General features: G+C 67.1%; 56 protein-coding genes and 1 pseudogene (2 of these 57 running past the window's edge). 37 read left to right on the top strand and 20 right to left on the bottom strand.

Annotated features, from left to right (window positions below):
• From ACTJJX_RS22650 to ACTJJX_RS22725, 16 genes are all read left to right on the top strand, one after another.
• A protein-coding gene (locus tag ACTJJX_RS22650; RefSeq protein ID WP_043156063.1) for a DMT family transporter crosses the window boundary here: on the top strand, positions 1-751 show its 3' portion. It extends 227 nt beyond the left edge of the window; the window shows 751 of its 978 coding nt (coding positions 228-978); its start codon lies off the left edge, out of view; it ends in the stop codon at positions 749-751.
• Positions 752-800: 49 nt separating this feature from the next.
• On the top strand, positions 801-1,745 hold the full coding sequence (locus ACTJJX_RS22655; RefSeq protein WP_043156065.1) for a LysR family transcriptional regulator: 945 nt from the start codon (positions 801-803) through the stop codon (positions 1,743-1,745).
• Entirely contained in the window at positions 1,742-2,005 is a 264-nt protein-coding gene (locus tag ACTJJX_RS22660; RefSeq protein WP_076412936.1) for an EexN family lipoprotein, read from the top strand. Before ACTJJX_RS22655 ends, ACTJJX_RS22660 begins: the two co-directional genes overlap by 4 nt.
• Before the next feature lie 234 nt (positions 2,006-2,239).
• Positions 2,240-4,261: a conjugal transfer protein TraG gene (locus ACTJJX_RS22665; protein ID WP_043156067.1), complete on the top strand. Its 2,022-nt coding sequence runs from the start codon at positions 2,240-2,242 to the stop codon at positions 4,259-4,261.
• Positions 4,258-4,722, top strand: coding sequence for a ribbon-helix-helix protein, CopG family (locus ACTJJX_RS22670; protein WP_043156069.1), 465 nt, complete (start codon positions 4,258-4,260; stop codon positions 4,720-4,722). Before ACTJJX_RS22665 ends, ACTJJX_RS22670 begins: the two co-directional genes overlap by 4 nt.
• Complete coding sequence (trbB, locus tag ACTJJX_RS22675; protein WP_043156072.1) at positions 4,719-5,789, top strand: P-type conjugative transfer ATPase TrbB; 1,071 nt, start codon at positions 4,719-4,721, stop codon at positions 5,787-5,789. The genes ACTJJX_RS22670 and trbB overlap by 4 nt, the downstream gene beginning before the upstream one ends.
• A complete protein-coding gene (locus tag ACTJJX_RS22680) occupies positions 5,786-6,178 on the top strand; it encodes a TrbC/VirB2 family protein (protein WP_043156073.1) in 393 nt (130 codons plus the stop codon). The genes trbB and ACTJJX_RS22680 overlap by 4 nt, the downstream gene beginning before the upstream one ends.
• Positions 6,175-6,444 carry a VirB3 family type IV secretion system protein gene (locus tag ACTJJX_RS22685; RefSeq protein WP_032956449.1) on the top strand — a complete coding sequence of 90 codons (270 nt, stop codon included), beginning with the start codon at positions 6,175-6,177 and terminating at the stop codon, positions 6,442-6,444. The genes ACTJJX_RS22680 and ACTJJX_RS22685 overlap by 4 nt, the downstream gene beginning before the upstream one ends.
• Before the next feature lie 12 nt (positions 6,445-6,456).
• Positions 6,457-8,907, top strand: coding sequence for a conjugal transfer protein TrbE (trbE, locus tag ACTJJX_RS22690; RefSeq protein WP_043156078.1), 2,451 nt, complete (start codon positions 6,457-6,459; stop codon positions 8,905-8,907).
• The gene (gene trbJ / locus ACTJJX_RS22695; protein ID WP_043156081.1) at positions 8,904-9,647 is read left to right on the top strand and encodes a P-type conjugative transfer protein TrbJ; all 744 of its coding nucleotides are present in this window, start codon (positions 8,904-8,906) and stop codon (positions 9,645-9,647) included. The genes trbE and trbJ overlap by 4 nt, the downstream gene beginning before the upstream one ends.
• Positions 9,648-9,659: 12 nt before the next feature.
• On the top strand, positions 9,660-10,010 hold the full coding sequence (locus ACTJJX_RS22700; protein ID WP_043156082.1) for a hypothetical protein: 351 nt from the start codon (positions 9,660-9,662) through the stop codon (positions 10,008-10,010).
• A complete protein-coding gene (trbL, locus tag ACTJJX_RS22705) occupies positions 10,007-11,389 on the top strand; it encodes a P-type conjugative transfer protein TrbL (RefSeq protein ID WP_043156084.1) in 1,383 nt (460 codons plus the stop codon). The genes ACTJJX_RS22700 and trbL overlap by 4 nt, the downstream gene beginning before the upstream one ends.
• Positions 11,390-11,401: 12 nt before the next feature.
• A complete protein-coding gene (gene trbF / locus ACTJJX_RS22710) occupies positions 11,402-12,106 on the top strand; it encodes a conjugal transfer protein TrbF (protein ID WP_043156085.1) in 705 nt (234 codons plus the stop codon).
• A 143-nt stretch (positions 12,107-12,249) separates the two neighbouring features.
• Positions 12,250-13,245, top strand: a complete 996-nt coding sequence (gene trbG / locus ACTJJX_RS22715; RefSeq protein WP_427021148.1) for a P-type conjugative transfer protein TrbG — start codon at positions 12,250-12,252, stop codon at positions 13,243-13,245.
• 2 nt (positions 13,246-13,247) lie between these two features.
• On the top strand, positions 13,248-14,516 hold the full coding sequence (locus ACTJJX_RS22720; protein WP_043156086.1) for a TrbI/VirB10 family protein: 1,269 nt from the start codon (positions 13,248-13,250) through the stop codon (positions 14,514-14,516).
• Positions 14,513-14,791: a DUF2274 domain-containing protein gene (locus tag ACTJJX_RS22725; protein ID WP_052158454.1), complete on the top strand. Its 279-nt coding sequence runs from the start codon at positions 14,513-14,515 to the stop codon at positions 14,789-14,791. The genes ACTJJX_RS22720 and ACTJJX_RS22725 overlap by 4 nt, the downstream gene beginning before the upstream one ends.
• Here the strand turns inward: ACTJJX_RS22725 and ACTJJX_RS22730 are convergent.
• On the bottom strand, positions 14,766-15,668 hold the full coding sequence (locus ACTJJX_RS22730) for a LysR substrate-binding domain-containing protein (RefSeq protein WP_043156087.1): 903 nt from the start codon (positions 15,666-15,668) through the stop codon (positions 14,766-14,768). The genes ACTJJX_RS22725 and ACTJJX_RS22730 overlap by 26 nt on opposite strands.
• A 104-nt stretch (positions 15,669-15,772) precedes the next feature.
• Here ACTJJX_RS22730 and ACTJJX_RS22735 point away from each other — a divergent pair, with 104 nt between their 5' ends.
• Complete coding sequence (locus ACTJJX_RS22735; protein ID WP_043156088.1) at positions 15,773-16,663, top strand: alpha/beta fold hydrolase; 891 nt, start codon at positions 15,773-15,775, stop codon at positions 16,661-16,663.
• Between the two features lie 82 nt (positions 16,664-16,745).
• Here ACTJJX_RS22735 and ACTJJX_RS22740 read toward each other — a convergent pair whose 3' ends face one another.
• The 4 genes from ACTJJX_RS22740 to ACTJJX_RS22755 form a co-directional block, all read right to left on the bottom strand.
• Positions 16,746-16,940, bottom strand: coding sequence for a hypothetical protein (locus tag ACTJJX_RS22740; protein WP_043156090.1), 195 nt, complete (start codon positions 16,938-16,940; stop codon positions 16,746-16,748).
• Between the two features lie 50 nt (positions 16,941-16,990).
• Positions 16,991-17,314 (bottom strand): helix-turn-helix domain-containing protein, encoded by a 324-nt coding sequence (locus ACTJJX_RS22745; protein WP_043156092.1) that lies wholly within the window; start codon positions 17,312-17,314, stop codon positions 16,991-16,993.
• Positions 17,307-17,678 (bottom strand): type II toxin-antitoxin system RelE/ParE family toxin, encoded by a 372-nt coding sequence (locus ACTJJX_RS22750; RefSeq protein WP_043156093.1) that lies wholly within the window; start codon positions 17,676-17,678, stop codon positions 17,307-17,309. Before ACTJJX_RS22750 ends, ACTJJX_RS22745 begins: the two co-directional genes overlap by 8 nt.
• Positions 17,679-18,022: 344 nt before the next feature.
• Complete coding sequence (locus tag ACTJJX_RS22755; RefSeq protein WP_079388661.1) at positions 18,023-19,312, bottom strand: tyrosine-type recombinase/integrase; 1,290 nt, start codon at positions 19,310-19,312, stop codon at positions 18,023-18,025.
• Positions 19,313-19,486: 174 nt separating this feature from the next.
• Between ACTJJX_RS22755 and ACTJJX_RS22760 the strand changes: the two are divergent.
• Positions 19,487-19,582, top strand: a pseudogene (locus tag ACTJJX_RS22760) (hypothetical protein); the annotation flags it as partial.
• Positions 19,583-19,646: 64 nt separating this feature from the next.
• Here the strand turns inward: ACTJJX_RS22760 and ACTJJX_RS22765 are convergent.
• Positions 19,647-20,075 carry an Rrf2 family transcriptional regulator gene (locus ACTJJX_RS22765; protein ID WP_003101327.1) on the bottom strand — a complete coding sequence of 143 codons (429 nt, stop codon included), beginning with the start codon at positions 20,073-20,075 and terminating at the stop codon, positions 19,647-19,649.
• Between the two features lie 80 nt (positions 20,076-20,155).
• Here ACTJJX_RS22765 and ACTJJX_RS22770 point away from each other — a divergent pair, with 80 nt between their 5' ends.
• The 3 genes from ACTJJX_RS22770 (at position 20,156) to xth (ending at position 22,610) form a co-directional block, all read left to right on the top strand.
• Positions 20,156-21,088 carry an NAD(P)/FAD-dependent oxidoreductase gene (locus ACTJJX_RS22770; RefSeq protein ID WP_004351742.1) on the top strand — a complete coding sequence of 311 codons (933 nt, stop codon included), beginning with the start codon at positions 20,156-20,158 and terminating at the stop codon, positions 21,086-21,088.
• A gap of 135 nt (positions 21,089-21,223) precedes the next feature.
• Positions 21,224-21,787 carry a type 1 glutamine amidotransferase gene (locus tag ACTJJX_RS22775; RefSeq protein ID WP_003118177.1) on the top strand — a complete coding sequence of 188 codons (564 nt, stop codon included), beginning with the start codon at positions 21,224-21,226 and terminating at the stop codon, positions 21,785-21,787.
• A gap of 22 nt (positions 21,788-21,809) precedes the next feature.
• Positions 21,810-22,610 carry an exodeoxyribonuclease III gene (xth, locus tag ACTJJX_RS22780; protein WP_023082756.1) on the top strand — a complete coding sequence of 267 codons (801 nt, stop codon included), beginning with the start codon at positions 21,810-21,812 and terminating at the stop codon, positions 22,608-22,610.
• Between the two features lie 31 nt (positions 22,611-22,641).
• Here xth and ACTJJX_RS22785 read toward each other — a convergent pair whose 3' ends face one another.
• Entirely contained in the window at positions 22,642-23,040 is a 399-nt protein-coding gene (locus ACTJJX_RS22785; RefSeq protein ID WP_003101334.1) for a RidA family protein, read from the bottom strand.
• A 140-nt stretch (positions 23,041-23,180) separates the two neighbouring features.
• Between ACTJJX_RS22785 and ACTJJX_RS22790 the strand changes: the two genes are divergently transcribed.
• Positions 23,181-24,104 carry a LysR family transcriptional regulator gene (locus ACTJJX_RS22790; RefSeq protein ID WP_023082755.1) on the top strand — a complete coding sequence of 308 codons (924 nt, stop codon included), beginning with the start codon at positions 23,181-23,183 and terminating at the stop codon, positions 24,102-24,104.
• Between the two features lie 534 nt (positions 24,105-24,638).
• Entirely contained in the window at positions 24,639-26,027 is a 1,389-nt protein-coding gene (gene piv / locus ACTJJX_RS22795) for a protease IV (RefSeq protein ID WP_003101348.1), read from the top strand.
• A 218-nt stretch (positions 26,028-26,245) separates the two neighbouring features.
• Here the strand turns inward: piv and ACTJJX_RS22800 are convergent, their stop codons facing one another.
• Positions 26,246-26,527, bottom strand: a complete 282-nt coding sequence (locus ACTJJX_RS22800) for a peptidylprolyl isomerase (protein WP_003101349.1) — start codon at positions 26,525-26,527, stop codon at positions 26,246-26,248.
• A 142-nt stretch (positions 26,528-26,669) separates the two neighbouring features.
• Here ACTJJX_RS22800 and ACTJJX_RS22805 point away from each other — a divergent pair, with 142 nt between their 5' ends.
• From ACTJJX_RS22805 to ACTJJX_RS22815, 3 genes are all read left to right on the top strand, one after another.
• Positions 26,670-27,071 carry a GFA family protein gene (locus tag ACTJJX_RS22805; protein ID WP_003101352.1) on the top strand — a complete coding sequence of 134 codons (402 nt, stop codon included), beginning with the start codon at positions 26,670-26,672 and terminating at the stop codon, positions 27,069-27,071.
• A gap of 99 nt (positions 27,072-27,170) precedes the next feature.
• Positions 27,171-27,914, top strand: a complete 744-nt coding sequence (gene eftM / locus ACTJJX_RS22810) for a class I SAM-dependent methyltransferase EftM (RefSeq protein WP_003101353.1) — start codon at positions 27,171-27,173, stop codon at positions 27,912-27,914.
• A gap of 236 nt (positions 27,915-28,150) precedes the next feature.
• The gene (locus ACTJJX_RS22815) at positions 28,151-29,446 is read left to right on the top strand and encodes an OprD family porin (RefSeq protein WP_003101355.1); all 1,296 of its coding nucleotides are present in this window, start codon (positions 28,151-28,153) and stop codon (positions 29,444-29,446) included.
• A gap of 42 nt (positions 29,447-29,488) precedes the next feature.
• Here the strand turns inward: ACTJJX_RS22815 and ACTJJX_RS22820 are convergent, their stop codons facing one another.
• Positions 29,489-31,132: an acetolactate synthase large subunit gene (locus ACTJJX_RS22820; protein ID WP_003101357.1), complete on the bottom strand. Its 1,644-nt coding sequence runs from the start codon at positions 31,130-31,132 to the stop codon at positions 29,489-29,491.
• Between the two features lie 284 nt (positions 31,133-31,416).
• On the opposite strand from ACTJJX_RS22820, the gene ACTJJX_RS22825 reads away from it, so the two are divergent.
• Entirely contained in the window at positions 31,417-32,136 is a 720-nt protein-coding gene (locus ACTJJX_RS22825; RefSeq protein WP_003118994.1) for a B3/B4 domain-containing protein, read from the top strand.
• Positions 32,137-32,163: 27 nt separating this feature from the next.
• Positions 32,164-32,802, top strand: a complete 639-nt coding sequence (locus ACTJJX_RS22830) for an FMN-binding negative transcriptional regulator (protein WP_003101360.1) — start codon at positions 32,164-32,166, stop codon at positions 32,800-32,802.
• A gap of 3 nt (positions 32,803-32,805) precedes the next feature.
• Here ACTJJX_RS22830 and ACTJJX_RS22835 read toward each other — a convergent pair whose 3' ends face one another.
• Both ACTJJX_RS22835 and ACTJJX_RS22840 read right to left on the bottom strand, forming a co-directional pair.
• On the bottom strand, positions 32,806-33,273 hold the full coding sequence (locus ACTJJX_RS22835; protein ID WP_020989250.1) for a VOC family protein: 468 nt from the start codon (positions 33,271-33,273) through the stop codon (positions 32,806-32,808).
• Between the two features lie 25 nt (positions 33,274-33,298).
• Positions 33,299-34,321, bottom strand: a complete 1,023-nt coding sequence (locus ACTJJX_RS22840) for a GlxA family transcriptional regulator (RefSeq protein ID WP_003118991.1) — start codon at positions 34,319-34,321, stop codon at positions 33,299-33,301.
• A 306-nt stretch (positions 34,322-34,627) separates the two neighbouring features.
• Here ACTJJX_RS22840 and ACTJJX_RS22845 point away from each other — a divergent pair, with 306 nt between their 5' ends.
• From ACTJJX_RS22845 to pqsL, 6 genes are all read left to right on the top strand, one after another.
• Complete coding sequence (locus ACTJJX_RS22845) at positions 34,628-35,356, top strand: GntR family transcriptional regulator (protein WP_003101372.1); 729 nt, start codon at positions 34,628-34,630, stop codon at positions 35,354-35,356.
• A 92-nt stretch (positions 35,357-35,448) separates the two neighbouring features.
• Positions 35,449-36,768, top strand: a complete 1,320-nt coding sequence (locus tag ACTJJX_RS22850) for an NAD(P)/FAD-dependent oxidoreductase (RefSeq protein WP_003101373.1) — start codon at positions 35,449-35,451, stop codon at positions 36,766-36,768.
• A gap of 135 nt (positions 36,769-36,903) precedes the next feature.
• On the top strand, positions 36,904-38,232 hold the full coding sequence (locus ACTJJX_RS22855; RefSeq protein ID WP_003101374.1) for an MFS transporter: 1,329 nt from the start codon (positions 36,904-36,906) through the stop codon (positions 38,230-38,232).
• Between the two features lie 64 nt (positions 38,233-38,296).
• A complete protein-coding gene (locus ACTJJX_RS22860) occupies positions 38,297-39,208 on the top strand; it encodes a dihydrodipicolinate synthase family protein (protein WP_023082754.1) in 912 nt (303 codons plus the stop codon).
• Positions 39,201-40,691 (top strand): aldehyde dehydrogenase, encoded by a 1,491-nt coding sequence (locus ACTJJX_RS22865; protein ID WP_003101377.1) that lies wholly within the window; start codon positions 39,201-39,203, stop codon positions 40,689-40,691. Before ACTJJX_RS22860 ends, ACTJJX_RS22865 begins: the two co-directional genes overlap by 8 nt.
• A gap of 167 nt (positions 40,692-40,858) precedes the next feature.
• The gene (pqsL, locus tag ACTJJX_RS22870) at positions 40,859-42,055 is read left to right on the top strand and encodes an FAD-dependent monooxygenase PqsL (protein ID WP_010792003.1); all 1,197 of its coding nucleotides are present in this window, start codon (positions 40,859-40,861) and stop codon (positions 42,053-42,055) included.
• Positions 42,056-42,079: 24 nt separating this feature from the next.
• On the opposite strand, the gene ACTJJX_RS22875 is transcribed toward pqsL, so the two are convergent.
• From ACTJJX_RS22875 to bfiS, 7 genes are all read right to left on the bottom strand, one after another.
• Entirely contained in the window at positions 42,080-43,084 is a 1,005-nt protein-coding gene (locus ACTJJX_RS22875; protein WP_003101381.1) for an isopenicillin N synthase family dioxygenase, read from the bottom strand.
• Positions 43,085-43,092: 8 nt separating this feature from the next.
• The gene (locus tag ACTJJX_RS22880) at positions 43,093-43,836 is read right to left on the bottom strand and encodes an amino acid ABC transporter ATP-binding protein (protein ID WP_003144541.1); all 744 of its coding nucleotides are present in this window, start codon (positions 43,834-43,836) and stop codon (positions 43,093-43,095) included.
• Positions 43,833-44,537, bottom strand: coding sequence for an amino acid ABC transporter permease (locus ACTJJX_RS22885; protein WP_010793457.1), 705 nt, complete (start codon positions 44,535-44,537; stop codon positions 43,833-43,835). Before ACTJJX_RS22885 ends, ACTJJX_RS22880 begins: the two co-directional genes overlap by 4 nt.
• Positions 44,534-45,232: an amino acid ABC transporter permease gene (locus ACTJJX_RS22890; RefSeq protein WP_003101388.1), complete on the bottom strand. Its 699-nt coding sequence runs from the start codon at positions 45,230-45,232 to the stop codon at positions 44,534-44,536. Before ACTJJX_RS22890 ends, ACTJJX_RS22885 begins: the two co-directional genes overlap by 4 nt.
• 84 nt (positions 45,233-45,316) lie before the next feature.
• Positions 45,317-46,147, bottom strand: a complete 831-nt coding sequence (locus ACTJJX_RS22895; RefSeq protein WP_003118170.1) for an ABC transporter substrate-binding protein — start codon at positions 46,145-46,147, stop codon at positions 45,317-45,319.
• A 155-nt stretch (positions 46,148-46,302) separates the two neighbouring features.
• The gene (gene bfiR, locus ACTJJX_RS22900) at positions 46,303-46,947 is read right to left on the bottom strand and encodes a two-component system response regulator BfiR (protein WP_003118983.1); all 645 of its coding nucleotides are present in this window, start codon (positions 46,945-46,947) and stop codon (positions 46,303-46,305) included.
• Positions 46,948-46,949: 2 nt separating this feature from the next.
• A complete protein-coding gene (gene bfiS, locus ACTJJX_RS22905; protein ID WP_003123960.1) occupies positions 46,950-49,226 on the bottom strand; it encodes a two-component system sensor histidine kinase BfiS in 2,277 nt (758 codons plus the stop codon).
• Between the two features lie 245 nt (positions 49,227-49,471).
• On the opposite strand from bfiS, the gene ACTJJX_RS22910 reads away from it, so the two are divergent.
• The 3 genes from ACTJJX_RS22910 (at position 49,472) to ACTJJX_RS22920 (ending at position 54,067) form a co-directional block, all read left to right on the top strand.
• Positions 49,472-51,094, top strand: coding sequence for an acyl-CoA synthetase (locus ACTJJX_RS22910; RefSeq protein WP_003093598.1), 1,623 nt, complete (start codon positions 49,472-49,474; stop codon positions 51,092-51,094).
• 117 nt (positions 51,095-51,211) lie between these two features.
• Entirely contained in the window at positions 51,212-52,993 is a 1,782-nt protein-coding gene (locus ACTJJX_RS22915; RefSeq protein ID WP_003454382.1) for an acyl-CoA dehydrogenase C-terminal domain-containing protein, read from the top strand.
• Between the two features lie 207 nt (positions 52,994-53,200).
• On the top strand, positions 53,201-54,067 hold the full coding sequence (locus ACTJJX_RS22920) for an MBL fold metallo-hydrolase (RefSeq protein WP_003114721.1): 867 nt from the start codon (positions 53,201-53,203) through the stop codon (positions 54,065-54,067).
• A gap of 39 nt (positions 54,068-54,106) precedes the next feature.
• Here ACTJJX_RS22920 and ACTJJX_RS22925 read toward each other — a convergent pair whose 3' ends face one another.
• The gene (locus ACTJJX_RS22925) at positions 54,107-55,147 is read right to left on the bottom strand and encodes a D-alanine--D-alanine ligase (RefSeq protein WP_003093601.1); all 1,041 of its coding nucleotides are present in this window, start codon (positions 55,145-55,147) and stop codon (positions 54,107-54,109) included.
• Between the two features lie 95 nt (positions 55,148-55,242).
• Positions 55,243-55,347, bottom strand: partial view of a nitronate monooxygenase gene (gene nmoA / locus ACTJJX_RS22930; RefSeq protein WP_003111998.1) — the end only. The gene runs 951 nt beyond the window's last position; only the last 105 of its 1,056 coding nucleotides appear in the window; the start codon falls outside the window, past its right edge — the gene reads right to left on this strand; it ends in the stop codon at positions 55,243-55,245.

Here is a 55,347-nt window from a genome sequence, read left to right on the forward strand (position 1 = left end):
CAAAGCAGGGCTGCGTGATGTTGCGCTGGTGATCCTGATTGGTTTGCTTCAGACGGCCGCCGTGATGGGGCTGCTTTTCTGGGCCATGCAGTTCATCTCCGCATCTACCGCCGCCATCCTGCTTTTCACCAATCCCATCTGGGTTGCTGTCCTAGGTCGTATCTTCCTCGGCGAAAGCCTGCACCGAGCGAGGCTCGTCGGGTTGCTTCTTGGCGTTGTCGGTGTTGCGCTTGCCATTGGTATCAGCCCATCCATGTTTTCTGGCGGGATGACGCTGGCTGGCGAGATCATCGGCATCGTCTCTGCGCTTTGCTGGGCAAGCGCGACGCTCATCAATAAGCGGGCAGCATTGCCGCTCTCATCCTGGGCCTTGAGTTTCTGGCAAATGCTGGTGGGCGCGATCGCCATCTTGGCCATCGCCTATCTCGATGGCGAACAATGGCCGAGCGGTGTGACGCGAGAGCAATGGGCTTGGTTTCTCTGGCTTTCCATCCCCGCGTCAACAGGCTCATTTGGCCTCTGGTTCGTGGCGCTGAAAAGAGGTGGAGCAACGAGGACTAGCGGATTTCTGTTCCTGGCCCCGCTCTTCACGGTCATCCTAGCGTATTTCATCTTGGACACGGCAATTTCCTGGATGCAGGCTGCGGGAGGAGTACTGATCGGCCTCGCGCTTTGGCTCGTCAACCGGGAACTTCCAGCAAGAAATGATCGCGAAAAAATCGATGAGGTGATCGCGGAAGGCGAACCGTGATGAACAGTTGATTCATCATCGAGTGCATGAATTATCAAGGCGGTCAGCTATGGAATTACGTCATTTGCGCTGTTTTCTGGCGGTGGCGGAAGAACTCCACTTCGCCCGCGCTGCCGAGCGACTGCACATTGAGCAATCTCCGCTATCGCGCACCATTAAGGAGTTGGAAGAGGACCTTGGTGAAAAATTGTTCGTCCGCACCAGCCGAAGCACACGATTGACCCCGGCGGGGAAGTTGTTTTTTGAGCATGTGCCTCGCGTTTTTACAGCCTTGCAGCAAGCCCGCGACAGCGTGAAAGCAGCGGCCAACGGATTCCAGGGACAGTTGCGAATTGCATTGTCCGACGGCATCACGCCGTCGCGCCTGCCGGCCTTATTGGCAATGTGCCGGCAGGAGGAGCCTGAGGTCGATATTCGTCTGTTTCAGGTGCCGCTATCGCAGCAGATAAAGGGTCTGCAAGACGATCTGTACGACGTAGGTTTCGCGCAGTCGGATGAAGTGGGCGAAGGCATAGTTGCGGAAGCTGTATGGAGTGATCCGTTGATGGTCGCAGTACCTGCCCGGCACCATCTGCTTAAGCACAAACGCATCCCGCTGGACGAAGTTCTGCAATTCCCATTGGTGTTATGCGACCCACTGACATGCGAAGGTCACGCGCGGCAAGTCGAACGTGTTCTACGTCGCTCTGACAGAGAACCACTGGTGGTTGAGCGCGTCGCTTCGTTCGAGCTGATGATGATCGTAGTGTCGGCCGGCTTCGCCTTGGGGCTGGCCGGCGGCCCGCACATCACGGCAAGTCGGGAGTCTGGCGTGGTAGCCCGTCCCTTGGCCGGACGTTCGCCGATGCTGACTACCTACCTGCTGCGGCGAGAAATCGAAGTTTCGGAAGTGCTGTCCCGGTTCATCGAGCGGGTGCAGGCCATCGACTTGCCCGAAGGCACTAAGCCCGCTTTGCCGCCCGAACCTGATCCCCAGGAGGAAATCGAGCTATGAAGAAATCTTTATCGCTCCTGCTGGCTCTGCTGTTGACTGCTTGCGGCCCATCGGACACACCCAAGCAAGCCAGCGTGCCCACCGTGGATGAACTGGCTGCCGATCCGGTACGGTTGAAGGAACTGCGACAGCAATGCAAGACCGACCGCGTGACGCTTGGTGACGTGCTTTGCAATCGAGTCGCTGAAGCCACGCGCAAGCGGTTCTATGGCGACGGAAAGACGCCCTACACACCATCGGAAACATCGCCGAAATTCTGATCGGTAGTCCTTCGCCAAAAAATCCTGTCCTTCTTTGTCAACACGCCGCAGCGCGCTAGCACCTGCGGCGTTTTTACTGGGTTCTTCGTAGCCTGAAACATTGCTTTTTTCGTCATCTTGCTTCCGATAACAGTCTTTGACCGGCACTGACCCGGCACCGATCCTCGCGTTATGCGGCACGTCCTTGTGCCGCTTCTGAACGAGGAAAAGCGCAGGAGTAGCGGAGGCCAGTCAATGCAAGCTCAGGGCGTGCTGTTCGGACAGATCGCCGCCGTCTTCGGCATAGTGATCGCCGGCGTATGGGGTGCAACGCAATGGACAGCCGCCGCCCTGGGCTATCAAATACGCCTTGGCTCGCCCTGGTTCGATTTCTTCGGCACCCCGGTCTATCACCCCTGGCGGCTCTTTGAGTGGTGGTTTTTCTTCGATGCCTATGCGCCGCATGTCTTCGACGTTGGCGGCGCCATCGCTGGCGGCAGCGGCCTGGTTGCCGTTGTGGTGGCCATCGCCATGTCGGTGTGGCGCTCGCGGCAATCGCGCCTCGTCACCACCTATGGTTCCGCGCGCTGGGCGACTGACGAGGAAATCAAGCACGCCGGTTTGACGCAGGCCGCAGGCGTCTTCCTGGGCCGGATGCTGGGCAGGCTCCGTTACTACCTGCGGCACCTCGGCCCCGAGCACATCATCGCGTTTGCCCCTACGCGCACCGGCAAGGGGATCAGCATGGTGATCCCGACGCTGCTGTCCTGGCTTTCGTCGGTAGTCATTCACGACATCAAGGGCGAGAACTGGAAGCTGACCGCCGGCTGGCGCTCGCTGTTCTCGCATTGCCTGCTGTTCAACCCCACTGACCCGGCATCCGCCGCCTACAACCCGCTGCTGGAAGTGCGACGCGGCGTGCATGAAGTCCGCGACGTGCAAAACATTGCGGATATCTTGGTCGATCCCGAAGGTGCGCTGGAGAAGCGCAACCATTGGGAGAAGACCAGCCATGCACTGCTGGTCGGCGCGATCCTGCATGTGCTCTATGCAGGCGAAGACAAGACGCTGCGCGGCGTCGCCAACTTCCTATCCGACCCGGCTTGCCCCTTCGAGCTAACGCTGCACCGGATGATGACGACGAAGCACTTGGGCGATACACCGCACCCGGTTGTCGCATCCGCCGCGCGGGAAGTGCTGAACAAGTCGGACAACGAGCGGTCGGGCGTGCTGTCCACCGCCATGTCGTTCTTGGGCCTCTACCGCGACCCCACTGTAGCCGCAGTCACGTCGCGCTGCGACTGGCGCATCGCCGATCTGATTTCCGCTAAACGGCCGGTGTCGTTGTACCTGGTGGTGCCGCCTTCGGACATAAGCCGCACCAAGCCACTCGTGCGCCTGATCCTCAACCAGATCGGCCGCCGGCTCACCGAGTCGCTTGATGGTTCCGATGGCATCGAGCGCAAGCGCGAATTGCTGCTGATGCTCGATGAGTTCCCTGCACTCGGCCGGCTGGATTTCTTTGAGACGGCGCTCGCCTTTATGGCTGGCTACGGCATCCGCAGCTTCCTCATCGCGCAATCGCTCAACCAGATCGATAAGGCTTACGGCCCGAACAATTCCATTTTGGACAACTGCCATGTGCGGGTGGCGTATGCCACCAATGACGAGCGCACGGCCAAGCGCATTTCCGAAATGCTCGGCACCGCCACCGAGTTGCGCGCGCAGCGCAACTATGCCGGGCACAGATTGGCCCCCTGGCTCGGGCATCTCATGGTGTCGCGTCAAGAGATGGCTCGACCGCTGTTGACGCCCGGCGAAGTCATGCAGCTTCCACCCGACGAGGCGGTGGTAATGATCTCCGGCCATCCGCCGATCAAGGCGCGGAAGCTGCGCTACTACGAGGACGAGAACTTCACCCGGCGCGTACTACCGCCGCCTGCGCTCTCGGCCGGACGCTATGCCGATGTACCGCCGGCCCGCCCCGACGATTGGAGCGACCTGGCGATTCCCGCCGTACCCGCCACTCCGGCCATGTCATCCACCGATGACCTTGGCGGTGCCGACGACGGCGGCCCGCGCCGCCAGCCCGAGCTATCCGAAGTCACCGAATACAGCCCCGAACCGCTGTCCGCAGGCAACGACCTGGGGCTGCTCGATGACGACGACGACCTGCCGCTGCCTTATGCGGCTGCTCTCCCCGGTCAGTTCGACCCCGCAATGCAGCGCACGGCTCGGCTGGCTTCCCTCGACCCCAACGACGGAATCGACTTATGAGCCAATACCGCCTCAATCTGTTCATCCAGCACGAACACGCTAAACGCCTCGACGAACTGGCTGCCAAGAAAGGCGTGTCGAAGTCCAGCATCGTTGCCGCTGCCCTGGCGTCCTGGCTGTCGCCCGACGCGGGCGACCAGCGCGAAGCCGCGATTGCCAAGCGGCTGGATCGCCTGTCGCGGCAGGCCGAGCGCATGGAGCGCGACCAGAACATCCAGATCGAAACGCTGGCGCTGTTCATCCGCTACTTCCTGACCGTCAGCACGCCGGTGCCCGAAGCCCATCAGGACGCGGCCCGCGCCCAGGGCAAGGCGCGCTTCGAGCAGTTCGTCGAACAGTTGGGCCGGCACCTGCTGCGTGGGCGCAGCCTGGTGCGCGATGTGGTGGAAGAACTGTATCCCGAGCCGGTGCGGATGGATGACGCGGCGGCGCTGGCAGAAGCGCAGGAGCGTGCCTCATGAGCGCCGTTCCGCAGATCCCGCCCGAACCGCGTTCGTCGGCCGCGACTTCGCTGGATCGCCGCATCCAGATGCTGCGCACGGCAATGGGGCCGCTGATCGCCACCGCGCTGGAAGACCCGGACGTGGTGGAGATCATGCTCAACCCTGACCGCACCCTGTGGGTGGATCGGCTGTCGTCGGGGCGTACACCGTTGGGCGTGGAACTGCCCGAGGCCGATGGCGAACGCATCATCCGGCTGGTGGCCGCCCACGTTGGCGCGGAAGTGCATCGCGGCCACCCGCTCTTGACCGCCGAGCTGCCGGAAACCGGCGAACGCTTCGAGGGCATCTTGCCGCCGGCTGCGCCTGGCCCAGCCTTCGCGCTGCGCAAGCGCGCCGTGAACATCATCGGCCTGGATCGCTATGTGGCCGACGGCATCCTGACCGCAGGCCAAGCGGACTTCCTGCGCCGCGCCGTGCGCGAGCGGCAGAACATCCTGATCGCCGGCGGCACCAGTACCGGCAAGACCACGCTGGCGAATGCGCTGCTGGCCGAGATTGCCGCCACCGGCGACCGCGTGCTGGTGCTCGAAGACACCATCGAGCTGCAATGCGCGGCCCGCGACCATGTGCCGCTGCGCACGCGCGCCGGTGTGGTGTCGATGCAGGAACTGGTGCGCGCCACGATGCGCCTGCGCCCCGACCGGGTGATCGTCGGCGAAGTGCGCGGTGGCGAAGCCTTGGACTTGGTGAAGGTGTGGGGCACAGGTCACCCCGGCGGCATTGCCACGATCCACGCTGGTTCCGCGTTGGGCGCGTTGCTGCGCCTGGAACAACTGATTCTCGAAGTCGCGGTGAATCCGCCGCGGGCACTGATTGCCGAAGCGGTCAACGTCGTCGTCCACATCGCCGGACGTGGCCGCAAGCGCCATGTCGAAACCATCGCCCGCGTCGTCGGCTTCGACGCCGCCGGCTACCGCCTGGCGGATGCACTGGAAACGCCGTTTCCCGAGCTGACGCCGGTTCCTCTTGCAGCCGATGCCGCTGCGCCTTCCCCGTCCCTTGACCAACTTGGAGAACTGCCATGATGCAGATGCACGTTCCTGCTTTCCGCTTTTCCGTAAATCCGCTCCCCCACCTGTCCAGCCTGGCACGACTGCGCAGCCTGGCCCGCCCTGCGGGGCAAGGACTGCTGCTGGCCGCGCTGCTGTTATTGCTGACCGGAACGGCGCAGGCCGCCGGTTCCTCGATGCCGTGGGAAGGGCCACTGCAATCCATTCTGGAGTCGATCCAGGGGCCGGTGGCGCGCATCGTCGCGGTCATCATCATCATCGCCACGGGCCTGGCGCTCGCCTTCGGCGACACGTCGGGCGGCTTTCGCAAGCTGATCCAGATCGTGTTCGGGTTGAGCATCGCGTTCGCCGCGTCCTCGTTCTTCCTGTCGTTCTTCAGCTTCTCCGGCGGGGCGGTCGTATGAGTACGGCCAACGATCTTCCGGGCTTCGAGGTGCCGCTGCATCGCTCGCTGACCGAGCCGATCCTCATGGGCGGTGCGCCGCGCACCGTGGCGATCGCCAACGGCACGCTGGCCGCCGCCGTCGGGCTGGGACTGCAACTGTGGATTCCTGGCGTGGTGCTCTGGATCGTCGGCCATTCGCTGGCCGTGTGGGGAGCGCGCGTCGATCCGCAGTTCATGCAGGTCTTCGCCCGGCACATCAAGCACAAACCGCTGCTCGACGTGTAGGGGGATGCCGCCATGCTGAACCTTGCCGAGTACCGCCAACGCCCGGCCTTGCTCGCCGACTGGCTGCCCTGGGCCGGGCTGATCGCGCCGGGTGTCGTCTTGAACAAGGACGGCAGTTTCCAGCGCACGGCCCGCTTTCGCGGCCCCGACTTGGACAGCGCCACGCAAGGCGAGCTGATCGCCACATCGGCGCGGCTCAACAACGCGCTGCGCCGGCTGGGTTCGGGCTGGGCCTTGTTCATCGAGGCCGAGCGCCGGCCGGCGGCTGACTACCCGCACTCCGATTTCCCCGAACCGCTGTCCTGGCTGGTGGACGAGGAACGCCGCGCCGCCTTCGAGGAGTCGGGTCATCACTACGAAAGCGCCTATCACCTGACGCTTGCCTATCTGCCGCCGGAGGAATCCCGCGCTCGCGCCGCAAAGATGCTCTACGAGAACGCACCCGGCGACGGCGTGGACTGGCGCGGCCGCCTCAGTGCGTTCGTGGCGGAAACCGATCGCGTGTTCGACCTGCTCGACGGCGTGATGCCGGAAATCGCCTGGCTGGACGACAGCCAGACGCTGACCTACCTGCACGCGACCGTCTCGACACGGCGCTATCGCATCGGTGTTCCCGAAGTGCCTTTCCATCTGGACGCGCTGCTGGCCGATTCGGAGCTGGTCGGTGGCCTGGCGCCCACGCTGGGCGACCAGCATTTGCGCGTGGTGTCAGTGCGGGGCTTTCCGACCTCGACCTGGCCGGGCCTGCTGGACGACCTCAACCGCCTGGGCTTTGGCTACCGCTGGAGCACGCGCTTTGTCTGCATGGACAAAGCCGAGGCGGAAAAGGAGCTGGGCCGGCTGCGCCGCCAGTGGTTCGCCAAGCGCAAGAACGTCGTGGCGCTGCTGCGCGAAACCATCTTCCAGCAGGAAAGCCCGCTGGTGGACACCGACGCCAGCAACAAGGCCAGCGATGCCGACGCGGCCTTGCAGGAGCTGGGTAGCGATCAAGTCGCCTTCGGCTACCTGACGGCCACTGTCACCGTGATGGACACGGATGCCGCCGCTGCCGACGAAAAGCTGCGCATGGTGGAGCGCGTCATCCAGGGCCGGGGCTTCGTGACCATCCCCGAAACCCTCAATGCCGTCGATGCCTGGCTGTCGTCCATCCCCGGCAACGCCTACGCGAACGTGCGCCAGCCCATCGTCTCGACGCTGAACCTGGCGCACATGATGCCGCTGTCGGCGGTGTGGGCCGGGCCGGAGAAGAACGACCACCTCGACGGCCCGCCGCTGATCGTCACCCGCACCGATGGCGCGACGCCGTTCCGGCTGGTGACGCACATCGGCGACGTGGGCCATACGCTCGTCGCCGGACCGACCGGCATGGGTAAGTCGGTGCTGCTTGCCATCCTGGCGATGCAGTTCCGCCGCTACTTCGGCTCGCGCATCTTCGCCTTCGACATGGGGCGCTCGATGCGTGCCACCATTCTCGGCCTGGGCGGCGAGCACTACGACCTGGGCGCGGATGGCGGTATCGCCTTCCAGCCGCTCGCCCGCATCGACGGCGAGGGCTACCGCACCTGGGCGGCCGAATGGGTGGAAGGCCGCCTGCTGCATGAAGGCGTGACCGTCGGCCCCGACGAGAAGGCGGCCATCTGGTCGGCGCTGGGCAGCCTCGCCGGTGCACCGCAGGAACAGCGCACGATGACCGGGCTTTCCGTGCTGCTGCAATCGAACGCGCTGCGGCAGGCGCTGTCGCCGTATGTGCTCGGCGGCGCGCACGGCAAGTTGCTGGATGCCGACCGCGACCGGTTCGGCAGCGGCGACGTGCAGGGCTTCGAGATGGAAGAACTGATGCACAGCCCCGCCGCCGTGCAGGCGGTGCTGCGCTACCTGTTCGCCCGCTTCGACGAGCGTTTCGACGGTGCGCCCACGCTGCTGATCCTCGATGAGGCGTGGCTGTTCCTCGATGAACCATCGTTTGCCGCCCGCATCCGCCAGTGGCTCAAGACGCTGCGCAAGAAAAACGTGTCCGTGGTCTTCGCCACGCAATCGCTGGCCGACATCAAGGATTCGACCATCGCGCCCGCGATCATCGAAAGCTGCGCCAGTCGGATTTTCCTGCCCAACCCGCAGGCGACCGAACCGCAGATTCGCACGATCTACGAGGGCTTCGGCCTCAACAGCCGGCAGATCGAAATCGTCGCCACCGCGCAGCCCAAGCGCGATTACTACTACCAATCGCGCCTCGGCAATCGCCTGTTCGACCTCGACCTGGGGCCGGCCGCGCTCGCCTTCGCCGGCGTATCCACACCGCAAGACCAACGCGACATAGACCGCGTGCTGACGCAGGCCGGCGCTCCCGGCTTCGCCGGTGCGTGGCTGCGCCATCGCGGCCTCGATTGGGCCGCCGACCTGCTGCCGTCCTCGACGGCGGCGGCTTCTTTCCTCGCTTCTCAACTTCCGGAGATTTCACCATGAAGACCAAGCCCCGTTTGCTGTCCGTCTCGCTTGCCGCCGTGCTGTCGGTGTCGCTGCTGGCCGTCCAGCCCGCATCCGCGCTGACGGTGTTCGATCCGTCGAACTTCGTGCAGAACACGCTGATCGCCGTGCGCACGCTGGAGCAGATCAACAACCAGATCAACCAGCTTCAGAACGAAGCACAGATGCTGATGAACCAGGCACGCAACCTGGCGAATCTGGACTTCAACATCGTCAACCGGCTGCGCTCGACGCTGGCGACCACCGAGCGCCTGATCGCCGAGGCGCGCGGCCTGGCCTACGACGTGCAGAGCATGGATGCCACGTTCGCCCGCCTGTACCCGGAGCAGTACGCGGCCACCATCAGCGGCGACCAGATGCTGCGCGATGCGCAGGAACGCTGGAAGAACACCTTGAACGGCCTGCATACCGCGATGCGGATGCAGGCGCAGGTGTCGCAGAACCTCGCTCAAGACGAAAGCGCGCTGGCCGACCTCGTGAGCCAGAGCCAGTCGGCCACCGGCGCGCTGCAAGCGATGCAGGCGACCAACCAGCTCCTTGCCTTGCAGGCCAAGCAGTCCATCCAGGCGCAGCAGCTCCAGATCACGCAAGACCGGGCGGCTTCACTGGAACTGGCGCGGCAGGCGGCAGCGACGGAGCGCGCCCGCGAAGTGCGGCGGCGCTTCCTGGGCACCGGCACGCCGTACACGCCGCAGTCCGTCAACTTCTACAACAACTGACGGGAGGCGGCCATGCGATGCGTTCCCGTTCTGTCGGTTTCGCTGCTGGCCGTGCTGCTGACCGCTTGCGGCCAGTCGTCCGGCCAACAAAGGGCTGACGACCTGGCCGCCACCTTGGCCGCCGATCCCTTGCGGCTCAAGGCGCTGCGTGCCCGATGCGAAGCCGACCGGCAAGCCGTAGGCGAAGACACCTGCCGGGCCGCCGCCGAAGCCTTCCGGCGGCGGTTCTTCGCCGGCCAGACCGGGCCAGACGAATACCGGACGCTGGCCGAACTGCCACCGATCCCGGCGAGCTTCGACACACCCACTGACGACGCGCCAGAAGGCGATGCGCCGCTCGCGGCGACGGAGGACGCGCCATGAACGACGTGACCGTCATTGACCGTTTCCTCGATACCTTCTCGCGCTACATCGACTCGGGCTTTGGGTTGCTGCATGGCGAAGTGGCGTTCCTGACCGCCACGCTCATCGTCATCGACATGACCATCGCCGGCCTTTATTGGGCCATGAGCCACGCCACCGGCCAGGGCGAGGACGTGATTGCCAAGCTGCTGCGCAAGGTGCTCTACGTCGGTGCCTTCGCCTACATCATCAACAACTTCAACTGGCTGGCCGGCATCGTGTTCCGGTCGTTCGCCGGCCTGGGCCTGACGGCCACCGGCTCGGCCATCACGATGGAGAACTTCTTGAAGCCCGGCCGGCTGGCGAAGACGGGCATCGACGCTGGGGCGCCGATTCTTGAGCAGATCGGCGACCTTGCGGGTTTTCCCGAAGTGTTCGTGAACCTCGACCCCATCGTGGTGCTGTTCCTGGCCTGGTTGGTGGTGATCCTCTGCTTCTTCGTGCTGGCGGTGCAGCTTTTCATCACGTTGATCGAGTTCAAGCTGACCACGCTCGCCGGCTTCGTGCTGGTGCCGTTCGCGCTCTGGAACAAGACCAGCTTCCTCGCGGAAAAGGTGCTCGGCAACGTGGTGTCGTCTGGCGTCAAGGTACTGGTGCTGGCCGTCATCGTCGGCATCGGCTCGGGACTGTTCGCCGAGTTCCAGACCGTGCCGGATGAACCGTCCATCGACCATGCCCTGGTCGTGATGCTGGCCTCGCTTGCGCTGCTGGCGCTGGGCATCTTCGGGCCGGGCATCGCCACGGGTCTCGTGTCCGGTGCGCCGCAGCTCGGCGCGGGCGCGATGGCCGGCGCAGCCGTCGGCGCGGCCGGCACAGGTGTTGCCATCGGTGCCGCCGCGACCGGCGTGGGCGGTGCCGTCATGGCGGGCGCACGCATGGCCCCGGCCGCCGCCAAGCTGGCCAGCAGTGGCGCACGCGCCGCCACGTCGGCGGCCAGCAGCGCCAAGTCCGCATTCCAGGCTGGTTCCGCTGCTGCGGGCGGCGGGGCCAAGGGCGCGGTGGCTGGCCTCGGCAATGTCGCCAAGACCGGCGCGCAGGCCGCAGGCCGCCGCGCTGCGTCCGGCGCTTCCGCTGCCGGGCAGAAGGTGGCCGATTCCTTCCGGGCTGGCTGGAACGGCACCGATGCCGGCGCCGGCGCTGCCGGTTCCGGCCAGGCCGCCGCAGGCGAAGGTGCGGACGGCGCCGCCAGCGCGCCCAAGCAAGAGCAACCCGCCTGGGCCAAGCGGATGCACCGCCGCCAGCAGATCACCCATGCCGCGACCACCGCCGCCCACACGCTGCGCGGTGGCGACGGCGGCGGCTCCGGGCAAGGCCCGAGCCTGCGTGATTCCGATTCATAAGGAGAAACGACCATGCGATTCAAGCGACCGCAGGTGCGCTATGCCGACACGCCGCAGCCTGCCACTCCGTATCAAGCCGCCGCGCAGGTATGGGATGACCGTATCGGCTCGTCCCGCGTGCAGGCGAAGAACTGGCGATTCATGGCCTTTGGCTGCCTGCTGCTGGCCTTGCTGATGGCCGGCGGCCTGGTGTGGCGTTCGGCGCAGTCCATCGTCACGCCCTACGTCATCGAGGTCGATCAGGCCGGCCAGGTGCGGACGGTCGGCGAAGCCGCCACGCAGTACCGGCCCGCCGATGCGCAGATCGCTTTCCATCTGGCGCATTTCGTCACGCTGGTTCGCTCGCTGTCCATCGACCCGATCGTGGTGCGGCAGAACTGGCTCGATGCCTATGACTACACCACCGACAAGGGCGCGGCCGTGCTCAACGACTACGCCCGCACCAATGACCCGTTCGCCCGCATCGGCCGCGAGTCGGTGACGGTGCAGATCACCAGCGTCGTGCGCGCCAGCGACACGTCTTTCAACGTGCGCTGGACGGAACGCCGCTACGTCAATGGCGCGGCGGCGGGGCTGGAGCGATGGACGGCCGTGGTGTCCATCGTCCTGCAAACCCCGCGTACCGAAGAACGTCTGCGCCGCAATCCCCTGGGTATCTACGTCAATGGTCTGTCGTGGAGCCGCGAACTTGAAACCTCGGAAGGAACGAAGCCATGAAAGCACTTCAACGACGCAATGCCGCCGCACAGTCGCGCGCCCTTCCGCGCAGCCCGCAAGGGCGGACTTCTCCGAACGAATACCGGCAGCGCCTGCGCGATGGCATCGCCCTGGCGTGGCCCTTGTTCGCGCCGGGCCTGCGGCTGGACGAACGGACGCTCAACACGGTTTGCCTGTTGACCTTGTTGACGGCCCTGTCGGGCTGCGCCACGCAGGGCAAGCCGCCACCGACCATCTCGCTCGATGAGCCGGTACAGGCGCAGCCGCTGCCCGAGCCGCCCACGCCGGTCGAAGTGGTGGAAGTGCCGCAGGTGCTGCCGATGCCGGCGCAGATGAAGCCGTTGCCGGAGGTGGACGAAGCCAAGCCTGCGCCGGAGCCGGCCGACGAGACCGTGCGCGTGTCGAAGGCGAACGCCGAAGCCCGTATCGCGCCCACGCGCGAAGGCTACGTCAACGCGATTCAGGTGTGGCCCTTCACCGATGGCGCGCTCTATCAGGTCTATGCCGCGCCGGGGCGCGTGACCGTGGTTTCGCTCCAGCCCGGCGAGGAACTGGTGACGGTCGCCGCCGGCGATACCGTCCGCTGGATCGTCGGCGACACGTCCAGCGGCAGCGGCGACGCGCTGCGCGTGAACGTGCTGGTCAAGCCCATCCGCTCGGGCCTCAAAACGAACTTGGTCATCACCACCAGCCGCCGCACCTACCTGCTGGAACTGACCTCGACGCAAAAGGCGTGGATGGCGTCGGTGTCGTGGGACTACCCGAAAGACCGGATGCTGGCCTTGCGGCGCCAGGCGCAGGCGGCCAGCGCCGCCGCGCCGGTCGATACCGGCCTGTCGCTGGAGAAGATCCGCTTCCGCTACGCAGTGTCAGGCAGCAACCCGCCGTGGAAGCCGCTGCGCGCCTTCGATGACGGCGAGAAGGTCTATATCCAGTTCCCGGCGGGCATCGCTCAAGGCGAACTGCCGCCGCTGTTCGTCATCGGCGCGCAGGGCGGCGGGCAACTGGTGAACTACCGTTTCCGCTCGCCGTACTACATCGTGGATCGGCTGTTCGGCGCGGCCGAACTGCGCCTGGGTGGCGATGGCGGCGACGTGGTGCGGATCGAGCGCACCGATGGCGTGGCGCGGAGGAACTGACCATGAGCCAGGACGATACCCCCGACCTTGCCGCCCCGCAGGCGGCGAAGGTGGCGCCCGAGGCGGTGGCGCTGCGCGCCCAGCCGCGCCCAGTCACGCGACTGAACCGACGCACGCTGGCCATCCTCGCCGGCGGCCTGTCGGTCGCCGTGCTCGGTGCGCTGATGTGGTCGCTGCAACCGCAGCGGCGCGGGGCCAACGAGCAGGCCGAGCTTTACAACGTGGATCGCGTGTCGAAGTCGGAAGGACTGGACGGGTTGCCGGCGGACTACTCCAAGCTGCCGCCTGCCGTGCCAGAGCTGGGGCCGCCACTGCCGGGCGATCTTGGCCCGGCCATCGTGAGATCGAAGCAGCCGGTGACGGCCGCCTACGCGGCCCCCGGCCACGACCCGAACGACGCGCTGCGCAAAGAGGCCGAAGCGGCCGCGGCCTCGTCGGTGTTCTTCCGCTCGGGTGCGCAGAAGGCCGCGCCGGTGGCGCAGTCGCAGGTCGCCGCCGCTCCGGGCCTCGCCGCCAATGCGGCGTTCGACCCGCTGGCGGCTGGGCCGGCCTCGACGGCGGCCCAGCCTGCCGACCCGACCGCCGTACAGAACCGGCAAGACCAGAAAGGGGCTTTCCTGAAAGGTGGTTCCACGGAAACCCGTAATTCCGGCAACCTGATCCTGCCGGCTTCGCCATACCAGGTCATGGCCGGAACAGTGATCGCAGGTGCCTTGGTGACGGGCATCAAGTCGGACTTGCCGGGCGACGTGATCGCCACGGTGACGGAGCCGGTCAAAGACACGGCTACCGGCGAGTTCCTGCTGATCCCGCAGGGTTCGCGCATCCTCGGGCGCTACAACAGCTCGGTCAGCTACGGGCAGAGCCGCGTTCAAGTCGTCTGGAATCGGATCATCCTGCCCGACACGTCTTCACTCACGCTCGACAACCTGGCCGGCACCGACCCGGCCGGCTATGCCGGCCTGGAAGACGACGTGGACTGGCATTGGGATCGCATCTTTGCCGGCGCGGCGCTGACGACGCTGTTGGGCATTGGTGCCGAGTTGGCCGCGCCGGAGAACCGGCAGGACGGTGATCGCGTCATCATCGCCGGGCGCGACAGCGCGCAGGACAGCATCAATCAGGTCGGCCAGGAGATGACCCGGCGCAACCTCAACATCCAGCCCACCTTGACCCAGCGCCCCGGCTTGCCGGTACGCATCATCGTCAACCGCGATCTGGTGCTGCGGCCGTACCAGCCGCTGTTCTTTAACCGGGGGACTTCACGATGAGCACCACCAAAAAGCTGCGGCTGGGGCCGCTGCCAAAGATGGAATCCACGAAGCTGACCTTTGCCTGCCCAGCCGGACTGAAAGCCGACCTCGACCGCTACGCCGCGCTGCACGCGCAGACCTATGGCGAAGCGGTCGATGCGGCGACGCTGATCCCGCACATGCTGGAAGCCTTCATGGCCGGCGATAGAGGGTTCCGCCGTGGGGCGGCAACGCAGCAGCGCCCCGCGAAGACCGGCTCGGCCATTGTCAGTCCCGAAGGCCGTGCCCCATGAAACGGCCTTGGCCTGCGCGGCGGGCCGCCTCGACCAGCGCCGCACTGGCGGCGCTGTCCTCGCGGGCGAAGGCGTAGAAGCGCGCCGCCGGCAGTTCGGGCAGACCGTCTTCGCTGCCCAGCACGCGCAAAGCGTCGCTGCGCTGGCTGTCGGCGATGACGGTAATGGCAAAGCCCGACCGCGCCGCCGACAGGCAACCGGCCATGCTGCTGCTTTCGAAGACAATGCGCCAAGCCTGATCTGTTTTGCCCAGTGCCGTGACGGCGGACTCACGATAGACGCACGGCTCGGGGAAGACCGCCAGCGGCAGCGGCTGGCCCGCCGGCAAGGACTGATCCGCCGCATAGGCCCAGACCAGCGGTTCTTCCCACAACAACGTGCCGCTGCCCTCGACGCGGCTGCATTGCTTGCCGAAGACAAGATCCAGGCGGCCGCGCTCCTGCTGGCGCAGCAGGTCGGCGGTGATGCCGACCTTCAGTTCGACCGTTGCGTCGGGGTGCCACTGGCGAAAGCGGTGCAGCACCTGGGGCAGCCAGGCGCCGGCAAAGTCTTCCGATGCACCGATGCGCAGTTTTCCGCGTAGCGGTGTACCCCGCAGCTTGGCGCGGGCCTCGCGCTCCAGATCGAGGATGTTGCGGCCGTAGGCGTACAGGGTGTCGCCTGCCTGGGTCAGCTCCAGGCGGCGCGTGGTGCGCGCCAGCAGGCTGGCGCCGGCAATCTGCTCCAGCCGCCGCATGTGCCCACTGACGGCCGAGGGCGTCAGCGCTAGGCGCTCGGCGGCCGCGGCGAAGCTGCCGCTGTCCACGATTTCAAGGAACGTGCGCAGCAGCACGGTGTCCAGCGGTGTGCCATCGGCGGCGGGCGAAGCAGTGTCCATTCGATCATTAAATGCAAAAAGTCATTAATAGACGATGATTATTCGCTAATCGAACAGTGTCGTCCAGCTACGCTGGGTCATCCACCATGACAAGGGACGACACCATGAACGCCTACCAGCATGCCTTAACCGACCGCCTGGACATTGCCTATCTCGAATGGAATCCGCAGGGCGACCGAACCGCCATACTGCTGCACGGCTGGCCGGACAGCCCTGAGTGTTGGAAGGCCGTGGCACCCGTGCTGGCCGAAGCCGGCTACCGCGTGCTGGCGCCGGCGTTGCGCGGTTTCGCGCCGATCCGGTTCCGCGATGCCGCCACGCCACGCAGCGGCCAGTTGTCCGCGCTGGGGCGCGATCTGCTGGGCTTCATCGACGTGCTGGGGCTGGAGCGCCCGGCACTGATCGGCCATGACTGGGGCGCGCGGGCCGCCGCCAATGCCTGCGGCCTGCGCGAAGGTGCGGCCTCGCACCTGGTGATGTTGTCGGTCGGATACGGCACCAACGACCCGAACCAGCCGCTGTCCTTGGCGCAGGCGCGCAACTACTGGTATCACTGGTACATGGCCACGCCGCGCGGCGAGCGCGTGGTACGGGAAGAACGCGAGGCGTTCGCCCGGCAGATGTGGGACACCTGGGCGCCGACCGGCTGGTATGACCCGGCCGACTTCGACGAGGCAGCGCGGGCGTTCCAGGGCGAGGACTGGGCCGAGATCGTGTTGCACTCTTACCGCCACCGCTGGGGCTTCGCCGAGGGCGACCCGGCCTACGCGGAGGACGAGGCGCACCTGAACCCCGCGCCCGTCCTGGCCGTGCCGACCCTGGTGCTGCACGGCGGGGTCGATACCTGCAACCACCCCGACAGTTCCAAGGGACGGGAAGCGTTCTTCACGGGCCGCTACGAGCGGCAGGTGCTCGATGGCGTCGGGCACTTCCCGCAGCGGGAAGCGCCGCAGGTGGTCGCTGATGCGGTTTCGCGGTTCTGCGCGTCGGTGTAAGTGCCGATGGGCCGCTGCGCCGACCCCTGAAATGCAGAACCCGCCATCGCTGGCGGGTTTTGTTCGTCTGATCGGCGCTGGCTCAGGCGTCCGGCGCTTCGACCATGACCGGGCAATGCCGATCCTTGCGCGGAATCCGCGCTGCGGCTTCCAGGCGGGCTTCCATCGCCGCATCCACGGCCGGGATGCCCTTGAGCGAGAACTTGAAGACGCGACCAGCAGAAGCCGCTTTGTCAGGCGCTGCGGTCGGCTTGCGTTGTGCGCGGGTCTTGGTCATGAGGAACCACCTCTCTGGAGAAGGGGCGAATGCAATGTACCTGCGGCCGTTCAGAGCACGGCTTCCAGGCCCTTGCGCTCGATGATGTCCAGCAGCTTTTGCGACGGGCCGCTGGGGCGTTTGTCGCCCACTTCCCACTTGCGGACGGTGGACGCGCTGGTGTTGAGCACCGAGGCCAGCACGGCCTGGCTCAGTTGCAGGCGCTCGCGCAGCGCCTTGATCCTGGCGGCATCGTAGTCCTGCACCGGCTCCAGGCACAGCAGGTCGTACTTCTGCATCTTGCGCTTGTCGATGAACCCCAAGCGGTGCAGGTCGCGGGCGCCTTCATGCACCGCTTCCAGAATGCGGCTCTTGGGTTGGGCTTTTTCAGTCATCGGTGATCTCCAGCAAAGTGCCGTCGGCAGCGGCGGCATCCAGTTGTGCGGCCGTGCGCTCCAACAAATCGGCGGCGTAGTCCTGCAAGGCTTGCAGTTCGGCGTCGCTGATGTTGTCCCGCTCGTTCTTCTCAAACCCGAAGACGAAGAACCAGCGGTTGCCCTTGTTGGTGGCGACGAGCGTTCTCACTCCGCCGCGCTTGCCGCGCCCGGCCAATCCGATACGTTTCTTCACCACGCCACCGCCGAGATCAGCGTCGATCAGCCCGGCGTCCATTTCAAGGACAGCCTTGCGCAGATCAGAATCGCCCAATGCCGTCTTGCGCATCCACCGCTGGAAGTGACGGGTTTTGAAGATGTGCATCTCTGTCCTCACTATACCACTCAGTGGCATGACTTGTCCATGAAGGGATGGATGCTGCCAGATCGCTAGGCAGGCTCGTTTGCCGTGGCAGGTACGGCCCGCCCAGGCATGCCCAGTGGAACGAAGCCGGTCAGTTCAAGCGGCGCGGGCGTCCATCCGCAAATGAAGGAAGGATGCCGCAGGCAAGCGCGGCCGGAAACTCGCTGGAGCGTGTTCCGGCGTAGCATCCGCTCGTTCTCGGCTGCGCGAATTGTCGTATCGGTGATACGACAATTCGGGGCCGGGCGAGGACGGGAAATGTCGTGTCGCCGTCACGACATTTCCCGGTATGGCCTGGGCCGGCATCACGCGGCTTCCAGCTTTTCCAGCAGTTCGGGCGAACGCTTGAGCAACTTGAACAGTTCGGCCAGCGCCTGCGGCAGTTCCGTCGCTTCCTCGGCCTTCGTGGGCGCGGCCTGCTGGCCGCTGGCGATCAACTTGCGCAGCTTCGCCACCACGTCGCTGGCCTCGCGCTCGGCCTTGTCCTCGGTGTGGACGTAGTTCATGAACGTCGCCACGGTTTTCTGCGCGGTCAGCGCCATGCCCACCTTGATCGGGATGCCGGAATTGGCAATGTCGGTGGCCGAGCGGTGGCGGATGCCGTGGGTGCCGACGTGCTCCAGACCGGCGCGCTGGGCGATGACGCACCACGCATGGTAGTAAACGCCCTTGGACATGGGCCGCTTGTGATTGCGTGCGGCGGTGATGACATAGGGCGAATCCTCGTAGCGCGTGGCATTGGACAGCAACCGGTGCGCTTCCTCGCTCATGGGCTTGGACATGGGGCCGGTCTTGCTGTCGGGCCAGTTGACGCGGCGGTTCTCGAAGTCGATCCAGTCCCATTGCAGGTACAGGATTTCCGACATGCGCGCCGCGAACTCGAATTGCAGACGGATCGCCAACATGGTTTCGGGGCGGATGGTGCGCTGGATCTCCGCTTGATCGAGGTAGGCGAACAGCTTGACCATTTCCTCGTCGGTGATGAGCCGGGAATGGCCCCGCTCGGGAAGTCCCTTGATGTGGCGGCACGGGTTCGAGCCTTCGGGCCGGTAGCCCCACACTTCGGACAGGTTGAACATCACCCGCAGCAGCGAGTAGGTGCGATTGCCGCAGGTCGGGATGTGTTCCATCTTCTTCATCATCGCGGCAATGTCGGCGCGCTTGACCTCGGAGACTTTGAGCTTGCCGAGCTTCGGGATGATGTGGTTGTCGATATAGGTCTGATAGGTCTTCTGCGAAGACTTCTTGTTGTGCCGCTTCGAGTGGTCTTCCATGAAGCGCGTGCATAGCTCCTTCATGGTCGGCACCTTGCGCGCCTCGGTCTTGGCCGCGCTAGGGTCGCGGCCCTGGCGGACTTCCGCCAGCCAGTTCTGCGCCTTGCTGCGGGCCTGCTCGACGGTCAATTCGCCGAACAGGCCGAGCGAGGGCTTGCGGCGATCGCCGGCATTGGTGCGGTACTGGAGCATGAACACCTTGCGCCCGGCCGGCGTGACCTTGCAGAGAAAGCCGGGCACGAGGGTGTCGCGCAGTTCAACGTCGTGGGCTTCGGGTTCCGCCGAATCGACCACGGATTTGGTGAGCTTGATCTTGGCCATGAGAAGTCCTCGGGATGACCGATTCCAGGGGCCAAGTAGGAGCCTGGCGACGGGGAATCAGGTCGGGTTGCAGAAGGCACCGGGATATGGTGAATCCGCTTCATCCCTAGGAAAACTCGCTGCGGCGAGGGCTGGCGTAGTCCCGCGTATCTCGGTGCGGAACATATGTTCAAACTGTTCGACAAGTACTATTACAGCGGCATCGACTTCGGCAACCTCAACTACGGCGAGCCGCGCAACCTGATGTTCACGGTGAAGTACTCGCTCTGATCCCGGACCGCCGGCGTGCCTCCGCAGGCGCGGCGGCGGTGTCCGAACGGCCCTTCGAGGCGCCTCAGCAGGGCCGATAGCGGCGCTCGAACTCGCTCGCCAACTGCTCCAGCGTGACGCTCCCCAGGCGCTCCAGGAGCAACGCCTGCGCCGCCTCGAACGCCTCGCCGAGCGCTTCGTTGACCGCCTGCTCGACCAGGCATTCCGGATGATCGGTAGACAGGCCGATGGCGAAGATCGAGGACGCTCCCAGCGCCTGGTGGATATCCAGCAAGGTGATGTCCGCCAACGGCTTGGCCAGCCGCCAACCGCCGCGATGGCCCTTCTCCGAACTCACGTAGCCTTCGTTCTTCAGCAGCGCCATGGTCCGTCGCACCACCACCGGGTTGGTGCCGAGCATCTGCGCGATGGCTTCGGACGTCGCCGGCCCTTCGTGGCGGGCCATATGGATCAGCACATGGAGCATGCGCGAGAGGCGGGTGTCGTTTCTCATGAACGGCGGGCTCGTGACGGAAAGACCATGAGTATGTCTCGCTACAGAAAAAGTTACGAGAGCATTGACAAGCGCATCTCATGAAACTTACGTTGTTTCGTGACTATCCGAATGGGAGATACGCCATGACTTTCGACGTGATCATCGTGGGTGGCAGCTACGCCGGCATCTCCGCGGGCATGCAACTGGCGCGGGCGCGGCGCAGGGTGCTGGTGATGGATACGGGACTGCGACGCAACCGCTTCGCCCAGGCCTCCCACGGCTTTCTCGGCCAGGACGGCCGCGATCCGGCGGCCATCGCCGATGACGCCCGCGCGCAGTTGCTGGCCTATCCCAGCGTCGAGTGGCTGTCCGAAGCCGCCGTCGCGGCGAAGAAGGAGGCGGACGGTTTCGTGGTGAAGGCCGCCAACGGAGAACGTTTCACCGCGCGCCGGCTGATCCTCGCCAGCGGGGTCGCCGACGAGCTGCCGGAGATCCCCGGTCTTGCCGAGCGCTGGGGACGGCACGTGTTCCATTGCCCGTATTGCCACGGCTACGAACTGGACGGCGGGCCGATTGGCGTACTGGCGGCCTCACCGCTGGCCATCCACCACGCCCTGATGTTGCCCGACTGGGGAGCGACCACCTTTTTCCTCAACGGCGTCTTCGAACCGGATGCCGAGCAAATGTCCAGGCTGGACCGGCGCGGCGTGACGATCGAGCGCGAAGCCGTGGTCGCGCTGGGCGGCGCGCGCGCCGACGTGACCCTGGCCAGTGGCCGCACGATTACGCTCGCGGGGTTGTTCACCCAGCCGCGTACGCGCATGGCCAGCCCGCTGGCGGCGTTGCTCGGCTGCGAGTTCGAGGACGGCCCGAGCGGGCCGTTCATCAGGACCGACGGCATGCGCGAAACCAGCGTTCCCGGCGTCTTCGCCTGCGGCGACGCGGCGCTGGCGGCCGGCAACGTCGCCATCGCGGTGGGCGACGGCGCGCGCACCGGTGGCGCGGCGCATCATTCGCTGCTGTTCCGCTGACGCCGGAGGCTGACAGGCCAAGGATCCGGCCCACCGCCCGGCAAATCTTTCGAACTCCCCGGCGCTCCAGCTTTCCACTCTCCTGCATGTCACGCCACGGCGCCCGCCACGGGCGCCCCAGCAGAGGAGAAAACCATGAGCGCGAAGCTGCAAGGCAAGAACGTCCTGGTCATCACCGCCAACACCGGCATCGAGCGCGACGAGCTGCTCGAACCGCTGAAGACCCTGAAGCAACAGGGCGCCACGGTCACCCACGCGACCATTGAGGGCGGCGAAGCGCAGACCTGGGTGCACGACAGCGAGAAGGACCTGATCGTCAATTCCGACGCCAGGCTGCAAGGCCTGCGCGCCGAGGACTACGACTTGCTGCTGGTCCCCGGCGGCACGGTGAATGCCGACACCCTGCGCCAGGACAGCGAGGCCCGGCGCCTGGTCAGGGAATTCAGCGACGCAGGCAAGACGGTCGCCGCCATCTGCCACGGCCCCTGGCTGCTGATCGACGCCGGTGTCGCCCGCGGCAAGACCCTGACCTCCTATTCCAGCGTGCGTATCGACCTGACCAACGCCGGCGCGGACTGGGTCGACACGCGGGTGAAAGTCTGCCCGGCGAACGGCTGGACCCTGATCACTTCGCGCAACCCGGGTGACTTGCAGGCGTTCAACGAAGCCATCGGCGAAGCCCTGCAGGCGGCCGCCTGATCGTCATTCGCGGAGGCGACCGGTGGACACCCTGAAGATCGCCACCTTCAACGTCAACGGAATCCAGACCCGGCTGGCCGCGCTGCTGGCCTGGCTGGAGCGGGAAGCGCCGGACATCGTCTGCCTGCAGGAACTGAAAACGCCCGACGCGCGCTTCCCCGCCGCGGCGCTGGAGAAGGCCGGATACGGCGCGATCTGGCAGGGCCAGTCGGCGTGGAACGGCGTCGCCATCCTCGCCCGCGACAGCCAGCCGCTGGAGGTACGCCGCGGCCTGCCGGGCAACCCCAGCGATCCCCACAGCCGCTACCTCGAAGCGGCCGTCGACGGCCTGCTGGTGGCCAGCCTGTACCTGCCCAATGGCAATCCCCAGCCGGGACCGAAGTTCGACTACAAGCTGGCCTGGTTCGAGCACCTCATCCGACACGCCGCCGAGCTGATGGAGAGCGGCCATCCGGTGGTGCTGGCCGGCGACTTCAACGTGGTGCCCAGCGACTTCGATATCTACGACACCCGCTCCTGGAAAAAGGACGCCCTGCTCCAGCCGGAGTCCCGCGAGTGCTTCGAGCGCCTCCTGCGGCAGGGCTGGGTGGACGCGCTACGCCAGCGTTTCCCCGACCGGCGCCTCTATACCTTCTGGGACTACTTCCGCCAGCACTGGCAACGCGACGCCGGGCTGCGCATCGACCACCTGCTGCTCAGCGCCAGCCTGGCGGACCACTTGGAAGACGCCGGGGTGGATCGCTGGGTGCGCGGCGAGGAGCACGCCAGCGACCACGCGCCAGCCTGGGTAAGCCTGCGGCGTCCCTCAGAGCCCCGGCGCTAGCCGAGCTGGCCCCGGCACTGCGCATCGGCTCTCACCGCCCCTCCGGCAACCTCGCCACCACCTTGATCTCGAAGCTGAAGCCATACAGCCAGTTCACCCCCACCGCCGTCAGCGTGGGGTACGGCGCCTCGCCCCAGTACTCCGGGACGATCTTCCAGATGCGCTCGAAGTTGGCCTCGGCGTCGACCATGAACACGGTGACGTCGAGCACATCGTCGAACCCGCAACCGGCCGCGGCGAGCACCGCGTTCAGATTGTCGAAGGCGCGGCGGACCTGGGTCTCCAGCTCGGGTTCGGGAGAGCCGTCGTCGCGGCTGCCGACCTGGCCGGAAACGAACAGCAGGCCGTCGCTGCGGACCGCCGGGGAATAGCGGTTGCGCTCGTAGAGGGCCTGGCGGCCGGCGGGGAAAACCACGTCGCGTACAGTCATGCGATACCTCCATCCTGGGGCTCCCGGCCCCGTCATCGTCGATGGAAGAACGGTAAGGTCGTGCGCGCCGTGGATAAACGCGCAACCCTGGCCATGACTGTTTGTAGAATCCAAACAATCCCCGACGACCCGGAGTCCCGATGGACCGTTTCGATGCGATGCAGGCCTTTGCCCGTGTGGTGGATACCGGCAGCTTCACCAAGGCGGCGGAGACGCTGCACATGAGCCGCACCAGCGTCACCCAGTTGGTCCAGCAACTGGAAGCGCGGCTGCGGGTACGCCTGCTCAACCGCACCACGCGCAAGCTCAACCTGACCGCCGACGGCGCCGCCTACTACGAGCGGGTGGTACGTCTGCTGGCGGAACTGGACGATGCCGAGACCAGCCTCTCCAGCGCCGCCCTGGCGCCCCGCGGGCGTCTCCGGATCGACGTACCGAGCCCGCTGGCGCGGCTGCTGCTGATCCCGGCGTTGCCCGAGTTCCATGCGCGCTATCCGGAGATCCAGATCGACCTGGGCGTGAGCGATCGGCTCGTCGACCTGATCGACGAGAACGTCGATTGCGTCATCCGCGGCGGCGAACTGCGCGACCAGTCGCTGATGGCGCGGCGGGTCGGCGACCTGCAACTGGGGGTCTACGCGGCACCGGCCTACTTGCAGCGCGCCGGCGTGCCGAGCCACCCGCGCGAACTGGAGGACAGCCACCAGCGTATCGTCGGCTTCCTCTGGGCGCGCACCGGCAAGGCCCTGCCCTACGCCATACGCAGGGGCGAGGAATGCCTGCGGGTGGCGGGCCGTCATGTGCTGGCGGTGGACGACGGCAACGCCTACCTGGCGGCCGGGCTGGCCGGCCTGGGCATCCTCTGGCTGCCGCACTACATGGCGCGCGAGCCCCTCGCCCGCGGCGAGCTGCTGCCGCTGTTCGAGGACTGGAGCCTGGAGCCGATGCCGCTGTACCTGGCGTTCCCGCCGAACCGCCACGTCAGCGGCAAGCTGCGGGTGTTCATCGAGTGGGTCGCCGAACTGATCGCGCGGCATGCGCCGCCGTTGCATCCGCCGCTCTGAAACAAGGGCGGCGGCGTATCCTGGAAAACCCTGGAGTAATGGTAAGCGGCCAGGGCTCTATATATGCCCCGCGATTATAGAGATGACTTATACGACCATAAGCCGGATATCCTGGAATTCAACCAAGCCAACATCGGAACGGTTTCCGAGCGGTGAATGGAAGATTCACCCAGCCTTATATTCGGCAGTGGTCAAACCGGATAACTTGAAAATCAGGATTTCGTTAACCCGATCACATCGACAGCTGCACCAGTAAAGCACTCATGCACTACATCCTGCACCTCTCTGAAGCAAACCGAAGGCTCTGCAGAGCCACTCCAGACCAAACTTTAGTTGGTAGAGAGAGCAATCCAACATCAATGGCAAGTGAAGGAAATAGCTATCTATTCTGCTATCCACAAACGCTTCTTCATATTTAATAGCTAGCAGAAACGAATATAAAAAATATTTGAACGACTCCGTCACACCTGCATATCTTTCGCCACGCGAACGATTGAGGAAGTTGCCCTCCCAAAAAACTGAAGGAGTCGATTCATGCATAAGAGAACGTACCTGAATGCATGCCTGGTTCTGGCGTTGGCTGCCGGCGCGAGCCAGGCCTTGGCGGCGCCCGGTGCGAGCGAGATGGCTGGCGACGTCGCCGTGCTCCAGGCCTCCCCGGCGAGCACCGGTCACGCCCGCTTCGCCAACCCCAACGCGGCGATCTCGGCGGCCGGCATCCACTTCGCCGCGCCCCCCGCCCGCCGCGTGGCCCGCGCCGCGCCGCTGGCGCCGAAACCGGGTACGCCGCTGCAAGTGGGCGTGGGCCTGAAAACGGCGACTCCGGAAATCGACCTGACAACCCTCGAATGGATCGACACTCCGGACGGGCGCCACACCGCGCGCTTCCCGATCAGCGCTGCGGGTGCCGCCAGCCTGCGCGCCGCGATTCGCCTGGAAACCCGCAGCGGCTCGCTGCCCGACGACGTGCTGCTGCACTTCGCCGGCGCCGGCAAGGAAATCTTCGAGGCCAGCGGCAAGGACCTCTCGGTCAACCGTCCCTACTGGAGCCCGGTCATCGAGGGCGATACCCTGACCGTCGAACTGGTGCTGCCGGCCAACCTGCAACCGGGCGACCTGCGCCTGTCGGTACCCCAGGTATCGTATTTCGCCGACTCCCTGTACAAGGCCGGCTACCGCGACGGCTTCGGCGCCAGCGGCAGCTGCGAGGTGGATGCGGTCTGCGCGACCCAGAGCGGCACGCGGGCCTACGACAACGCCACCGCAGCGGTGGCGAAGATGGTCTTCACCAGCTCGGCGGACGGCGGCAGCTACATCTGCACCGGCACCCTGCTGAACAACGGCAACTCGCCCAAGCGCCAGTTGTTCTGGTCGGCCGCGCACTGCATCGAGGACCAGGCCACCGCCGCGACGCTGCAGACCATCTGGTTCTACAACACCACCCAGTGCTACGGCGACGCCTCGACCATCAACCAGAGCGTCACCGTGCTGACCGGCGGGGCGAATATCCTGCACCGCGACGCGAAGCGCGACACCCTGCTGCTGGAACTCAAGCGCACTCCGCCGGCCGGCGTGTTCTACCAGGGCTGGAGCGCCACGCCGATCGCCAACGGCTCGCTCGGCCATGACATCCACCATCCGCGCGGCGACGCCAAGAAGTACTCGCAGGGCAACGTCTCGGCAGTGGGCGTCACCTACGACGGGCATACCGCCCTGACCCGCGTCGACTGGCCGTCGGCGGTGGTCGAAGGCGGCTCGTCCGGCTCGGGCCTGCTGACCGTCGCCGGCGACGGCTCCTACCAGCTGCGCGGTGGCCTGTACGGCGGCCCCTCGTACTGCGGCGCGCCCACCTCACAGCGCAATGACTACTTCTCCGATTTCAGCGGCGTCTATTCGCAGATCTCCCGCTACTTCGCGCCCTGAGGCCAGCCAGGCTATCGATCGCGCACCGGCGGATAACCGCGCAGCGGTTATTCGCCCTACGCCCGGATTGGCGCCTGGAAGTGCGGCTTCTTTCGTCGTCCGGGACAGGTAGGGCGCATAACGCCAACGGCGTTATCCGCCGTTTATCCCGCGCAATGGTTATTCGCCCCACGCCTGGATCGGCGCGTGGAAGAGGGGCGTTATGCGCCGCCGTACGTTCAGTCCTGGCGGCTGGTGACTTCCAGCAGGTGGTAGCCGAACTGGGTCTTCACCGGCCCCTGGACCACGTTCAGCGGCGCGCTGAAGACCACCTGGTCGAACTCGCGGACCATCTGGCCGGGGCCGAACGAGCCCAGGTTGCCGCCGTCGCGGCCGGAGGGGCAGGAGGAATGCTCGCGGGCGACTTCGGCGAAGTCGGCACCGCCTTCGATGGCGGTCTTCAGTTCGTTGCACTTGGCTTCGCTGGAAACCAGGATGTGGCGGGCAGTGGCTCGGGCCATGGGGAAATACTCCTAGGGTGAAACGGCAGAGCCTAGCAGACATCGACGCCCGCACCGACAGCCCGCGACCGGAGGAGGCGCTCGACAAGCGTGGCGAGGGCTGCTTGACTCGCCGCCTTTGCGAATCCGGGAACGCCCTCCGATGAGCCAGACCTTCCACGGCAGTTGCCTGTGCGGCGCGCTGCACTACCGACTGTCCTCGCCCCCGCGCGCACTCTCTCACTGCCACTGCGGCCAGTGTCGCAAGGCCCATGGCGCGGCATTCGCCAGCTATGGCAGCGTCCCCGTCGCGGACCTGCACATCGACCGCGGCGCCGACCTGCTCGCCGCGTTCCGCTCCTCACCCGCCGTGCTCCGGCGCTTCTGCTCGCGCTGCGGCTCGCCGCTGTTCTGGTCGAGGAGCGAAGGCGAGTTCGCCGACTGGGTATCGGTCGCCCTCGGCAGCCTGGACACGCCCTTCCCGGCGGCGAAACAGAAGCATGTCCAGGTCGCATCGATGGCCTGCTGGTGCAGGATCGCCGACGACTGGCCGCGTTTCGACTGAAGTCCGCCCGCGATCCGCCGGCCGGTGCCTGTTTTTTCGCCGGCAAGGCCCGGGCCTGGGGTACCATGCCGCGCCCTTCGCCGCCGGTCCTTGCCGCCCATGTCCGCCACCGCGCTGTACACCGACCTGTCCCACTATTACGACCTGATGTGCGCCGACATCGACTACCAGGCGCAGAGCCACTGCGTGCGTCGCCTGCACCAGTTGTTCGGCAACCAGGGCCGGCGGCACCTGGACCTGGCCTGCGGTACCGGCCCTCACGTGCGGCACTTCCTCGATTTCGGCTATCGCAGCGCCGGCCTGGACATCAACCAGCCGATGCTCGACCTCGCCCGACAGCGCTGCCCCGAAGCGCACTTCAGCCGGCAGGACATGGCCGGCTTCCAGGTGGACGAGCCGCTGGACCTGATCACCTGTTTCCTCTATTCGATCCACTACAACGCAGGGCTGGAGCGCTTGCGCGCATGCCTGGCCAGCGTGCATGGCGCACTGGCGGATGGCGGCGTGTTCTGTTTCAACACGGTGGACAAGGGGCAGATCGACAATCGCGCGTTCGTCCGCCATTCCGTGGAGCATCGAGGCAGCCGCTTCACCTTCGGTTCCGGCTGGTACTACAGCGGCGAGGGCGAGCGCCAGGCGCTGCGCCTCGGTATCGAGAAAACCACGGACGGAACGACCCAGACCTGGGAGGACGAACACCCCATGGTCGCCCTCGGCTTCGCCGAGCTGCAGCACCTGTTGCAGACGCATTTCGAGGTGCAGGTCTTCGAACACGACTACGAACGGATCACGCCCTGGGCCGGCAGCTCCGGGAATGCCCTGTTCGTCTGCGTGAAGCGCTAGCCTCCGGATATCCTGGCGCAAACGTGACGATCAGGCTGGCACGGGCGGGGCAGCGTTTCACAGGGGGCTGCGGAGGATTCTTCGTCGCTTTCGGCACGCTGCGTCCGACCCGCTAGAGGCCTGCCTGGCCGACGATCCGTGCGCGCCTTCTCGGCTAGACCAAGGTCGCAAAGACCCCGCCGGCCATCTGTGACACCTTCGCGCGCTTTTTTACCCCCGCTGTCGAGAGTCACCGCATGTCCTCCCCGTTTTCCCCCCGTTCGCCCCGCACCCTTCGCGGCCTGGGCGCCCTCGCCCTGTGCGGCGGATTCGTCGCCCCGGCCCCTGCCGCCTTCCTCGAGGACGGCAGCGCGCGCCTGGAAGCGCGCACCGTCTACTTCAACCGCGACTTCCGCGACGGCAGCTCGGCCAACCCGCAGGGCGCCTCCAAGCGCGAGGAAGCCGCGCAGGGCTTCATCCTCGACCTGCGCTCGGGCTATACCGAGGGCGCGCTGGGCTTCGGCGTGGATACCCTGGCGATGCTCGGGATCAAGCTCGACTCCAGCCCCGCGGACAGCAACAGCGGCCTGCTGCCTTCCAGCGGCCACGATCCGCGTCGCTCGGTCGACCAGTACGCCAAGGCCGGCGTTGCCGGCAAGATGCGCTTCTCGCAGACACAGTTCAGGTACGGGGCGATGCTGCCGGACATGCCGTTGCTGAAATACAACGACGGACGCCTGCTGCCGACCCTGTTCCACGGCGCCCAGCTGACCAGCGAGGAGATCGCCGGGCTCAGGTTCTCCGCCACCCGCCTGGAGCGCTACACCGCGCGGGACTCCAGCGACGCCCAGGACATCCGCCTGCACTGCAAGAACAAACGCTACGCCTGCGACACCACCGGCAACCGCTTCGACGCCTACCAACTCGACTACCAGGTCAACGACGGCCTGCTGCTGCAATACGCCCAGGGCGGCCTGCGCAACGTCTATCGCCAGCGCTACCTCGGTGCCGTGGGCAAGCGGCAGGTCGGCGCCGGCAAGCTGAGCGCCGACCTGCGCTGGTTCGACAGCGAGGACGCCGGCGCGGCCCGCGCCGGCAAGATCGACAACCGCGCCCTCAGCCTGCTGCTCGCCTACGCCCAGGGCGGCCACACGCTCAGCGCCGGCTGGCAGCGGATGAACGGCGCCAGCTCGATGCCCTACCTCGACGGCAGCAATCCGTACCTGGCCAACTACCTGCAGGTGAACGACTTCGCCAACCCCGAGGAACGCTCCTGGCAACTGCGCTACGACTTCGACCTGCGCAGCGTCGGCGTGCCCGGCCTGAGCTTCATGACCCGCTACGTCAACGGCGACCATATCCGCCTGGCCAACGGCGACGAGGGCAAGGAATGGGAGCGCGACATCGAGCTGAAGTACATCGTGCAGAGCGGCCGCTTCAAGGACCTCAGCCTGCGCCTGCGCAACGCCACCTACCGCACCGACTTCGAGCGCTCGGCGCGCGACGTGGACGAGGTGCGCCTGATCGCCAGCTACAACCTGTCGCTGTTCTGAGCCGTCGCGCCGGAACGCACGCCGGCGCGACGCTCCGGCGGTTCAGACCGCCAGGGCGCGTTCGCGCAGCTCGACGTTGAGGATGCGGTCGTTCTCCGAGTAATCCACCGGGCAATCGATCACATGCACCCCAGGCGTGCCCAGGCAGCGCTCCAGCAGCGGCAGGAAGCCCTCGGCACTGTCGACCCGGTGGCCGTGGGCGCCGTAGGCCTCGGCGTAGTGCACGAAGTCCGGGTTGCCGTAGTCCAGCCCGAAGTCGGCGAAGCCCATGTTCGATTGCTTCCAGCGGATCATCCCGTAGCCGTTGTCGCGCAGGATGATCACCGTCAGGTTCATCTTCAGCCGCACCGCGGTTTCCAGTTCCTGGCTGTTCATCATGAAGCCGCCATCGCCGCACACCGCGACGATCGGCCGGTCCGGGTAGACCAGGTGCGCGGCCATCGCCGAGGGCAGGCCGGCGCCCATGGTGGCGAGGGCGTTGTCCAGCAGCACGGTGTTGGGCATGTGTGCCTTGTAGTTGCGGGCGAACCAGATCTTGTACATGCCGTTGTCCAGGGCGACGATGCCCTGCGACGGCAACGCCCGGCGCACGTCGGCCACCAGGCGCTGCGGATAGAGCGGGAAGCGCGGGTCGTCGGCGCCTTCGGCGACCTGCGCCTCGTTGGCCTCGCGAATCGCCAGCAGGCGGGTGAAGTCCCAGTGCGCGGTATCGTCCAGCGCCTCGCCGATCTGCCAGATGGCGTTGGCGATGTCGCCCACCACTTCGATCTGCGGGAAATACACCGGGTCCACCTCGGCGGAACGGAAGTTCACGTGGATCACCTCGGTACCGCCGCGAACCATGAAGAACGGCGGCTTCTCGATCACGTCGTGGCCGACGTTGACGATCAGGTCGGCCGCCTCCACCGCGCGATGCACGAAGTCGCCGGCGGACAGCGCGGCGTTGCCGAGGAAGCGCGGGTGACGCTCGTCGACCACGCCCTTGCCCATCTGGGTGGTGACGAAGGGAATGCCGGTCTTGTCGATCAGTTGCTTGAGGACCTTGGCGGTCATCTTGCGGTTGGCCCCGGCGCCGATCACCAGGATCGGGCTGCGCGCGGCGCGCAGCTTCTCCACCGCGGCGCAGATCGCCTTGTATTCCGCCAGCGGCCGGCGGCTCAGGCTCGGCGGGATGGGCAGGCTGTCGGTCTGCTCGGCGGCGATGTCCTCCGGCAGCTCCAGGTGCACCGCGCCGGGCTTCTCTTCCTCGGCCAGGCGGAACGCCTCGCGGACCCGCGAGGGAATGTTGTCGGCGGAGGCCAGTTGGTGGGTGTACTTGGTCAGCGGCTGCATCATGCCGACCACGTCGAGGATCTGGAAGCGGCCCTGCTTGGACTTCTTGATCGGCTTCTGCCCGGTGATCATCAGCATCGGCATGCCGCCCAGGTAGGCGTAGGCGCCGGCGGTGACCAGGTTGGTGGCGCCCGGGCCGAGGGTCGACAGGCTGACCCCGGTCTTGCCGGTGAGGCGCCCGTAGGTGGCGGCCATGAAGCCGGCCGATTGTTCGTGGCGGGTGAGCACCAGCCGGATCTGCGACTTGCGCAGGGACTCCAGCAGGTCGAGATTCTCCTCGCCGGGAATTCCGAAGACGTACTGCACGCCCTCGTTTTCCAGGCATTGCACAACCACATCGGCTGCCTTGGCCATCTGCGTTCTACCTCGGGTGGTGGCGGTTCTGACCGCTCGAACACTGCGCCCCTCGCGTCTCGCTGTCCAGCCCCTCCCGGCCGGCGGAAGGCTCTGGCGCCGGCTTCGCCGGCAAGCGAACGTCGCTCCCGCCATTAGCGCAGCTGAACCCGACCACCCGATCATCAGCACAGCTAATAATTCATTCGCTGATTTCATGGTGAGGGCGGAGCCCGGATGGTAGAAATCCACCTACCGCTTTACGCGCCCCGCCCCCTCCATCTCACCGAACCCTGAAGACGACCATGCCCGAGCACGCCCCGATCCTCCCCGTCATCGCCGCCGAAGTGGCCGCCCTCGCCCCCGGTTTCCGCGCCCTGAGCCTCACCGTCGAGGCGGCGCCGATCGTTCGTCCGGAAATCGCCGGCCGCGCCGTAGAGCGCGCCTGCCAGGCGCTGGCGCGTGGCGAACCGGACTGGGCCGAGGCGCACCTGGCAGCCTGGGCCGAGGCGTTCCGCCGCTTCGGCGCCAAGCCGCAGCGTACCCCCTGCTCCGCCGAAGCCCTGCGCAAACGCGCGCTGCGCGACGGCGGGCTGCCGAGCATCGACCCGGTGGTGGACCTGTACAACGCCATCAGCGTGCAATTCGCCATTCCGGTAGGCGGCGAGAATCTCGCCGCCTATGCCGGCCCGCCGCGCCTGGTGGTCGCCGACGGCAGCGAGACCTTCGACACCCTGAAGAACGGCGAGGCGGTCGACGAATCCCCCGACCCCGGCGAGGTGGTCTGGCGCGACGACCTCGGCGTCACCTGCCGCCGCTGGAACTGGCGCCAGGGCGTGCGCACCCGCCTGGATGCCAGCGCCCGGCGCATGTGGTTCATCCTCGAGAGCCTGCCGGAAATGCCGCTGGCGGCCCTGCACGAAGCGGGCGGCCTGCTGCTCGACGAATTGCGCCTGATGATGCCCGGCATGCGCGCCGACTCGCGCCTGCTGTGCGTGGCGACGGAACCCACCGACAGCGTATAAGGGCCGAGTCCCCGAGGAGAACAGAACATGTACCTGCCTTCGCATTTCGAAGAGTCCGACCCGCAGGCGCTGCACGCGCTGATCCGGGACTATCCGCTGGGCCTGCTGGTCAGCCACGGCGAAGCGGGCCTGGACGCCAACCACCTGCCGTTCGAGCTGAGCCCGGAAAAGGGCGCGCAAGGCACCCTGGAAGCCCATGTCGCGCGCAACAACCCGGTTTGGAGCGAGCTGCGCGACGGCGACGAGGTGCTGGTGGTGTTCCGCGCCGGCGATGCCTACATCTCGCCGCAGTGGTACCCGAGCAAGCAGGAGCACCACCGCCAGGTGCCGACCTGGAACTACCGGGTGGTCCACGCCCACGGCCGGGTGCGGATCCGCGACGACGAACGCTATGTGCGCGGACTGGTGGCGCGCCTGACCCGCACCCACGAGGCGACCCAGGAAACGCCCTGGAAAATGACCGACGGCCCCGCCGACTACATCGACGAGATGCTCCGGCTGATCGTCGGCATCGAAATCGAGATCACCCGCCTGGTCGGCAAGTTCAAGCTCAGCCAGAACAAGGAAGCCCGCGATATCCGCGGCGCCAGCGCAGCGCTGCTGGCGCGCGGCGAACAGGCGATCGGCGCGGCCATGGACGATTGCGCCGCCCGGCGCGACGGCTGAGGTTCAGGCCTCGCCCGGCTGCGGCCGGTGGTGGACGAACTCGACCACCGTGCCGTCCGGCAGCAGCGCATTGAAGCAGGCGCCGGTGGGCGCGCGCGCCGGCCCGAAGATGATCTGCGCGCCGGCAGCCAGCAACCGCCGGTGATAGGGCTCGATGTCGTCCACCAGCAGGGTGCCAGTGGTGCTGCGGAACGGCGCCAGCGCCTCGTCGCTGCCCTCCAGCAGGAGGAAGGCGCCGACCGCGGCGAGTGTCAGGCGTTTCTCGGGAAAGTCGAAGCGCATGTCGTGGGCGACGCCCTGCAGGTCTTCGTAGAAAGCGATGGCCGCATCGATGCTGCCCGGTTCCAGGTAGACACGGATGAACACCCGCGGCTCGGCGAAACCGGACGAGTCGTTGATGCGACGCCAGAGAAAAGGCTGGGACATGGCGCAGGACCTCCGCAGGCCAGGGCGAAAGGTCCGTTCTAGCATGCCGGCCGCGTCCGGCGAAACGCCCTCATTTCGTCGAGCGGACGTTGCCGTAGCGCACTTCTTTCGACGGTGGGTAGCCGTAGAAGGCGGTGTAGCACTTGCTGAAGTGGCTGGGCGAGACGAAGCCGCAGGCGACCAGGACCTCCAGCATGGTCAGGTCGGAATGTTGCAGCAGGCGCCGGCACTCGGTGATCCGCAACTCCAGGTAGTAGCGCACCGGCGTGGTTCCGAGCTGCTGCTGGAACAATCGCTCGATCTGCCGCCGCGAGCGCCCCACGTAGTGGGCGAGCTGCTCCTGGCTGAGCGGTTCCTCGATATTCGCCGCCATCAGGTTGATCACTTCGCGCAGCGGCTCGCTCATCTTCTCGTGCAGGGCGGGGCGCACCCGCCGGTAGCGCGACTCCTCGAAGGCGAGGATATCCACCACCGCCTCCACCAGGTCGCGCCCGTGGCGCCGGGCGATCCACTCCAGCGCCAGGTTGAAGGCGCCGGTGGGGCTGGCCGCGGTCAGGCGGTCGCGGTCGACCATATAGCTGTCGCTGGTCACCTGGCTGTTGCGGGCGATCTCGGCGAGGGCGGCGCGGTGCTCGGGATGGATGCAGCAGCGGTAGCCATCCAGCAGGCCGGCGTCGCCGAGGAACCAGGCACCGTTCCACAGCCCGGCCAGGGCGACGCCGCGCGACGCCACGTCCTGCAACGCTTCCCGCAGCGCGGCGGACGAGCGCAGGGGCGTGCGCAAACCGCCGCAGACCACCAGCAGGTCGAGTCCTTGCAACGCCGCCGAGGCGAGCGCCAGGTCCGGGCAGATCAGCAACCCGAGGTCGCTGGTCACCGGCTCGCCGCTCAGGCTGAAGTTGCTCACCGCGAAGGACTCGCTGCGGATCAGGTTGGCGGTCACCAGGGTGTCCAGCGCCTGGGTGAAGGCCGGCAGGGAAAAGTGTTCGAGCAGCAGGAAGCCCACCCGCGCCCGTGCCGAGCCCCCCTCCCCGGCCCCGGTGAACCTGAGGTTCTGCCCTTGCAGGGCGGCGCTGAAACGCCTTCTTTCCATCGATTCGTGCCTCTTGTTCTTCTTGTTCCCGGCCAGCGGGCCGCGACGCCTGCCGTCACGGCGAAAACCCCGGGCGCTCCATCATATGCGCAAGCCATGTGACTTGGCGCCTCCCTGGCGCGCCAGGGGAATGTGCTCAAATACGCCCTCGGGGGGCTGCCCCTTTCACACGCCACGGCGTCAGCGGAAACAGCGCGGACGAACGGTGCGGAGACGCCCCGAAAACCTGTAGACATACTGTCTAACAGAACCCTATAGTCATTATACAAACTGTAGACAAAGCCCATGACAAGTAGAAAGGCCTCCATGAAAGCCCAACCCGACGTCGACTCGAACAGCGCCGATGCCCCCTTCGACCGCAAGGCGGTGCTGGGCGATGCGCTGCGCCGGCGGATCCTGAGCATGGAACTGGCGCCCGGCGCGGTCGTCGACGAACTCGCCCTGTGCGACGAGTTCGGCCTCTCGCGCCCGCCGGTGCGCGAACTGCTGCGGCAGATCGCCGCCGAGGGCTACATCGAACTGGAAGCCAACCGTGCGCCGCGCGTCGCGGCCATGAGCCACGACTCGCTGCACGCCTTCTTTCTCGCCGCGCCGCTGATCTACATCGCCACCACGCAACTGGCGGCCACCCATGCCAGCGAAGCGGAGATCGAGACGCTCAAGGCGATCCAGGAAGATTTCCGCAAGGCCATCGAAGAGAAGCATGTGGAAAACCGCGTCATCCACAACGACGCCTTCCACCTGGAGATCGGCAGGATGGCCCACAACGACTACCTCATGCCGAGCCTGCGCCGCTTGCTGATCGACCATGCGCGGCTGGGCAAGATCTTCTACCGCCATCCGACCACCGACGACATGCAACGCGACCTGGAACTCGCCTGCGACCAGCACGACCAGATCGTCGATGCCATCCAGCGGCGCGATCCGGATGCGGCGGCGGACATCGTCCGTGCGCATTTCGAGCTGTCGCGCCGGCGCATGGCCGAGTACGCGGCACCGGCCGGAGTGGAGGTGGCGCTGGTCTACGAGGGTTAGCGAGCCCCCGCGCCACGGCCCCGCCCGAGAAGCGGAGGCGGTCACGCAGGGGATGGTTACCGGGTTCCAATAACAAGAGTCAGGTCCCTGCGATGACGAAAGTAACCCACCTTCCGGCCGACGACCGTTCCTGCGGCTGGTATCACCTCAGCCCGCCGCGGCGGCCGAAGCCGGCCCACTACGGCAGGAGCGCCGCCCGTTGGGTGGTGGTCGGCGCCGGCTTCACCGGCCTCGCCGCCGCGCGCCAGCTGGCGCTGCATTTTCCCGACGAGGAGATCGTCCTGGTCGAGGCCCAGGAAGTCGGCTTCGGTACCGCCGGGCGCAACGCCGGCTTCGCCATCGACCTGCCCCACGACATCGGCGCCGACGACTACATCGGCGACATAGCGACCGCCCGGATCGGCCTGAAGCTCAATCTCGCCGGCCAGTCGCTGCTCCGCGAACAGGTGCAGCGCCATGCCATCGACTGCCAGATGAAGGCCTGCGGCAAGTACCAGGCGGCCGTCGAGGCGCGCGGAGTGGCTGTGCTCGACGCCTACCGGCGCGGCCTCGATCGGCTCGGCCAGGCCTACGAGGTGATCGAGGCGGACGACCTCCCGGGACACATCGGCACCGCTTTCTATCGCAAGGCCCTGTTCACCCCCGGTACCCTGCTGGTGCAGCCCTCGGCCCTGGTCAAGGGCCTGGCCGACAGCCTGCCGGGCAACGTCAGCCTCTACGAACACACACCGATCACCGCCGTGGAATATGGCGACAGGACCCTGCTGAGCCATCCCCACGGCAGCATCCTGGCCGACCGCCTGGTCCTCGCCAACAACGCCTTCGGCATGAGCTTCGGCTTCCTCCAGGGGCGGATGCTGCCGATCTTCACCTACGCCAGCCTGACCCGGCCGCTCGATGCCGAGGAGCAGGCCCGCCTCGGCGGGCGCCCCTACTGGGGCCTGATCCCGGCCGACCCTTACGGCACCACGGTGAGGCGTACCCCGGACAACCGCCTGCTGATCCGCAACAGCTTCAGCTTCAACCCTGACGGACGCAGCGCCGGGAAGTACCTTGAGCGCTTCGCCGTACGCCATCGCGCCTCGTTCCGCCAGCGCTTCCCGATGCTCCCGGAAGTCGGCTTCGACTACACCTGGGGCGGCTCGCTGGCGCTGTCGAGGAACCACATGGGGCACTTCGGCGAGCTGGCGCCCAACGTCTATGGCGCCCTGTGCTGCAACGGCCTGGGGGTAACCCGCGGGACCGTCACCGGGAAGCTGCTGGCCGACTGGCTGGCGGGCGAACGCAACGAGCTGATCGACTTCCTGCTGCGCGCGCCCGGTCCCAGCGGCAATCCACCCGAACCACTCCTTTCCCTTGGCGTGAACCTCAACCTGAGGTGGGGGCAGTATCGAGCAGGTAGAGAAAGCTAGGCATCCCTAGGAACGCGCCCGCGGGCGCCGACTTCGATTCAGACGGCCATTGAAGACCGGAGCTGGAGAGCGTTCCAGCCTCGCGGATTCGCTCGGCCCGAATTCACCGGCAGCGGTTAGAACCAGGAGACAATAATGACAAATCCTACGACCTCGATCGAAGACGTACCCCTCAACGCCTTCCACCGGCTGTTGACCCTGCGCTCCGGCGGCGGCTCCTTCGTCGACGGCTACGTGCTGAGCATCATCGGCGTGGCGATGCTGCAGATGACCGCGGCATTGCAACTGAGCAGTTTCTGGCAGGGCATGATCGCCGCCTCGGCGCTGGTCGGCATCTTCTTCGGCGGTTTCCTCGGCGGCTGGCTGACCGACCGCCTGGGCCGCCGCAGGCTGTTCTTCGTCGGCCCCAGCCTGTTCGTCCTCGCTTCCCTGGCGCAGTACGGGGTCGACTCGGCGGCGGCGCTGTTCGTCCTGCGCTTCCTGATCGGCGTGGCGGTGGGCATCGAGTACCCGGTCGCCACCGCCTTGCTGGTGGAGTTCCTGCCGAAGAAGTATCGCGGACCGCGCCTGGCCACCCTGACCATCCTCTGGTTCGCCGGCGCCGCCTTCGCCTACCTGGTCGGCGACCTGATCCTGCGCAGCGGCGGCGAGGACGCCTGGCGCCTGGTACTGGCCAGCACCGCGGCGATCGGTGCCGTGCTGTTCCTGCTACGCATCGGCACCCCCGAGTCGCCGCGCTGGCTGCTGAGCAAGGGCCGCGACGCGGACGCAGAGCGGGTCATCCGCCAGGTCTACGGAGAAGCCTTCTCGCTGGAGAACCTGCCCGAACAGGCGCTGGAACGGAAGGTCACCATCTGGCACCTGCTCTACGCCGGCTACGGCAAGCGCATGCTCTTCGTCACCCTGTTCTGGACCTGCTCGGTGATCCCCGTGTTCGCCGTCTACGCCTTCGCGCCCAAGGTGCTGCTGGCGCTGAACCTGAAGGGCGACTGGGCCTCCTACGGTTCGGTGGCGATCACCCTGCTGTTCGTCATCGGCTGCATCATCGCCACCCGCCTGATCAACCGCATCGGCCGGCGCTGCATGCTGCTGCACAGCTTCCTCTGGTCCGGCCTGGCGCTGCTCGGGCTGGGCGTCTTCCACGCCGGCTCGGAGGCGACCATCCTCGGCCTGTTCGGTGCCTACGCGCTGTTCATCGGCGGCGCCCAGGTGCTGCAACTGGTCTACCCGAACGAACTGTTCCCCACCGAGATCCGCGCCTTCGCGGTCGGCGTCGGCACCTCGTTATCGCGCGTCGGCGCCGCGGTGGGCACCTACCTGGTGCCGCTTTCCCTGGAAACCCTGGGTACCGCCCAGACCATGTACGCCGCCGCGCTGGTGACCCTGCTCGGGCTGCTCGTGACCTGGGCCCTGGCGCCGGAAACCCGTTCGCTGAACCTGCAGCAGGCGGCTTCGCTCACCTGAACCACCCGCCGCGGCAGCGTCCGCCGGGTGCGCCGCGGCCCAGCATCCCACAGGAGGAAACCCCGTGAAATTCGAAGGTATCTATACCCCCGCCATCACCCCGCTGAGCGCCGACGGCAGCATCGACACCCAGGCCTTCGCCGAGGTCCTGGAGTTTCTCGTCGAGTCGAAGGTGCACGGCATCGTGATCGGCGGCTCCACCGGCGAGTACTACGCGCACACCGCCGAGGAACGCCTGGCCCTCGCCGCCCACGCCAGCAAAGTCATCGCCGGGCGCCTGCCGCTGGTGGTGGGAACCGGCGCGATCCGCACCGAGGACTCGCAGGCCTACGCCGAAGCCGCCCGCGCCATCGGCGCCGACGCCATCCTGGTCGGCTCGCCGCCCTACGCGCTGCCGACCTCGCGGGAGATCGCCGAGCACGTGCTGGCGGTGGATCGCGCCGCCGGCCTGCCGATCATGCTCTACAACTATCCGGCGCGGATGGGCGTGGAGATGGACGAGGCGTTCTTCGCCGCCGTCGCCGGCTGCCGCAACATCGTCGCGATCAAGGAAAGCTCCGGCTCCACCGCGCAATTACACCGCCTGGCCTGCCGCCACCCGCGGATCGCCTTGTCCTGCGGCTGGGACGACCAGGCCCTGGAGTTCTTCGCCTGGGGCGCGCGCAGTTGGGTCTGCGCCGGCTCCAACTTCATCCCTGGCGAACACCTCGCCCTGTACCAGGCCTGCGTGGTCGAGAACGACTTCGCCAAGGGCCGGCGCATCATGGCGGCGATGATGCCGCTGATGGACTTTCTCGAAAGCGGTCACTTCGTCCAGTCGATCAAGCACGGCTGCGAGCTGGCCGGCCTGCGCGCCGGCGGCGTACGTGCGCCGCTGAAGGCGCTGGACGAGGCCGGCAAGGCGGCACTGGCGGAGATCGTCGCCAGGCTCAAGGGCGAGGTCGCGCGGATCGTCGAGGGTGGCCGCCATGACTGAGCTGCTGAGCCGGGAGGAATACGCGGCCATCGCCGCGACGCTGGACCTTCCCCAGCGCGCCTTCATCGACGGAGGGTTCCGCGATGCCTGCGGCGGCCGCACCTTCGCCTCGACCAACCCGGCCACCGGCGAGCTGCTGGCGCAGGTCGCCGCCTGCGACGCGGAGGACGTCGGGCACGCCGTGGCCAGCGCGCGGCGGGCGTTCGAGGACGGCCGCTGGCGCTCGCGCACGCCCGCCGAGCGCAAGGCGGCGCTGCTGCGCCTGGCCGAGCTGCTGGAAGAGCACCTGCTGGAACTGGCGGTGATGGAGAGCCTCGACAGCGGCAAGCCGATCCGCGAATGCCAGCACACCGACCTGCCGGAAACCATCAATACCCTGCGCTGGCATGCCGAACTGATCGACAAGATCTACGACAGCACCGCCCCGGTCGGTTCGGCGGCGCTGGCCATGGTGGTGCGCGAGCCGATCGGCGTGGTCGGCCTGGTGCTGCCGTGGAACTTCCCGCTGCTGATGCTCGCCTGGAAGATCGGCCCGGCGCTGGCGGCAGGCTGCTCCGTAGTGGTCAAGCCGGCCCCCGAGACCAGCCTGACCGCCCTGCGCGTCGCCGAACTGGCCAGCCAGGCGGGGATCCCCGCCGGGGTGTTCAACGTGGTCCCCGGCGGCGGCCGCGAGGCCGGCGAACCGCTGGGCCGCCACCCGGACGTGGCGATGGTCAGCTTCACCGGCTCCACCGCGACCGGCCGCCTGTTCCTCAAGTACGCCGCCGAGTCCAACCTCAAGCGGGTGGTACTGGAGTGCGGCGGCAAGAACCCGGCGGTGGTGATGAACGATGTCGAGGACCTCGACCTGGTGGCGCAACACGTGGTCAACGGCGCGTTCTGGAACATGGGCGAGAACTGCTCGGCGTCCTCGCGGCTGATCGTCCACGCCGAGGTCCGCGAGGCGCTGCTCGAACGCATCGGCGCGCAGCTCCGCGAGTGGCGCATGGGCGACCCGCTGGATCCGCGTAATCGCCTCGGCGCGCTGGTCAGCCCGGCGCACTTCGAGAAGGTCCGCGCGTACCTCGACCAGGCCAGGACGGAGCGGTTGGCGGTGCGCTTCGGCGGCGCCACCGAGGCTGGCATCTTCGTCGAGCCGACCGTGGTCGATGGCGTCTCGCCGCACAGCCGGCTGTTCCGCGAGGAAATCTTCGGCCCGCTGCTCTCGGTCACCTCTTTCGACGACATCGACGAAGCCATCGCCCTGGCCAACGACACCGTCTACGGCCTCGCCGCCTCGGCCTACACCGGCAGCCTGCGCCACGCACTGCGCCTGTCGCGGGAGATCCGCGCGGGGATCGTCACCGTCAACTGCTTCGGCGAGGGCGACGCCTCGACGCCCTTCGGCGGCTACAAGGAGTCAGGCTTCGGCGGTCGCGACAAGTCGGTCTGGGCACACGACCAGTACACAGAGTTGAAGACCATCTGGATCGACGCTTCCTGAAGCTGTCCGGCCCGCAAGGGCCGGCACTCCCGCCTGGCGGCGAGACCGGACAACCGGGCCGGACAGGCGACCAAGTGCAGACAACACCCATTCTGCATAACGTTCCGTCGCTATGCTGCTGCCTCCACCCTTCCCTTTTCCGCCAGGAACGACACGGAGACTCATCCATGACGGACAACCATATCGATGTACTGATCAACGGCTGCGGCATCGGCGGGGCGATGCTCGCCTACCTGCTCGGCCGCCAGGGCCACCGCGTGGTGGTAGTGGAGCAGGCACGGCGCGAACGCGCGATCAACGGCGCCGACCTGCTCAAGCCGGCCGGCATCCGGGTGGTCGAGGCGGCCGGGTTGTTGGCCGAGGTGACCCGTCGCGGTGGGCGGGTCCGCCATGAGCTGGAGGTCTATCACGACGGCGAGCTGCTTCGCTATTTCAACTATTCCAGCGTCGACGCGCGCGGCTATTTCATCCTCATGCCCTGCGAGTCGCTGCGCCGCCTGGTACTGGAAAAAATCGACGGCGAAGCGACCGTCGAGATGCTGTTCGAGACCCGCATCGAAGCGGTGCAGCGCGACGAGCGCCACGCGATCGACCAGGTGCGCCTGAACGACGGCCGCGTGCTGCGTCCGCGGGTGGTGGTGGGAGCCGACGGTATCGCCTCCTACGTGCGCCGCCGGCTGCTCGATATCGATGTGGAACGCCGCCCCTACCCGTCGCCGATGCTGGTCGGCACCTTCGCCCTGGCGCCCTGCGTGGCCGAGCGCAACCGCCTGTACGTGGACTCGCAGGGCGGGCTGGCCTACTTCTATCCGATCGGTTTCGACCGCGCGCGACTGGTGGTGAGCTTCCCCAGGGAGGAGGCGCGCGAGCTGATGGCCGACACCCGCGGCGAGTCGCTGCGCCGGCGCTTGCAACGCTTCGTCGGCGACGAGAGCGCCGAGGCGATCGCCGCCGTCACCGGCACTTCGCGCTTCAAGGGCATCCCCATCGGCTACCTGAACCTGGACCGCTACTGGGCGGACAACGTGGCGATGCTCGGCGACGCCATCCACAACGTGCATCCGATCACCGGCCAGGGCATGAACCTGGCCATCGAGGACGCCAGCGCCCTGGCCGACGCCCTCGACCTGGCCTTGCGCGACGCCTGCGCGCTGGGGGATGCCCTGGCCGGCTACCAGGCCGAGCGCTTCCCGGTGAACCAGGCGATCGTCTCCTATGGCCATGCGCTGGCCACCAGCCTGGAGGATCGCCAGCGCTTCGCCGGGGTCTTCGACACCGCCCTGCAGGGCAGCAGCCGTACGCCGGAAGCCCTGGGCGGCGAGCGCTCCTACCAGCCGGTGCGGTCGCCGGCGCCGCTCGGCTGAACCCGCCAGCGCGGCCGGNCGCGCCTAGAGCAGGTCGCGGCGCAACTGCGGGAATACCTTGGCCACCTTGTTCAGCAGGTAGTCGCCGTACTCGCCGTGGAAAGCGTGGACGTTGGCCTGGTCCCAGCGACGGGCGCTGTCATCCTGTTCCGGCACCTCGGGCAGCCCTTCGATGGGCTGCACGCGGGCATGGAAGTTCGGATCGAAGAACAGCGGGAACGACAGGCGGTCGCGCCCCGAAGTGTTGCGTGCCACCCGGTGCGGCGTGCTGCGGTAGAGGCCGCCGGTCATGCGTTCGAGCATGTCTCCGAGGTTGCAGACGAACGAGCCCGGTATCGGCGGAGCCTCCAGCCAGCCCTGTGGGGTGCGCACCTGCAGGCCGCCGATGGCGTCCTGGTGGAGCAGCGTGAGCAGGCCGTAGTCGGTGTGTTCGCCGACGCCCCACTGCACGTCGAGGCCCTCCGGCACTGGCTGGCTCGGATAATTGAACAGGCGGAAGAGGATCAGCGGATCGCCGGTATAGCGCGCGGCGAAGTAGTCGGCTTCCAGTCCCAGACCGAGGGCGATGCCCTCCATCAGCCGGTGGCCGACGCGGGTGGTTGCGTCCAGGTACTCCAGCAGCGTCTCGCGCAGGCCGGGCACCTCGGGGAACAGGTTGGCGCCATGCAGCGGCGTCCCGGCGCGCACTTCGGGATGCTCAGCGTCCAGTTCGCTGCCCAGGTACAAGCCTTCCTTCCAGTCCGGGCGGTTGGAGGTCAGTTCGCCGCCAAGAGGGAAATAGCCGCGCCAGGCGCGCCCGCCAAGCTCCATGCGCCAGCGCAGCTTGCTCGTCTCGTCGAGGGCGAAGAACTGCCGCGCCAGGCGCTCCAGGCGCTCGACCAGTTGCGCCTCGACGCCGTGCCCGACCACGTAGAAGAAGCCCTGCTCGCGGCAGGCGCGGTCGATTCGCACGGCGACCGACCGTCGCGCCGCCGGGTCGCTGCCGGCAAGGGCGGCGATATCGATGATCGGCAGACTCGGAGTGCTCATGGCGTTCCTCACAGGGGTTGGGCGAAGGGGGTGCGGATGTCGGCGAGGAACTTCCGCGCACGCGGGTGCTGCGGGCGGTTGAAGAAATCGTCGGGGCTGGCGCGCTCCAGCACCCGGCCGGCGTCCATGAACAGCACGCGGTCGGCGACGTCGTGGGCGAAGCCCATCTCATGCGTTACCACCACCATGGTCATGCCGTCGCGGGCCAGGTCGCGCATCACCAGCAGCACCTCGCCGACCATCTCCGGGTCGAGGGCGCTGGTCGGTTCGTCGAACAGCATCAGCGGCGGCTCCATCGCCAGCGCGCGGGCGATCGCCACGCGCTGCTGCTGGCCGCCGGAAAGCCGTGCGGGGAACGCCGCCGCTTTGTCCGCCAGGCCGACCCGCTCCAGCAGCGCCATGGCCTGGCGGCGTGCCTCCGCGGGTTTCAGGCCGCGCAAACGGAGCGGCGCCAGGGTGCAGTTGTCCAGCACGTTCAGGTGCGGGAACAGATTGAACTGCTGGAACACGAAGCCGATGTGCGAGCGGAAGCGATTGAGGTCCAGGCCGGGAGCGTGGATGTCCTGGCCATCGATCAGGATGCGCCCGCCCTGGATCGGTTCCAGGCGGTTCAGGGTACGGATCAGGGTGGATTTTCCGGAGCCCGAGGGTCCGCAGACCACCACCACCTCACCGCGGCCGACCTGTTCGTCGACATCCGCCAGGGCGTGGTAGGCACCGTACCATTTGTTGACCTTTTCCAGCCGGATCATCGGGCCTCCTTGGGATTGCCACGCTGCGCCTGGCGGCGTTCGAGCCAGAAGGCGAAACGCGACAGGCCGAAGCACAGGATGAAATAGGTGAGGCCGAGGATCAGGTAGACCTGGGTCGGCAGGGTGAACACCTGGGTATTGATCTGCGAGGCGATGAAGCTGACTTCGGCCAGGCCGATGATGTAGCCCAGGGAGGTCTCCTTGATCGTCGAGACGAATTGGTTGACCAACGACGGCAGCATGTTGCGCAGCGCCTGCGGGAGGATCACCAGGCGCATGCTCGCCAGGTAGCCCAGGCCGAGCGAACGCGCCGCCTCGAACTGGCCACGGTCGAGGCCCTGGATGCCGGCGCGGACGATCTCGGCCAGGTACACCGCGTCGAACAGCACAAGCGCCAGCAGCATGGTGGTGAACTGGTCGGTGCGCTGGCCGGTGAGGGTCGGCAGGAAGAAATAGGCCCAGAAGATCACCATCAGCAACGGCACCCCGCGCACCACGAAGACCAGCGCGGTGACCGGCCAGCGCAGCCAGCGCCAGGGGCTGACCCGCGCCAGGCCGAGCAGGATGCCCAGCGGCAGCGCCAGCAGCAGCGCCAGCGAGGCCAGGACCAGGGTCAGGGCCAGCCCGCCCAACGGCCCGTTGGGGTACTGGCCGACGAGGAAGTACAGCCAGTAGCTATCGATCAGTTCCAGGGTGGTCATCGCCGTTCGACTCCCGGATAGCGCTGCTGGTACCAGGCGGCGGCGCCGGTGATCAGCAGCGATACGCTGAGATAGGCCGCGGTGGCGAAGGCAAAGGACTCGAAGCTGCGGAAGGTAGAACTCTCCACCTGGCCGGCCTGGTACATCAGCTCGGCGACGCCGATCACCGTGGCGATGCTGGTGTTCTTCCACAGGTTGAGGGTTTGCGAGATCAGCGGCGGTACGGTGATCCGCAAGGCCTGCGGGAGGATCACCAGGCGCATGCTCGCCAGGTAGCCGAAGCCCAGCGCGCGGGCGGCCTCCAGTTGCACCGTGGGCACCGCGCGGATGCCGCTGCGCATGTCCTCGCTCATGAACGCGGCGGTGTACAGGGTCAGCGCGACGATAGCGCTGGCGGCCTCGATGTTGCCGGCGTAGAGCCAGGCCTTGAGGTCCTCGGGTAGCCATTCCGGCGCGGCGAAGTACCAGAACAGCATGTGCGCCAGCAGCGGTACGTTGCGGATGCTCTCGACATAGGCGAAACCGAGCCATTGCAGGGCGCGGAACGGCGCCAGGCGCAGCAGCGCCACCAGCATCGCCAGCGGCACGGCGAAGACCAGGGTGACGGCGGCCAGCTTCAGCGACAGCAGCAGGCCGGCGACCAGCATCTCATGGTACTGGCCGCGCAGCAGCAGGGAGAAATCGAACTCGAACATGGGAAAGGCGCACGCTGTCCGCGAGGACTCACAGGGGACGGGCGGCGACGCGCATGGTCGCCGTCACGCAGAGACGTCAGGCGCTCACTCGGGGATCCGGTCGGAATCGATCTTGAAGTGGCGCTCGCTGAGGTTGGACTTGGTGCCCGGCCCGTACCACTTGAGGTACAGCTGCTCCGCCGCGCCGCTGCGCTCCAGGCCGGCGAGGGTCGAGTCGACCAGTTGCTTGAGTTGCGGATTGCCCTTGCGGAAGGCGATGGCCAGGGCCTCGGTACTCAGGTTCTCCGGCAGGATGGCGTAGCCGCCGGCCGCCGCGCCGAGCTTGCCGAAATCGTTGACCAGTGCCGACTCGTCGTCGACGAAGGCCTGACCCTTGCCCTGCTGCAACGCCAGCAGCGCCTGCTGGCTGGTCTCGAAGGTGACCACCTGGGCGTTGGGCAACGCCTTGCGGATGTTCGGCTCCTGGGTGCCGCCCTTGACCGTCAGCACCTTCTTGCCGTCGAGGTCATGCAGCGAGGCGAAGCCGGCGTTCTTCTTCACCAGGGCCTTCTGCCCGGTGACGATGATCGAATAGGAGAAATCCACCAGCGCCTCGCGCTCCTTGTTGTGGGTCAGCGAGGCGGCGAGCAGGTCCACGTGGCCCTGCTGCAACTCCGGGATACGCGCCGCCACGGAAATCTGCTTGAACACCGGCTTGACCCCGATGGCCTTGGCGATCTCGGTACCAAGATCGACCTCGTAGCCGATGATCTGACGGGTCTTCGGGTCGATGAAGCTGTTCGGCTCGTCGGTGCCAAGGGTGCCTATGACGATCTCGCCCTTTTTGCGGATGTCGGCCAGGTCGTCGGCATGGGCAGCGCTGCCGATCAGGGTGAACACAGCCGCCACGGCTGCGCCAAGCAGGCGAATCTTCATGATGGGTATCTCGCGGAGGAATGGGGTTCGACGTCGGGCGCCGGGTGGGCCGCAGTCTATTAATAACCAAACATCCGGTGAAATATGGTTTTAATATAACCATATGAGATATCAAACTATGCCACTTCCCGCCCTGCGCCAGGGCCCGCGCGCGCTCAGGTGCCCTCGCGCAAGCGCAGCGGGTCCACCAGCCCGGCGGCGATGGCCATGCCCACCAGCTCCGGCAGGGTCTGGGCCTGCATGCGCTTCATCACCCGCGCGCGGTAGAGGTCGACGGTCTTCACGCTGACTTCCAGTTGCTCGGCCACCTCGCGGCTGGTATGGCCGCGCACCAGCGGCAAGAGCACGTCGCGCTCGCGCGGGGTGAGGCTGTCCAGGCGTTCGCGCAACCCGGCGTCGAGATCGCGGTGCCGGCGCCGACGGGCGTGGCGATCGAGGGCCTGCTGCACGCTGTCGAGCAGCAATTGTTCGTTGTAGGGTTTCTCGATGAAATCCACCGCACCGGCCTTGAAGGCGCGCACCACGATGGGCACGTCGGCATGGCCGCTGACGAAGATCACCGGCAGGTCGATGCCGCGCGCCAGCAGTTCGTCCTGCACGTTCAGCCCGCCCATGCCGGGCATCCGCACGTCGAGCAGGACGCAGGCATGGCGGCCGCCCTCGCAGGCATCGAGGAAGTCCCGGCCCTGGGTGAAGGGCCGTGCCTTGAGGCCGACCGATTCCAGCAGCCAGACCGTCGATTCGAGCATGCCCTGGTCGTCGTCGACCACGTAGACCAGCGCTTCGTCAGGCATAGCCATCGTTACCCTCCCGTGGCGCCGGCGGCGAGCGGCAGCCGGCAGTTCATGAGCAACCCGCCATCCGCCGGCAGCTCGGCTTCGAGGGTGCCGCCGAAGCCCTCGACGATGCTGCGGCTCATCGACAGGCCCAGGCCCAGCCCTTCCGGCTTGCTGGTATGGAACGGCGTGAAAATGTGTTCCAGCTGATCCGCCGGCACTCCCGGTCCCTGGTCGCGAACCCACAGGCAGAGCAGCCCGCCGGGCTCGACGCGGCTACCGATGACGACCCGCGACGGCGAGCCGGGATGCGCCTCGCGGTTGGCTTCGATGGCGTTGCGCAGCAGATTGAGGAACACCTGTTCGAGCAGCACGCGGTCGGCATACAGCGGCGGCGGATTGTCGGTCATCGCCTCTTCCACCGCCACTTGCCAGTGCCCGGCTTCCCACGCGCAGAGGCCGATGGCCTCGCGTGCCACCTGGTTGAGGTCGAGCGCCTGCAGGCGCCGCTGGCCCTTGCGCAGGAAGGCGCGCAGGCGCTTGATCACCTCCGCCGCGTGGCCGGCGTGCTCGCCGATCCGCGCCAGCCCCTCGGCCACCCGCCCGGCGGCCTCGGGCTGGCTGCCGAGGACGGCCAGGTAACGCTGGCTGGCGCTGGCGTAGTTCATCACCGCCGCCAGCGGCTGGTTGATCTCGTGGGCGATGCCCGAGGCCAGTTCGCCGAGAGTGACCAGCCGCGCAGTGTGCGCCAGTTCGTCCTGGTGACGGCGCTGCTGGGCCTCGCGCAGTTCGCGTTCGGTCATGTCGCGGGCCACCAGCGAGTAATAGCGCTCCTCGCCGCGGCCGCGATGGGCCAGCAACACCAGCGAGACTGGCAGCGACGGACGCCCGTCCTGCGGTTGCAGGCGCCCCTCGCGGCTCCAAACGCCGCCATCGCGCGCCTGTCGCCAACCCTCTTCGGCCAGCCGCGCCGGAGTGTCGCCGGCCAGCAGGCGTTCCAGCGCCGGCGCCTCCTGCCCGTCGGCGATGCCGAGGGCGGCACGTGCCGAAGGATTGAGGTAGGTGACGCGGCCGCCATGCTCGACGAACAGCACCAGGTCGGTGTTCGCCTCGACCACTTCGGCCAGGCGCCGGCGGTTCTCCTCCGCCTCGACCCGCCGGGTGACATCGCGGGACACGCTGACCACCTCCACCACCGCCCCGGTGTAGGTCTCGCGGATCGCCCGGCTGGCGGTCTCGAACCAGCGGTAGCGGCCGTCGCGGTGGCGGATACGGTAGGTGATGGTCAGGTAGCCGTCCTGCTCCAGCGCTTCGCGCGCGCGCAGCGCCACCTGGCCGCGGTCCTGGGGGTGGAACAACGCCTGCGCCGGACGCCCGCGCAGTTCCTCCGGCCAGTAGCCGAGCAGGGTCCAGGAAGCCGGCGAGGCGTCGAGGAAAATGCCGTCGAGGGTATGCCGGGAAATCAGGTCGGTGGTGTTCTCGGTGATCAGCCGGTACAGCCGGCTGGCCCGCGCCGCCTCGCGCTCGCCGCGCAGGCTGGCGGTGGCGTCGCGGCAGCGCGCCAGCACCCGGGCCTCGGCGCTGTCGGGAATGAACTGCCAGAGCAGGATGCGTCCGTCGCACTCCGCCTCCACCTCGCCGAGGGCCCGCGCCTGCCCCAGGCTGGCGCGCACCAGTTGCCCATGGTTGGCCGGGAGGTAAGCGCGCCAGGCCTCGCGCGGCCGCTCGCCAAGCAAGGCAAGGAAGGCCTGGTTGAATTCCACCGCCTGCGCCTCGCCGTCGAGCAGCAGCGCCGGCTGCGGGTCGGCCGCGAGGAACGGCGCAGCGCGGGTGACGCCACGGGCGGCGGCGAGCAACGGTGCGAGGAGCAGACCGAGCCAGTCCAGCGCAGCGCTCTGCGGCGTATCGCTGGCCACCAGCAGCAGGCCTTCGTCGCCGGCCTGCAGGTCGAGGGCGAAGGCCATGCCATGCTCCACGCCGGCACGCCGCAAGCGCGCGCCGAGCCAGGACGCGGAACGCCGCAATTCGTCCAGAGCCAGCCGGCCGTCGCGCACCAGCCGCTCGCGCAACGCCAGGTCGCTGGCCCGGTTCGGCTCGCCGGCGCCCGGCGGCAGCGCCGGCGACGGCGGCACCGGGGTATAGGTCTGCGCCTGCGGCTGCCAGGCCAGGTACCAGGCCTGGCGCGTGCCCGGATGTTCGAGCAGCAAGCGGCGCAGCGCACCGACCCGCTCGACCAGCGGCGCGCCCTCGCGCAACAGGCGCAGGAGGCTGTTGAGGGCAGGCGAAGCGGGAAGCGGACTCATGGGCGGAAGATGATCCTGGGAACTTATATGGTATTTATACTATAAGCTTATGGTTTAACTTCCATATATTTTTCATCGTTGCTATAAATCGCCCCAACCCAAGGAGCGCTTCGCCTGGTCCTTGGAAGCTGTTCACGATCTGCCGAGCCAGAGAAACCAGCCGTTTTCGACGCAGTCTCTCCGCGCGCGGCAGATCGTGACCCTTACCCAGAACAGAGCTAACAATCAGCCACGGGGTACTCTTCATGTCGATCTTCGAACAGGGTCTCGCGCCCGCCGCCGTCAACCACATCGCCCTGACGCCGCTGAGCTTCATCGAGCGCACCGCCAGCGTCTATCCGCACTACCCCGCGGTGATCCACGGCAACATCCGCCGCGACTGGGCGCAGACCTACCAACGCTGCCGACGCCTGGCCTCGGCCCTGGCCGGGCGCGGCATCGGCCAGGGCGACACGGTGGCGGTGATGCTGCCGAACATTCCCGAGATGCTCGAGGCGCACTATGGCGTGCCGATGATCGGCGCGGTGCTGAACACCCTCAACGTACGCCTCGACGCCGAAGCCATCGCCTTCATGCTGCAACACGGCGAAGCCAAGGTGCTGATCACCGACTACGAATTCCACGAGGTGATCCATGCCGCCATCGGTATGCTCGACCACCCGCCGCTGGTGGTCGACGTCAACGACCCCGAGTATGGCGAAGGCCGCCCGGTTGGCGAACTGGACTACGAGGCGCTGCTCGCCGAGGGCGACCCGCAGTTCGCCTGGGAATGGCCCCGGGACGAGTGGCAGGCGATCTCGCTGAACTACACCTCGGGCACCACCGGCAACCCCAAGGGCGTGGTCTACCATCACCGCGGCGCCTACCTGAACGCGCTGGGCAACCAGATGACCTGGTCCATGGGCCAGCACCCGGTGTACCTCTGGACCCTGCCGATGTTCCACTGCAACGGCTGGTGCTATCCGTGGACGGTGACCGCGCTGGCCGGCGTCCACGTCTGCCTGCGGCGGGTCGATCCGCAAAAGGTCCTCACCCTGATCCGCGAGCACCAGGTCAGCCACCTGTGCGGCGCGCCCATCGTGCTCAACGCCCTGATCAACATGCCCGACTCGGCCAAGGCCGCCATCGACCACCCGGTGCATGCCATGGTCGCCGGCGCCGCGCCACCGGCCAAGGTGATCGGCGCGGTGGAAGAGATGGGCATCCGCGTCACCCATGTCTACGGCCTCACCGAGGTCTACGGCCCGGTCACGGTCTGCGCCTGGCACGGCGAGTGGGACGACCTGCCGCTGGAGCGACGCGCCGCGATCAAGTCGCGCCAGGGCGTGCGCTACCCGACCCTCGAAGGGGTGATGGTGGCCGACCCGAAGACCCTCGAGCCGGTGCCGCGCGACGGCCAGTCCATCGGCGAGATCTTCATGCGCGGCAATACCGTGATGAAGGGCTACCTGAAGAATCCCAGCGCCACCGAGGAAGCCTTCGCCGGCGGCTGGTTCCATACCGGCGACCTGGCGGTCTGCCATCCGGACGGCTACATCGAGATCCGCGACCGGCTCAAGGACATCATCATCTCCGGCGGCGAAAACATCTCCACCATCGAACTGGAGGGCGTGCTCTACCGCCACCCGGCGGTGCTGGAGGCGGCGGTGGTGGCGCGGCCCGACGAAAAGTGGGGGGAAACGCCCTGTGCGTTCATTACCCTGAAGAGCGATCATCAGGGGCTCGCCGAGAGCGAGATCGTCGCGTTCTGTCGCGAACACCTGGCCGCGTTCAAGATTCCGCGTACCGTGGTGTTCTCGGAACTGCCGAAGACCTCCACCGGCAAGATCCAGAAATACGTGCTGCGCGAGTGGGCCGCCGCCCTCTGAGCGCCGCCAGCCGAATTGCCCGTGCAGCGGCCGTGCCACGGCGGCCGTAGGCAGGATGCGCACGGGCAACCCTGTACCTGCGGCCGTCCCGCCGGCCGTTCACCGACGAGGTGTGCAATGCCTGAATACAACGCCCCGCTGCGCGACATGCGCTTCCTGCTCAACGACGTGTTCGACGCCCCCGCCCTGTGGCAGCGCCTGCCGCGACTGGCCGAGCGGATCGACGCCGACACCGCCGACGCCATCCTCGAGGAAGCGGCCAAGGTCACCGGCGGCCTGCTCGCGCCGCTCAACCGCAGTGGCGACGAAGAAGGCGCGCAGTGGCAGGACGGCGCCGTGCGCACCCCGGCCGGCTTCCGCGAGGCCTACGCGACCTACGCCGAGGGCGGCTGGGTCGGCCTCACCGGCAATCCGGCCCATGGCGGCATGGGCATGCCGAAGATGCTGGCAGTGCAGTTCGAGGAGATGATGTACGCGGCCAACGCCAGCTTCAGCCTCTATTCGACCCTTTCCGCCGGCGCCTGCCTGGCCCTCGATGCGCACGGCAGCGAGGAGCTGAAGAACAGGTACCTGCCGAACATGTACGCCGGCACCTGGGCCGGCTCCATGTGCCTGACCGAACCGCACGCCGGCACCGACCTGGGCATCATCCGCACCAAGGCCGAGCCGCAGGCCGACGGTTCATACAGGATCAGCGGGACGAAGATCTTCATCACCGGCGGCGAGCAGGACCTCACCGAGAACATCATCCACCTGGTGCTGGCCAAGCTGCCCGACGCGCCGGCCGGTTCGCGCGGCATCTCGCTGTTCCTGGTGCCGAAGTTCCTGGTCGGCGACGACGGCGCGCTCGGCGCACGCAACGCGGTGCACTGCGGCTCCATCGAGCACAAGATGGGGATCAAGGCCTCGGCCACCTGCGTGATGAACTTCGACGGCGCCAGTGGCTGGCTGGTCGGCGAAGTCAACAAGGGCCTGGCGGCGATGTTCACCATGATGAACTACGAGCGCCTGTCCATCGGCATCCAGGGCATCGGCTGCGCCGAGATGTCCTACCAGAGCGCCGTCGCCTACGCCCGCGAGCGCCTGCAAAGCCGCGCGCCGACCGGCCCGGTGGCCAGGGACAAGGCCGCCGACCCGATCATCGTGCACCCCGACGTGCGCCGCATGCTGCTCACCATGAAGGCGCTGACCGAGGGCGGCCGCGCCTTTTCCACCTATGTCGGGCAGCAGCTCGACCTGGCCAAGTACGCCGAGGACCAGGAAGAACGCAGCCAGGCCGAAGCCCTGGTGGCCCTGTTGACCCCGGTGGCCAAGGCCTTCTTCACCGATACCGGCCTGGAGAGCTGCGTGCTCGGCCAGCAGGTGTTCGGCGGCCACGGCTACATCCGCGAATGGGGTCAGGAGCAACTGGTGCGCGACGTACGCATCGCGCAGATCTACGAAGGCACCAACGGCATCCAGGCGCTCGACCTGATGGGCCGCAAGGTGGTCGCCAACGGCGGGCTGTTCCTCTCCATCTTCAGCCGCGAGGTGCGAGCCTTCGCCGCCGGCGCCAACGCCGAACTGGCGGAGTTCGTCACCCCGCTGCTGACCGCCCTGGACCTGCTGGACAACCTCACCCAGGGCATCGTCGCCCGCGCCGGCAACGACCCGCGCGAGATCGGCGCAGCCTCGGTGGAATACCTGCATCTGTTCGGCTATACCGCCTACGCCTACCTCTGGGCGCGCATGGCCGCCGCCGCGCTGCGCCAGCGCGAGGTCGACCCGTCGTTCCACGACGGCAAGCTGGCCACCGCGCGCTTCTACTTCGCCCGCATCCTGCCCCGCGTGCACTCCCTCGCCGCCGCCGTCGAAGCCGGCAGCGAAAGCCTGTACGGCCTGGAGGCGGAACAGTTCTGAAGCTTCCGTCGAGCATTGTCGCGCGGCCCGTGGGCCACGTGTTTTTTCCGGGACAGCATGCAACGCGCTGTCCGCCGACAGCCCGCGATAACGGCGGATAACCGCGAAGCGGTTATTCGCCCTACGACGCCCGGGAAGCCGGCCAGGCATTCTTGAAAAACGACGCAACCGCCGGTTATTCGCTAGACCAGGAACAAGGACATATCCATGCGAACCCTCACCACCCTCCTCGGCAACAGCCAGAAACTCGACGGCGGCGCCATGTTCGGCAATGCCCCGCGCGCGCTCTGGTCACGCTGGATGCAGCCCGATGCGGAGAACCGCATCGACCTCGGCTGCCGTGCCCTGCTGGTGCGCGACGGCGAGCGCAACGTACTGGTGGAGGCCGGCATCGGCGCGTTCTTCCCGCCCGCCCTGCGCCAGCGCTACGGCGTCCAGGAAGAGCGCCACGTACTGCTCGACAGCCTCGCCGCGGTCGGCCTGGACGACGCCGACATCGACGTGGTGCTGCTCACCCACCTGCACTTCGACCACGCCGGCGGCCTGCTCGCCGCCTGGGAAGAAGGCCAGCCGGCGCGCCTGCTGTTCCCCAACGCGCATTTCGTCAGCGGCCGCCGCCACTGGCAGCGCGCGCGCCAGCCGCACCCGCGCGACCGAGCCTCGTTCGTGCCGGAACTGCTCGACCTGCTGCAGGCCAGCGGACGCCTGGAGCTGCTCGACGACGGCGAGCGCTCGGCGCATCTGGGCGAGGGCTGGCGTTTCCATTTCAGCGAAGGCCATACCCCGGGCCAGATGCTCCCGGAGATCGCCATGCCCGACGGCCCGGTGGTATTCAGCGGCGACCTGATCCCCGGCGCACCCTGGGTACACCTACCGCTGACCATGGGCTACGACCGCTTCCCGGAAGGCCTGATCGAGGAAAAGGAACGCCTGCTGGACAGCCTCATCGCCCGCAACGGCCGACTGGTCTTCACCCATGATCCGTGCGTCGCCATGGGCCGGGTGCGACGCGACGAACAGGAGCGCTACAGCCTCTACGACACCCTCGAGCGGGTCGAGAACCTCGAGGCCTGAGCGAAAGGCGCGGCCCGCCCCGGCGGCGGGCCGCGGGAATCAGGAACGCGCCTTGCGCGCGCCCTTGCAGCGCTCGATGCCGAGCCGGCAGATCCGCTCGCAGAGTTCGGCGAAACCGATCCCGGCCGCCGCCGCGGCCTGCGGCAGCAGGCTGGTGGCGGTCATGCCCGGCAGGGTATTGACCTCCAGGCACCAGAGCCGGCCCTGTTCGTCGAGGCGGAAGTCGGTGCGGCTGTAGCCGCTCAGCTTCAGCGCCCGGTGTACCTTCAGCGCCAGACGCTGGGCCTCGGCGGCGATCGCCGGCGGCAGGTCGGCGGGAAACACCTCGCGCACCGCGCCGGCCTGGTACTTGTGCTCGTAGTCGAAGACCTCCTGGCCGCCGAGGAGAATCTCGCCCACCGGCAGCGCCTGGTCGTCGAGCACCCCGACGGTGACCTCGCGGCCGGCGACGAAGCGCTCCAGCATCACCTCGTCGCCATAGCGCCCGGCCAGCTCGATGGCCGGCTGCAATTCGGCCTGGGAATGCACGATGGACAGCCCCACGGTGGAGCCCTGGCTGTTCGGCTTGACCACCAGGGGGAAGCCCAGTTGCTCGCGCACCGCCTCTTCCGAGGCCGGCGCCATCAGCCAACTGGCGGTCTCCACCCCGGCGGCGAGGAACAGGCGCTTGGCCACGTCCTTGTCCATCGCCATGGCGCTGGCCAGGTGGCCGCTGCCGGTATAGGCGAAACCACCGGCATCCAGCAGCGCCTGCAGGGTGCCGTCCTCGCCGGTGCCGCCGTGCAGGGCGAGGAAGAACACGTCGACCCCAGCCAGTTCGCCGGCGCTCAGCAGGCTCTGCTTGCCGCTGCGGATGATCGCCAGCGAGTCGGAGTCCGGCGGGACCTCCTTGACCTTGCTCGCCAGCAGGCGGCGCTCTTCCTCCGCGCCGAGCAGGCCGCTGGCGGTATCCACCGCCAGCACCTGGTGGCCGGCGCTGCGCAAAGCCTGGATCACCTGCGCGCCGCTGGCGATGGAGACGTCCCGTTCCTCACTGCTGCCGCCGAAGAGAACGGCGACCTTCAACTTGTCCTGTCCCATGTTCCACCTGTCGTTCCAGTGCTGGAGGCAGAAAAGCACAACACAGGGGTAACTGAACAGAGACAGTCATCGTCGCGCGCAGCGAACGGCCTCCCTCAGCCGCGCAGTTCCTCGACCAGCGTGCGCAGCAGTTCGGCGGCCGGCAGCTCCCGCGCCAGCGCCGCGCCCTGGCCGGCCCACTGGGCGGCGAAATCATGGTT

The sequence above is a fragment of the Pseudomonas sp. 22490 genome (assembly GCF_052044465.1).
Lineage (GTDB): Bacteria > Pseudomonadota > Gammaproteobacteria > Pseudomonadales > Pseudomonadaceae > Pseudomonas > Pseudomonas aeruginosa.

Coding starts and splice junctions, on each gene's coding strand:
- ACTJJX_RS22770 (WP_004351742.1), top strand. CDS start 20,156: ATGAAACTTACGTTGTTTCGTGACTATCCGAATGGGAGATACGCCATG.
- ACTJJX_RS22850 (WP_003101373.1), top strand. CDS start 35,449: ATGACGAAAGTAACCCACCTTCCGGCCGACGACCGTTCCTGCGGCTGG.
- ACTJJX_RS22880 (WP_003144541.1), bottom strand. CDS start 43,836: ATGATCCGGCTGGAAAAGGTCAACAAATGGTACGGTGCCTACCACGCC.
- trbL (WP_043156084.1), top strand. CDS start 10,007: ATGAACGACGTGACCGTCATTGACCGTTTCCTCGATACCTTCTCGCGC.
- ACTJJX_RS22800 (WP_003101349.1), bottom strand. CDS start 26,527: ATGGCCCGAGCCACTGCCCGCCACATCCTGGTTTCCAGCGAAGCCAAG.
- ACTJJX_RS22820 (WP_003101357.1), bottom strand. CDS start 31,132: ATGGCCAAGGCAGCCGATGTGGTTGTGCAATGCCTGGAAAACGAGGGC.
- ACTJJX_RS22840 (WP_003118991.1), bottom strand. CDS start 34,321: ATGGAAAGAAGGCGTTTCAGCGCCGCCCTGCAAGGGCAGAACCTCAGG.
- ACTJJX_RS22910 (WP_003093598.1), top strand. CDS start 49,472: ATGTCGATCTTCGAACAGGGTCTCGCGCCCGCCGCCGTCAACCACATC.
- ACTJJX_RS22855 (WP_003101374.1), top strand. CDS start 36,904: ATGACAAATCCTACGACCTCGATCGAAGACGTACCCCTCAACGCCTTC.
- ACTJJX_RS22700 (WP_043156082.1), top strand. CDS start 9,660: ATGCGATGCGTTCCCGTTCTGTCGGTTTCGCTGCTGGCCGTGCTGCTG.
- ACTJJX_RS22660 (WP_076412936.1), top strand. CDS start 1,742: ATGAAGAAATCTTTATCGCTCCTGCTGGCTCTGCTGTTGACTGCTTGC.
- ACTJJX_RS22790 (WP_023082755.1), top strand. CDS start 23,181: ATGGACCGTTTCGATGCGATGCAGGCCTTTGCCCGTGTGGTGGATACC.
- ACTJJX_RS22830 (WP_003101360.1), top strand. CDS start 32,164: ATGTACCTGCCTTCGCATTTCGAAGAGTCCGACCCGCAGGCGCTGCAC.
- eftM (WP_003101353.1), top strand. CDS start 27,171: ATGTCCGCCACCGCGCTGTACACCGACCTGTCCCACTATTACGACCTG.
- ACTJJX_RS22895 (WP_003118170.1), bottom strand. CDS start 46,147: ATGAAGATTCGCCTGCTTGGCGCAGCCGTGGCGGCTGTGTTCACCCTG.
- ACTJJX_RS22785 (WP_003101334.1), bottom strand. CDS start 23,040: ATGACTGTACGCGACGTGGTTTTCCCCGCCGGCCGCCAGGCCCTCTAC.
- ACTJJX_RS22865 (WP_003101377.1), top strand. CDS start 39,201: ATGACTGAGCTGCTGAGCCGGGAGGAATACGCGGCCATCGCCGCGACG.
- ACTJJX_RS22875 (WP_003101381.1), bottom strand. CDS start 43,084: ATGAGCACTCCGAGTCTGCCGATCATCGATATCGCCGCCCTTGCCGGC.
- ACTJJX_RS22740 (WP_043156090.1), bottom strand. CDS start 16,940: ATGACCAAGACCCGCGCACAACGCAAGCCGACCGCAGCGCCTGACAAA.
- trbF (WP_043156085.1), top strand. CDS start 11,402: ATGCGATTCAAGCGACCGCAGGTGCGCTATGCCGACACGCCGCAGCCT.
- ACTJJX_RS22655 (WP_043156065.1), top strand. CDS start 801: ATGGAATTACGTCATTTGCGCTGTTTTCTGGCGGTGGCGGAAGAACTC.
- ACTJJX_RS22765 (WP_003101327.1), bottom strand. CDS start 20,075: ATGAGAAACGACACCCGCCTCTCGCGCATGCTCCATGTGCTGATCCAT.
- ACTJJX_RS22665 (WP_043156067.1), top strand. CDS start 2,240: ATGCAAGCTCAGGGCGTGCTGTTCGGACAGATCGCCGCCGTCTTCGGC.
- ACTJJX_RS22845 (WP_003101372.1), top strand. CDS start 34,628: ATGAAAGCCCAACCCGACGTCGACTCGAACAGCGCCGATGCCCCCTTC.
- ACTJJX_RS22890 (WP_003101388.1), bottom strand. CDS start 45,232: ATGTTCGAGTTCGATTTCTCCCTGCTGCTGCGCGGCCAGTACCATGAG.
- ACTJJX_RS22920 (WP_003114721.1), top strand. CDS start 53,201: ATGCGAACCCTCACCACCCTCCTCGGCAACAGCCAGAAACTCGACGGC.
- ACTJJX_RS22885 (WP_010793457.1), bottom strand. CDS start 44,537: ATGACCACCCTGGAACTGATCGATAGCTACTGGCTGTACTTCCTCGTC.
- ACTJJX_RS22670 (WP_043156069.1), top strand. CDS start 4,258: ATGAGCCAATACCGCCTCAATCTGTTCATCCAGCACGAACACGCTAAA.
- ACTJJX_RS22735 (WP_043156088.1), top strand. CDS start 15,773: ATGAACGCCTACCAGCATGCCTTAACCGACCGCCTGGACATTGCCTAT.
- ACTJJX_RS22925 (WP_003093601.1), bottom strand. CDS start 55,147: ATGGGACAGGACAAGTTGAAGGTCGCCGTTCTCTTCGGCGGCAGCAGT.
- ACTJJX_RS22720 (WP_043156086.1), top strand. CDS start 13,248: ATGAGCCAGGACGATACCCCCGACCTTGCCGCCCCGCAGGCGGCGAAG.
- trbJ (WP_043156081.1), top strand. CDS start 8,904: ATGAAGACCAAGCCCCGTTTGCTGTCCGTCTCGCTTGCCGCCGTGCTG.
- bfiS (WP_003123960.1), bottom strand. CDS start 49,226: ATGAGTCCGCTTCCCGCTTCGCCTGCCCTCAACAGCCTCCTGCGCCTG.
- ACTJJX_RS22750 (WP_043156093.1), bottom strand. CDS start 17,678: ATGCACATCTTCAAAACCCGTCACTTCCAGCGGTGGATGCGCAAGACG.
- bfiR (WP_003118983.1), bottom strand. CDS start 46,947: ATGGCTATGCCTGACGAAGCGCTGGTCTACGTGGTCGACGACGACCAG.
- ACTJJX_RS22775 (WP_003118177.1), top strand. CDS start 21,224: ATGAGCGCGAAGCTGCAAGGCAAGAACGTCCTGGTCATCACCGCCAAC.
- ACTJJX_RS22745 (WP_043156092.1), bottom strand. CDS start 17,314: ATGACTGAAAAAGCCCAACCCAAGAGCCGCATTCTGGAAGCGGTGCAT.
- ACTJJX_RS22730 (WP_043156087.1), bottom strand. CDS start 15,668: ATGGACACTGCTTCGCCCGCCGCCGATGGCACACCGCTGGACACCGTG.
- piv (WP_003101348.1), top strand. CDS start 24,639: ATGCATAAGAGAACGTACCTGAATGCATGCCTGGTTCTGGCGTTGGCT.
- ACTJJX_RS22825 (WP_003118994.1), top strand. CDS start 31,417: ATGCCCGAGCACGCCCCGATCCTCCCCGTCATCGCCGCCGAAGTGGCC.
- trbE (WP_043156078.1), top strand. CDS start 6,457: ATGCTGAACCTTGCCGAGTACCGCCAACGCCCGGCCTTGCTCGCCGAC.
- ACTJJX_RS22680 (WP_043156073.1), top strand. CDS start 5,786: ATGATGCAGATGCACGTTCCTGCTTTCCGCTTTTCCGTAAATCCGCTC.
- ACTJJX_RS22685 (WP_032956449.1), top strand. CDS start 6,175: ATGAGTACGGCCAACGATCTTCCGGGCTTCGAGGTGCCGCTGCATCGC.
- pqsL (WP_010792003.1), top strand. CDS start 40,859: ATGACGGACAACCATATCGATGTACTGATCAACGGCTGCGGCATCGGC.
- ACTJJX_RS22725 (WP_052158454.1), top strand. CDS start 14,513: ATGAGCACCACCAAAAAGCTGCGGCTGGGGCCGCTGCCAAAGATGGAA.
- trbB (WP_043156072.1), top strand. CDS start 4,719: ATGAGCGCCGTTCCGCAGATCCCGCCCGAACCGCGTTCGTCGGCCGCG.
- ACTJJX_RS22815 (WP_003101355.1), top strand. CDS start 28,151: ATGTCCTCCCCGTTTTCCCCCCGTTCGCCCCGCACCCTTCGCGGCCTG.
- ACTJJX_RS22805 (WP_003101352.1), top strand. CDS start 26,670: ATGAGCCAGACCTTCCACGGCAGTTGCCTGTGCGGCGCGCTGCACTAC.
- ACTJJX_RS22915 (WP_003454382.1), top strand. CDS start 51,212: ATGCCTGAATACAACGCCCCGCTGCGCGACATGCGCTTCCTGCTCAAC.
- ACTJJX_RS22755 (WP_079388661.1), bottom strand. CDS start 19,312: ATGGCCAAGATCAAGCTCACCAAATCCGTGGTCGATTCGGCGGAACCC.
- ACTJJX_RS22835 (WP_020989250.1), bottom strand. CDS start 33,273: ATGCTAGAACGGACCTTTCGCCCTGGCCTGCGGAGGTCCTGCGCCATG.